General features: G+C 74.0%; 52 protein-coding genes. 18 read left to right on the top strand and 34 right to left on the bottom strand.

From position 1 onward, the window contains the following. From AAC134_RS15410 to dapA, 4 genes are all read right to left on the bottom strand, one after another. Nucleotides 1–598 (bottom strand): peroxidase-related enzyme (locus AAC134_RS15410; protein ID WP_339949998.1); only part of this gene is annotated, 598 nt, incomplete at its 3' end. Between the two features lie 38 nt (nucleotides 599–636). Beyond that, nucleotides 637–1,359, bottom strand: coding sequence for a GNAT family N-acetyltransferase (locus AAC134_RS15405; protein WP_339949997.1), 723 nt, complete (start codon nucleotides 1,357–1,359; stop codon nucleotides 637–639). 131 nt (nucleotides 1,360–1,490) lie between these two features. After that, nucleotides 1,491–1,964 (bottom strand): SsrA-binding protein SmpB, encoded by a 474-nt coding sequence (gene smpB / locus AAC134_RS15400; protein ID WP_339949996.1) that lies wholly within the window; start codon nucleotides 1,962–1,964, stop codon nucleotides 1,491–1,493. Between the two features lie 60 nt (nucleotides 1,965–2,024). Then, nucleotides 2,025–2,897, bottom strand: a complete 873-nt coding sequence (dapA, locus tag AAC134_RS15395) for a 4-hydroxy-tetrahydrodipicolinate synthase (RefSeq protein ID WP_339949995.1) — start codon at nucleotides 2,895–2,897, stop codon at nucleotides 2,025–2,027. A 334-nt stretch (nucleotides 2,898–3,231) separates the two neighbouring features. Here dapA and AAC134_RS15390 point away from each other — a divergent pair, with 334 nt between their 5' ends. From AAC134_RS15390 to AAC134_RS15375, 4 genes are all read left to right on the top strand, one after another. Next, nucleotides 3,232–3,891 carry an MliC family protein gene (locus AAC134_RS15390; protein ID WP_339949994.1) on the top strand — a complete coding sequence of 220 codons (660 nt, stop codon included), beginning with the start codon at nucleotides 3,232–3,234 and terminating at the stop codon, nucleotides 3,889–3,891. Next, nucleotides 3,888–4,421 carry a GNAT family N-acetyltransferase gene (locus tag AAC134_RS15385; RefSeq protein WP_339949993.1) on the top strand — a complete coding sequence of 178 codons (534 nt, stop codon included), beginning with the start codon at nucleotides 3,888–3,890 and terminating at the stop codon, nucleotides 4,419–4,421. The genes AAC134_RS15390 and AAC134_RS15385 overlap by 4 nt, the downstream gene beginning before the upstream one ends. Nucleotides 4,422–4,467: 46 nt before the next feature. After that, nucleotides 4,468–5,190: a ligase-associated DNA damage response endonuclease PdeM gene (gene pdeM / locus AAC134_RS15380; RefSeq protein WP_339949992.1), complete on the top strand. Its 723-nt coding sequence runs from the start codon at nucleotides 4,468–4,470 to the stop codon at nucleotides 5,188–5,190. A gap of 73 nt (nucleotides 5,191–5,263) precedes the next feature. Then, complete coding sequence (locus AAC134_RS15375) at nucleotides 5,264–5,698, top strand: PaaI family thioesterase (protein WP_339949991.1); 435 nt, start codon at nucleotides 5,264–5,266, stop codon at nucleotides 5,696–5,698. A gap of 68 nt (nucleotides 5,699–5,766) precedes the next feature. On the opposite strand, the gene ccoS is transcribed toward AAC134_RS15375, so the two are convergent. The 9 genes from ccoS to AAC134_RS15330 form a co-directional block, all read right to left on the bottom strand. Continuing rightward, a complete protein-coding gene (gene ccoS / locus AAC134_RS15370) occupies nucleotides 5,767–5,979 on the bottom strand; it encodes a cbb3-type cytochrome oxidase assembly protein CcoS (RefSeq protein ID WP_339949990.1) in 213 nt (70 codons plus the stop codon). Further along, on the bottom strand, nucleotides 5,976–8,339 hold the full coding sequence (locus AAC134_RS15365) for a heavy metal translocating P-type ATPase (RefSeq protein WP_339949989.1): 2,364 nt from the start codon (nucleotides 8,337–8,339) through the stop codon (nucleotides 5,976–5,978). The genes ccoS and AAC134_RS15365 overlap by 4 nt, the downstream gene beginning before the upstream one ends. Further along, nucleotides 8,336–8,872: a FixH family protein gene (locus AAC134_RS15360; RefSeq protein ID WP_339949988.1), complete on the bottom strand. Its 537-nt coding sequence runs from the start codon at nucleotides 8,870–8,872 to the stop codon at nucleotides 8,336–8,338. The genes AAC134_RS15365 and AAC134_RS15360 overlap by 4 nt, the downstream gene beginning before the upstream one ends. Nucleotides 8,873–8,909: 37 nt before the next feature. Continuing rightward, nucleotides 8,910–10,352: a cytochrome c oxidase accessory protein CcoG gene (gene ccoG, locus AAC134_RS15355; protein ID WP_339949987.1), complete on the bottom strand. Its 1,443-nt coding sequence runs from the start codon at nucleotides 10,350–10,352 to the stop codon at nucleotides 8,910–8,912. Nucleotides 10,353–10,802: 450 nt separating this feature from the next. Next, on the bottom strand, nucleotides 10,803–11,693 hold the full coding sequence (gene ccoP, locus AAC134_RS15350) for a cytochrome-c oxidase, cbb3-type subunit III (RefSeq protein WP_339949986.1): 891 nt from the start codon (nucleotides 11,691–11,693) through the stop codon (nucleotides 10,803–10,805). Nucleotide 11,694: 1 nt separating this feature from the next. Then, on the bottom strand, nucleotides 11,695–11,907 hold the full coding sequence (locus AAC134_RS15345) for a cbb3-type cytochrome c oxidase subunit 3 (protein ID WP_339949985.1): 213 nt from the start codon (nucleotides 11,905–11,907) through the stop codon (nucleotides 11,695–11,697). Between the two features lie 14 nt (nucleotides 11,908–11,921). Next, entirely contained in the window at nucleotides 11,922–12,728 is an 807-nt protein-coding gene (ccoO, locus tag AAC134_RS15340) for a cytochrome-c oxidase, cbb3-type subunit II (protein WP_339949984.1), read from the bottom strand. Nucleotides 12,729–12,738: 10 nt separating this feature from the next. After that, a complete protein-coding gene (ccoN, locus tag AAC134_RS15335) occupies nucleotides 12,739–14,340 on the bottom strand; it encodes a cytochrome-c oxidase, cbb3-type subunit I (RefSeq protein ID WP_339949983.1) in 1,602 nt (533 codons plus the stop codon). Between the two features lie 462 nt (nucleotides 14,341–14,802). After that, a complete protein-coding gene (locus AAC134_RS15330; protein WP_339949982.1) occupies nucleotides 14,803–15,564 on the bottom strand; it encodes a Crp/Fnr family transcriptional regulator in 762 nt (253 codons plus the stop codon). Nucleotides 15,565–15,817: 253 nt separating this feature from the next. Here AAC134_RS15330 and AAC134_RS15325 point away from each other — a divergent pair, with 253 nt between their 5' ends. Then, on the top strand, nucleotides 15,818–18,076 hold the full coding sequence (locus AAC134_RS15325) for a polysaccharide biosynthesis tyrosine autokinase (protein ID WP_339949981.1): 2,259 nt from the start codon (nucleotides 15,818–15,820) through the stop codon (nucleotides 18,074–18,076). A gap of 113 nt (nucleotides 18,077–18,189) precedes the next feature. Continuing rightward, a complete protein-coding gene (locus AAC134_RS15320) occupies nucleotides 18,190–18,816 on the top strand; it encodes a hypothetical protein (RefSeq protein ID WP_339949980.1) in 627 nt (208 codons plus the stop codon). A gap of 113 nt (nucleotides 18,817–18,929) precedes the next feature. Here the strand turns inward: AAC134_RS15320 and AAC134_RS15315 are convergent, their stop codons facing one another. The 4 genes from AAC134_RS15315 to AAC134_RS15300 form a co-directional block, all read right to left on the bottom strand. Further along, nucleotides 18,930–19,589 (bottom strand): LysE family translocator, encoded by a 660-nt coding sequence (locus AAC134_RS15315; protein WP_339949979.1) that lies wholly within the window; start codon nucleotides 19,587–19,589, stop codon nucleotides 18,930–18,932. A gap of 310 nt (nucleotides 19,590–19,899) precedes the next feature. After that, nucleotides 19,900–21,066, bottom strand: a complete 1,167-nt coding sequence (locus AAC134_RS15310) for a CCA tRNA nucleotidyltransferase (protein WP_339950001.1) — start codon at nucleotides 21,064–21,066, stop codon at nucleotides 19,900–19,902. Between the two features lie 179 nt (nucleotides 21,067–21,245). Further along, nucleotides 21,246–21,926: a CoA pyrophosphatase gene (locus tag AAC134_RS15305; protein WP_339949978.1), complete on the bottom strand. Its 681-nt coding sequence runs from the start codon at nucleotides 21,924–21,926 to the stop codon at nucleotides 21,246–21,248. Between the two features lie 426 nt (nucleotides 21,927–22,352). Next, nucleotides 22,353–24,065, bottom strand: coding sequence for a thiamine pyrophosphate-binding protein (locus AAC134_RS15300; protein ID WP_339949977.1), 1,713 nt, complete (start codon nucleotides 24,063–24,065; stop codon nucleotides 22,353–22,355). A gap of 381 nt (nucleotides 24,066–24,446) precedes the next feature. Between AAC134_RS15300 and AAC134_RS15295 the strand changes: the two genes are divergently transcribed. Beyond that, nucleotides 24,447–25,052, top strand: coding sequence for a 2-hydroxychromene-2-carboxylate isomerase (locus AAC134_RS15295; RefSeq protein WP_339949976.1), 606 nt, complete (start codon nucleotides 24,447–24,449; stop codon nucleotides 25,050–25,052). 210 nt (nucleotides 25,053–25,262) lie between these two features. Here the strand turns inward: AAC134_RS15295 and purH are convergent, their stop codons facing one another. From purH to htpX, 4 genes are all read right to left on the bottom strand, one after another. Next, nucleotides 25,263–26,849 (bottom strand): bifunctional phosphoribosylaminoimidazolecarboxamide formyltransferase/IMP cyclohydrolase, encoded by a 1,587-nt coding sequence (gene purH, locus AAC134_RS15290; protein WP_339949975.1) that lies wholly within the window; start codon nucleotides 26,847–26,849, stop codon nucleotides 25,263–25,265. Nucleotides 26,850–27,025: 176 nt separating this feature from the next. Next, nucleotides 27,026–28,651 (bottom strand): heparinase II/III family protein, encoded by a 1,626-nt coding sequence (locus AAC134_RS15285; RefSeq protein ID WP_339949974.1) that lies wholly within the window; start codon nucleotides 28,649–28,651, stop codon nucleotides 27,026–27,028. Nucleotides 28,652–28,762: 111 nt separating this feature from the next. Then, the gene (locus AAC134_RS15280; protein ID WP_339949973.1) at nucleotides 28,763–30,208 is read right to left on the bottom strand and encodes an RsmB/NOP family class I SAM-dependent RNA methyltransferase; all 1,446 of its coding nucleotides are present in this window, start codon (nucleotides 30,206–30,208) and stop codon (nucleotides 28,763–28,765) included. A 22-nt stretch (nucleotides 30,209–30,230) separates the two neighbouring features. After that, a complete protein-coding gene (gene htpX / locus AAC134_RS15275) occupies nucleotides 30,231–31,250 on the bottom strand; it encodes a zinc metalloprotease HtpX (RefSeq protein WP_339949972.1) in 1,020 nt (339 codons plus the stop codon). A gap of 122 nt (nucleotides 31,251–31,372) precedes the next feature. Here htpX and AAC134_RS15270 point away from each other — a divergent pair, with 122 nt between their 5' ends. Both AAC134_RS15270 and AAC134_RS15265 read left to right on the top strand, forming a co-directional pair. Next, nucleotides 31,373–31,564: a DUF1674 domain-containing protein gene (locus tag AAC134_RS15270; protein WP_339949971.1), complete on the top strand. Its 192-nt coding sequence runs from the start codon at nucleotides 31,373–31,375 to the stop codon at nucleotides 31,562–31,564. A 340-nt stretch (nucleotides 31,565–31,904) separates the two neighbouring features. Continuing rightward, on the top strand, nucleotides 31,905–32,384 hold the full coding sequence (locus AAC134_RS15265) for a MarR family transcriptional regulator (RefSeq protein WP_339949970.1): 480 nt from the start codon (nucleotides 31,905–31,907) through the stop codon (nucleotides 32,382–32,384). Nucleotides 32,385–32,615: 231 nt separating this feature from the next. Here AAC134_RS15265 and AAC134_RS15260 read toward each other — a convergent pair whose 3' ends face one another. The 7 genes from AAC134_RS15260 to AAC134_RS15230 all read right to left on the bottom strand — a co-directional run bounded on the left by AAC134_RS15260 (nucleotide 32,616) and on the right by AAC134_RS15230 (nucleotide 41,462). After that, the gene (locus AAC134_RS15260; RefSeq protein ID WP_339949969.1) at nucleotides 32,616–33,134 is read right to left on the bottom strand and encodes a histidine phosphatase family protein; all 519 of its coding nucleotides are present in this window, start codon (nucleotides 33,132–33,134) and stop codon (nucleotides 32,616–32,618) included. A gap of 294 nt (nucleotides 33,135–33,428) precedes the next feature. After that, on the bottom strand, nucleotides 33,429–34,136 hold the full coding sequence (locus AAC134_RS15255; RefSeq protein WP_339949968.1) for a ferredoxin: 708 nt from the start codon (nucleotides 34,134–34,136) through the stop codon (nucleotides 33,429–33,431). Next, nucleotides 34,133–34,924, bottom strand: coding sequence for a sterol desaturase family protein (locus AAC134_RS15250; RefSeq protein ID WP_339949967.1), 792 nt, complete (start codon nucleotides 34,922–34,924; stop codon nucleotides 34,133–34,135). Before AAC134_RS15250 ends, AAC134_RS15255 begins: the two co-directional genes overlap by 4 nt. A 475-nt stretch (nucleotides 34,925–35,399) precedes the next feature. Further along, a complete protein-coding gene (locus AAC134_RS15245; RefSeq protein WP_339950000.1) occupies nucleotides 35,400–36,080 on the bottom strand; it encodes an alanyl-tRNA editing protein in 681 nt (226 codons plus the stop codon). 115 nt (nucleotides 36,081–36,195) lie between these two features. Then, nucleotides 36,196–39,069 (bottom strand): DUF3772 domain-containing protein, encoded by a 2,874-nt coding sequence (locus AAC134_RS15240; RefSeq protein WP_339949966.1) that lies wholly within the window; start codon nucleotides 39,067–39,069, stop codon nucleotides 36,196–36,198. Nucleotides 39,070–39,072: 3 nt separating this feature from the next. After that, the gene (locus AAC134_RS15235) at nucleotides 39,073–40,116 is read right to left on the bottom strand and encodes a cysteine synthase A (protein WP_339949965.1); all 1,044 of its coding nucleotides are present in this window, start codon (nucleotides 40,114–40,116) and stop codon (nucleotides 39,073–39,075) included. 209 nt (nucleotides 40,117–40,325) lie between these two features. Further along, the gene (locus AAC134_RS15230; RefSeq protein WP_339949964.1) at nucleotides 40,326–41,462 is read right to left on the bottom strand and encodes an NUDIX domain-containing protein; all 1,137 of its coding nucleotides are present in this window, start codon (nucleotides 41,460–41,462) and stop codon (nucleotides 40,326–40,328) included. Nucleotides 41,463–41,809: 347 nt separating this feature from the next. Between AAC134_RS15230 and AAC134_RS15225 the strand changes: the two genes are divergently transcribed. From AAC134_RS15225 to AAC134_RS15215, 3 genes are read left to right on the top strand one after another with little or no spacing between them, the layout of a single operon-like run. Then, the gene (locus AAC134_RS15225; protein ID WP_339949963.1) at nucleotides 41,810–42,496 is read left to right on the top strand and encodes a ChrR family anti-sigma-E factor; all 687 of its coding nucleotides are present in this window, start codon (nucleotides 41,810–41,812) and stop codon (nucleotides 42,494–42,496) included. A 53-nt stretch (nucleotides 42,497–42,549) separates the two neighbouring features. After that, nucleotides 42,550–43,278 carry a DUF6134 family protein gene (locus tag AAC134_RS15220; protein ID WP_339949962.1) on the top strand — a complete coding sequence of 243 codons (729 nt, stop codon included), beginning with the start codon at nucleotides 42,550–42,552 and terminating at the stop codon, nucleotides 43,276–43,278. A 13-nt stretch (nucleotides 43,279–43,291) separates the two neighbouring features. After that, entirely contained in the window at nucleotides 43,292–44,065 is a 774-nt protein-coding gene (locus AAC134_RS15215; protein ID WP_339949961.1) for an SDR family NAD(P)-dependent oxidoreductase, read from the top strand. A gap of 275 nt (nucleotides 44,066–44,340) precedes the next feature. On the opposite strand, the gene AAC134_RS15210 is transcribed toward AAC134_RS15215, so the two are convergent. After that, nucleotides 44,341–44,637: a DUF1244 domain-containing protein gene (locus AAC134_RS15210; RefSeq protein ID WP_339949960.1), complete on the bottom strand. Its 297-nt coding sequence runs from the start codon at nucleotides 44,635–44,637 to the stop codon at nucleotides 44,341–44,343. Between the two features lie 36 nt (nucleotides 44,638–44,673). Further along, a complete protein-coding gene (locus AAC134_RS15205; protein ID WP_339949999.1) occupies nucleotides 44,674–45,426 on the bottom strand; it encodes an N-formylglutamate amidohydrolase in 753 nt (250 codons plus the stop codon). Nucleotides 45,427–45,592: 166 nt separating this feature from the next. Here AAC134_RS15205 and AAC134_RS15200 point away from each other — a divergent pair, with 166 nt between their 5' ends. The 6 genes from AAC134_RS15200 to AAC134_RS15175 all read left to right on the top strand — a co-directional run bounded on the left by AAC134_RS15200 (nucleotide 45,593) and on the right by AAC134_RS15175 (nucleotide 49,774). Continuing rightward, a complete protein-coding gene (locus AAC134_RS15200; protein WP_339949959.1) occupies nucleotides 45,593–46,261 on the top strand; it encodes a DUF938 domain-containing protein in 669 nt (222 codons plus the stop codon). Between the two features lie 214 nt (nucleotides 46,262–46,475). Further along, entirely contained in the window at nucleotides 46,476–46,817 is a 342-nt protein-coding gene (locus AAC134_RS15195; RefSeq protein ID WP_339949958.1) for a ScnB-like protein, read from the top strand. Then, on the top strand, nucleotides 46,810–47,103 hold the full coding sequence (locus tag AAC134_RS15190; RefSeq protein ID WP_339949957.1) for an SH3-like domain-containing protein: 294 nt from the start codon (nucleotides 46,810–46,812) through the stop codon (nucleotides 47,101–47,103). The genes AAC134_RS15195 and AAC134_RS15190 overlap by 8 nt, the downstream gene beginning before the upstream one ends. Beyond that, the gene (gene nthA, locus AAC134_RS15185) at nucleotides 47,093–47,797 is read left to right on the top strand and encodes a nitrile hydratase subunit alpha (RefSeq protein ID WP_339949956.1); all 705 of its coding nucleotides are present in this window, start codon (nucleotides 47,093–47,095) and stop codon (nucleotides 47,795–47,797) included. The genes AAC134_RS15190 and nthA overlap by 11 nt, the downstream gene beginning before the upstream one ends. A gap of 76 nt (nucleotides 47,798–47,873) precedes the next feature. Further along, nucleotides 47,874–48,770, top strand: a complete 897-nt coding sequence (locus AAC134_RS15180; RefSeq protein ID WP_339949955.1) for a DMT family transporter — start codon at nucleotides 47,874–47,876, stop codon at nucleotides 48,768–48,770. Beyond that, on the top strand, nucleotides 48,767–49,774 hold the full coding sequence (locus AAC134_RS15175) for a lysophospholipid acyltransferase family protein (protein WP_339949954.1): 1,008 nt from the start codon (nucleotides 48,767–48,769) through the stop codon (nucleotides 49,772–49,774). Before AAC134_RS15180 ends, AAC134_RS15175 begins: the two co-directional genes overlap by 4 nt. A gap of 101 nt (nucleotides 49,775–49,875) precedes the next feature. Here the strand turns inward: AAC134_RS15175 and AAC134_RS15170 are convergent, their stop codons facing one another. From AAC134_RS15170 to AAC134_RS15155, 4 genes are all read right to left on the bottom strand, one after another. Then, the gene (locus AAC134_RS15170; protein ID WP_339949953.1) at nucleotides 49,876–50,733 is read right to left on the bottom strand and encodes a DUF1223 domain-containing protein; all 858 of its coding nucleotides are present in this window, start codon (nucleotides 50,731–50,733) and stop codon (nucleotides 49,876–49,878) included. A 310-nt stretch (nucleotides 50,734–51,043) separates the two neighbouring features. Continuing rightward, nucleotides 51,044–51,322: a hypothetical protein gene (locus tag AAC134_RS15165; RefSeq protein WP_339949952.1), complete on the bottom strand. Its 279-nt coding sequence runs from the start codon at nucleotides 51,320–51,322 to the stop codon at nucleotides 51,044–51,046. Nucleotides 51,323–51,682: 360 nt separating this feature from the next. After that, nucleotides 51,683–53,440: a methyl-accepting chemotaxis protein gene (locus AAC134_RS15160; protein ID WP_339949951.1), complete on the bottom strand. Its 1,758-nt coding sequence runs from the start codon at nucleotides 53,438–53,440 to the stop codon at nucleotides 51,683–51,685. After that, nucleotides 53,437–53,838, bottom strand: a complete 402-nt coding sequence (locus AAC134_RS15155) for a hypothetical protein (protein WP_339949950.1) — start codon at nucleotides 53,836–53,838, stop codon at nucleotides 53,437–53,439. Before AAC134_RS15155 ends, AAC134_RS15160 begins: the two co-directional genes overlap by 4 nt. Between the last annotated feature and the right edge of the window lie 143 nt (nucleotides 53,839–53,981).

The following is a 53,981-nucleotide window of genomic DNA, read 5'->3' as shown; positions in this document are numbered from 1 at the left end:
CGTTCGGGCGCATGTCGACGGCGCTGGCCATGCGGTTGGACATGTTGAAGAAACCGGCGGTGGCGGCGATGTCCCAGATGTCGGCGTCCGAGAACCCGGCCTCGCGCAGGGCCTCGCGGTCGGCTTCCACGATGCGGTGGGAGTCCACGGTCATCTTCTCGGCGAAGGTCAGCATCGCGACCTGGCGGGGCGGCAGGTCGGCCGCGCGCCAGTTCATCACCAGCGCCTCGCCCAGCTTCGGGTCGCCCGAGAGCTGCCGGACCGCCGCGCCATGGGCCGTGAGGCAGTAGAAGCAGCGGTTGATGGCGCTGACCGCGACCGCGATCATCTCCCGCTCCAGCTTGCTCAGGCCCGAGGGCGCCAGCATCAGGTCGTTGTACATGCCGGAGAAGGCCCGCAGCTTCTCGGGCGCGAAGGCGTAGGCGGCGAGCACGTTGGGAACCAGGCCCAGCTTCTCCTCGCAGACCGCGAAGTACTTCGCCGTGTCCTCGGGGAGCGGATCGAGGGGCGGCAGGTCCAGCGCGGTGGGGAGCGGGGCTTTCGCCGGCGCCGCCTTGGCGGTCTTCTTCTTCGGGGCTTTCTTCGCGGCCTTGGCCATCCTCGGTCCTCCCTTGCGGGGGATCGGGACGGCCCCCGTCATTTCGCCTGACGGTAGTGGTAGCGCGCCACGGTTTCCATGCCCGCGCCCTCGTAGAGCGCCCGGGCGGGCCCGTTCGCCTCGGTCACCGCCAGCGCCACCCAGGCCGCGCCGTGGTCGAGCGCAAAGCGCGCGGCCCCGACCAGCGCGCCGCGGCCCGCGCCCTGCCGGCGATGGCCGGCGCGCACCTCGACCGCGTGCAGCATGGCGATGTCGCCGTCCACGGCCACATGCGCCACGCCCGTCACCCGGTCGTCGGAGCGGACCATGATCTGGGTGTGCGGACCCTGGCAGCGGGCCATCACCGCGCGCCGTTCGGGCCCGATGCCGCCCGCGGCCCAGATCTCGTTGAGCAGGGCGAGGCGCACCGAGACGGAGACGGCGCGCACGTGCTTGCCCAGGTCCAGCGCGGCCAGGGCCCGGGCCTCGCCGAGCATCAGCACGGTGGGGTCGACCACCTCCCAGCCCGCGTCCGCCAACACCGCGTCCAGCGCGGCCGCCGAGCCCGCGACCTGCGCCAGCGGCGTCTCGCCCCGCCCGCGCATCGCCGCGGCCAGCGCCGCCGCGTCGGTCGAGCCGACCGAGACCGCGGCCGAGACCCGCTTGCCCCCGCCCGCGCCCTCGCGCAGCCGCCAGCCGGGCGCGGCGTCGAGGTCGCTCGAGGCCGGCGGCCAGGTCGCCTCCAGCGCCTGCATCAGGCGGGTTTCGTTCGGAGTTTCCATGCTGCTCTCGCCTCCCTTGCCCGCGCCCGCCGCGCCCCGTCGCGGTCGGCGCGAGGGTGGGCGGGTGGGGAGCGCCGGCCGGGGCGGGGCGCGGCGGGCGCGCGCCGCCTGCGGCGCCCCGGCGGGCGGCCTCAGCTGTGCTGCTTGAGCAGCCGCTGCTTGTCGCGGGCCCAGTCCCGCTGTTTCTGGGTGTCGCGCTTGTCGACGGTCTTCTTGCCCTTGGCGATGCCGATCTTCAGCTTGGCGATGCCGCGGTCGTTGAAATACATCCGCAGCGGCACCAGCGTCATGCCGCCCCGCCGCGTCTCGTTCCACAGGCGCGACAGCTCCCGGCGCGAGACCAGCAGCTTGCGCCGCCGCCGCTCCTCGTGACCGAACTTGTCGGCCTGACCGTAGGGGGCGATGTAGCAGTTGATCAGCCACAGCTCCCCGCCCTCGACCGAGGCGTAGCTCTCGGCGATGTTGGCCTGCGCCGCGCGCAGCGCCTTCACCTCGGAGCCCTGCAGCATGATCCCGGCCTCGAGGTCTTCCTCGATGGCGTAGTCGAATCGCGCGCGCCGGTTCTCGGCGATCACTTTCGAGTTGGGATCGGATTTCTTGACCATGGGCTCCTACCTAGGTCGCCCGGCCCCCGTTTGCAGGGGGACGGGCGGTATCTCGGGGTCTCAGATCAGGCCGGCATGCTCCATGGCGGCCTTCACCTCGGCGCGGGTCGCCTCGGTGGGGGCGACCATCGGCAGGCGGACCTCCTCCTCGCAGATCCCCAGCAGCGACATCGCGTACTTGGGGCAGCAGGGGTTCGGCTCGCGGAACAAGGCGATGTGCAGCGGCATCAGCCGGTCCTGGATCTCGAGCGCCTTCGCATAGTCCCCGGCCAGCGTCGCCTCCTGGAACTGGGCGCACAGTTTCGGGGCCACGTTGGCGGTGACCGAGATGCAGCCGACCCCGCCCTGGGCGTTGAAGCCCAGCGCCGTGCCGTCCTCGCCCGAGAGCTGGATGAAGTCCTTGCCGCAGGTCAGCCGCTGCTTGGAGACCCGCGCGAGGTCCCCCGTCGCGTCCTTCACCCCCACGATCCGCGGCAGCTTCGCGAGCTCCCCCATCGTCTCGGGCAGCATGTCGACCACCGAGCGGGGCGGGATGTTGTAGATCACGATCGGCAGCTTGCTGGCGTCGTGGAGCGCCGCGAAATGGGCGATCAGCCCGCGCTGGGAGGGCTTGTTGTAGTAGGGCGTGACGACCAGCAGCGCGTCGGCGCCCACGCTCTCGGCGTGCTCGCAGAAGTCGACGGCCTCGTCGGTGTTGTTCGAGCCCGCGCCGGCGATCACGGGAACCCGGCCGGCGGCGGTCTCGATCACGATCGAGATGACGCGGCGGTGCTCCTCATGGGTCAGCGTGGGGGACTCGCCCGTGGTGCCGCAGGGGACCAGCCCGTGCGAGCCCTCGGCGATCTGCCACTCGACCAGTTTTTTGAGCGCGGCCTCATCCACCTGGCCGTTCTTGAACGGCGTCACGAGGGCGGTGATGGACCCCTTGAACATGTCGCGCTCCTGTATCGAGTCGTTGCCCGCCGCGGTGGGTTGGGCGGCGGAAAGCATGCGAAGCCCGACAGCCGACTCGCGCGCATCGCGAGCCGGTTCGGGCGGGCCGGGACACTATGCGCGCGAACGACGCCCGGCAAGCGCGCGCGAACGGGATTCGGCGGCGAAGCGCGGCGGTTTCCTCGCCCGCGCGCGGGTTTCGCGCCCCGCGGCGCGCGAGCGGCCCCTCGGCCCCCGGCGCGAGGGCCTCCGCGCCGGAGCGCCGCGAGGGGGCTGGCGCCCCCCTGTCCGGCGAGGCATGGTCGCCGCGCCGGCCCTGTCCAGGAGGTTCCCGATGCGCCCGACGTCCCCTCTCGCCCCGCTTTGCGCCGCGATGGCGCTCGCGCTTTCAGGGCCCCCGACGGCGCAGGCCGCCGACCCCTCCTTCGACTGCGCCAGGGCCGAGCACGAGATCGAGACGCTGATCTGCGGCGACGCGCGGCTCGCGGCGCTCGATCGGGAGATCGCGCGCCTCTACGGCCTCGCGCGGAACGGGCCGCACATGGACGAGGCGCAGGCCGGGCGGCTGGCGGCCTACCAGCGCGGCTGGATCAAGGGACGCAACGACTGCTGGAAGGCGGGCGCCGCGGACGCCGAGAAGATCGCCTGCGCGGCCGACGAGTCGATGATCCGCATCATGGAGCTGCGCCAAGGCTACGCCGACGCCCGCGCGGACGACGCGGCCGGCATCTCCGGCGGGCCTCTGCCGGTCGCCTGCGAGGGCTGGGCGGTGGGCGTCGGCTTTGCGTGGGCGGTCACCGACCCCGGCCTCGCCGTGATCGCCTGGATGGACGCGACCGTGCCGCTGGAGCAGGCGATGGCCGCCTCGGGGGTGCGCTATGTCGGGAGCACGTTCGAGGGCGAGTACGAGCTCTGGACCAAGGGCGACACCGCGATGCTGACGATCCCGGGGCGCGAGCGGATGGACTGCCGGCTGGAGGACATCGCCGAATGACGATCGAGCTGCGGCTGGCCACCGAGGCCGACCGTCCCGTCCTGACCGGGCTGATGGGCCGGGCCATCGACTCCCTCCAGACCGATTTCCTGACCGCCGAGCAGGTGGCGGCCAGCCACGCGATCATGGGCATGGACCCCGAGCTGATCGCCGACGGCACGTATTTCGTGGCGGAGGAGAACGGCGTCCCCCTGGGCTGCGGCGGCTGGAGCCGTCGGCGCACCCTGTTTGGCGGCGACCACACCGCGGGGCGCGACTCCGGCCTGCTGGACCCGGCGAGCGAACCGGCCCGGGTGCGCGCCATGTACACCGACCCCGCCGCCGCCCGCCGCGGCGTGGGCCGCCTGATCCTGCGCGCGGCCGAGGCCGCCGCCGCGGCCGAGGGGTTTCGCCGCGGGGAGCTGGTCGCCACGCTCTCGGGCGCGCCGCTCTATCGCTCGGCCGGCTGGGAGATCGTCGAGCGGTTCGAGGCCGACACCCCCGAGGGCGTCACCGTGCCGGTGATGCGCATGACCAAGGCGCTGGGCTGAGCGGCCCGGCTTCCGCCGCCCGGAACATTCCGCTAACATCTGCGTCATGAGCCTCGCCCCCTCCCGATCCGATCCCGCCCTGGCCTTTGCGCTCGCCGGCGAGGCGCTGGAGGCGCGGCCTTCGGGCGCGCTGTGGTGGCCGGCGCAGGGCCTGCTGGCGGTCTCGGACCTGCATCTGGGCAAGTCGGAGCGGATCGCCCGGCGCGGCGGGACCCTGCTGCCCCCCTACGAGACGCAGGCCACGCTGGACCGGCTGGGCGAGGAGATCGCCGCGACCGGGGCGCGGACGGTGCTGTGTCTGGGCGACAGTTTCGACGACCTCGCCGCCGCCGCCCTGCCCGAGGCCGAGGCGGGGCGGCTTGCAGCCCTGATGGCCGGGCGGCGCTGGCTGTGGATCGAGGGCAACCACGATCCTGGCCCCGTCGGCCTGGGCGGCGAGCACCTGGCCGAGCTGCGCGCGGGTCCGCTGGTCTTCCGCCACGAGGCCGCGGTTCCCCGTGCGGAGGGGGATGCGCCGGCGGCTGTGGCGACGGCGGAAGCGGGGGCGGGCGAGGTCTCGGGCCACTACCACCCCAAGGCGCGGCTGCGCGGGGGCTGGCGGCGCTGTTTCGTGCTGGCGCCGCCGCGGCTGATCCTGCCGGCCTTCGGGCGCTATACGGGCGGCCTCGACGTCGGGTCCGGGCCGCTGCGCCGGGTCGCGCCGCGGGGGCTGGCGCTGATCGCCGGCGCGCGCGTGGTCGCGGCGCCGCTGGAGCGGCTGCGGGGCTGAGGCGGCCCGGCCTTGCCCGCGCCCGCCGCTTCCCGTCATCTGTCGCCGAGGACACGACGCAGGAGACCTCCCGATGCCCCAGACCCCGCCGACGCGAAACCCGAACTGGGAGGCCGATCTGCGCGCGGTCTTCGCCTCGAACGCGATGATGCGGCATCTCGAGATCTCGCTCGTCGAGGTCTCGCCGGGGCGGGTCTGCGTGCGCGCGCCGATCACGGCGAAGGTGACCCAGCACCATGGCTATGCCCACGCGGGGCTGGCGTTCGCGATGGGCGACAACGCCCAGGGCATGGCGGCCCAGAGCCTGATCGAGCCGGGCCAGGGGATCGTGACCATCGAGATGAAGATCAACCTGCTCGCCCCCGCGGTCGGCGAGGCGCTGGTCGCCCGCGGCTTCGTCGAGCGGGCGGGGCGCCGGGTGATCGTCACCCGCGGCGAGGTCGTGGCGCTGGCCGAGGGGCGGGAGAAGACGGTGGCGATCCTGCTCGGCTCGATGGCGGTGGTCTGAGGGCGGTCCCCGGCGAAGCCCGCGCGCCCCGGGCCTGACCCGGGGCCTCCTGCGGCCGGGGCTGGGGCTCAGTCCCGGGGCTGAGCAGGGGTCTGGGCAGGGGTCTGGGCGGGGGGCTGGGGCGGGTCGGCGCGGGGGCGGTCGTCGTCCTGGAACAGGATCCGCGCGGCGTCGCCCTCGAGATCGCGATACTGGCCGCGCTTGAGCGACCACAGGAACGCCGCGAGGCCGAGCCCGCCGAGGATCAGCGAGGCGGGAATGGTGGCCAGCAGGATGGTCATGCGGGACCTCCGGTGAGGGGTGTGGGGGCGGCCTCGGCCGCGCGGCCCGCCCGGCGCATCCGCAGGGCGTTGAGCGTGACCACGATCGAGGAGCCCGACATCGCCAGCGCCGCGATCAGCGGCGTGACCAGGCCCAGCGCGGCCAGAGGCACCGCGCAGGCGTTGTAGAGAGCGGCGAAGGCGAAGTTCTCGAACACCCGCCGCTTGGCGGCGCGGGCCACGTCGAGGGCGACCACCACAGGCGTCAGCCGCGTGCCCGCCAGCGCCATGCCCGCCGCCGCCCGGCTGACGTCGGCGGCCGAGGCGGGCGAGATCGAGGCCGCCGCCGCCGCCAGCGCCGGGGCGTCGTTGATGCCGTCGCCGACCATCAGGACGGTGCGGCCCTCGGCGGCCAGCGCCTCCAGCGCCGCGACCTTGTCGGCCGGCGTGGCGTTTGCGCGCCAGTGGGCGATGCCGGCCTCGGCGGCGGCGCGGGCGACCGGGGCCTCGGCGTCGCCCGAGATCAGGCGGACCTCGAGGCCGCGGGCCTGCAGGGCGGCGATCGTGGCGGCGGCGTCGGCGCGCAGGGGATCTTCGAAGCCGAAGCGGACGGGCGGGGCCTCGCCCAGGCGCAGCCAGACGGCGGAACCGGCGTCGGGGTTGGCGTCGGGGGCGGCGGTCCCGGCTCCGCACCAGTCGGCGCGGCCGAGGCGGGCGGGGCGGCCGGCGATCTCGCCCTCGACGCCGCAGCCGGGGACCTCGCGCAGGGAGGTGGCGGGGGCGGCGGGGAGGGCGCGGGCCTCGGCGGCCGCGGCCAGCGCCTTCGAGAACGGGTGGCGGGAGACCTGGGCGAGCGCGCGGGCGGCGGACCAAAGCTCGGGCGCCTCGGGGGCCTCGGTCAGCATGGGCTCGCCAGTCGTGAGGGTGCCGGTCTTGTCGAAGACGGCGACGTCGACGTCGGCCAGACGCTCCAGCGCGGCGCCGTCCTTGAGGAAGATGCCGGCGCGGAACAGGCGGCCGCCCGCGGCGGCGTGGACCGCGGGGGCGGCGAGGCCCAAGGCGCAAGGGCAGGTGATGATCAGCACGGCTGCGGCGATCAGCACCGCGTCGCGCAGCTCGGCGCCCACCAGCAGCCAGGCCGCGAAGGTCACCGCGGCGGCGAGGTGCACGATGGGCACGTAGAGCTTCGCCGCCCGCAGCGCCCAGTCGACATAGCGGGTGCGCGCGCCCTCGGCCGCCTGGATCATCCGGGCGATGCCCGCGAGCGCGGTGTCGTCGCCCGTCGCGGTCGCCTCGACCAGCAGCGGGGCGGAGAGGTTGAGGACGCCGGCGTGGATCTCGGCGCCCATGGCGGCGGGCTCGGGCCGGCTCTCGCCGGTGATCATCGAGCGGTCGAGGTCCGAGGCGCCCTCGATCACCCGGCCGTCGGCGGGGGCGCGCTCTCCGGCGGCGACCTCGATCAGGTCGCCGGGGCGCAGGTCCTCGACGGCGACGACGCGACGGACGCCGCCCTGCGTCACCACGGTGGCGGAGTGGGCCTGGAGGCCGCCGAGCTCGGCGGCGGCGAGGCGGGCGTGGCGCCGCGCGCCGTGGTCCAGCACCCGGCCCAGCAGCAGGAAGAAGCACAGCGACACGGCGGCGTCGAAATAGGCGTGGGCGCCGCTCTCGGCGACCTCGAACAGGCTGACGCCGGCCGCGAGGATCAGGGCGAGGCTGATCGGCACGTCCATGTTGACGTGGCCGTGGCGCAGCACGCCCAGCGCCGAGCGGAAGAAGGGCATGCCGGCGAACGCGGTGGCCGGCAGCGCGATCAGCGCCGAAACCCAGTGCAGCAGGTCGCGGGTGGCGTCGGCCGCCCCGGACCAGACCGCGACCGAGAGCAGCATCACGTTCATCATCGCAAAGCCCGCGACGGCGAGGCGGGCGAGCAGGTCGCGCCCCTCGCCGTCACGCTCGGCGTCGTGCATGGCCCGCGCGTCGAAGGGGCGGGCGGGGTAGCCGATCCGCGAGAGGGCGGCGACCACGTCCTCGGGCTCCGCCGCGGCGGGGTCGTAGGTGGCCGAGACGCGACGCAGGCTGAGGTTGACGCGGGCCGAGCGCAGGCCGGGGGCGCGGGGCAGCGCGTCTTCGATGCGCTGGATGCAGGCGGCGCAGTGGACGCCGGGGACGAGGAGGTCGAGCCGCCGCAGCCCCTCGCCCGCGTCGGAGACGAAGCGCGCCAGCCCGCCGGTGCGCGCGAAGGTGGCCGCGGCGCCGGTGGGGCAGCAGGCGCCGGGGCTCGACCATTCCGGCTGGCCCGGGGGCTGGCCCAGGGGCTGGCCGGCGGGCTGGCCGGGGGCGAGGCCGGAGGGCCCGCCGGGGAGGGGCTCGACGAGGCTCACCCGTCGACGCCTGCCGGGGCCCCCGCGGTTCCGGGGGCGGCGTCTTCGGCCGCGACGTAGATCTCGTCGATGATGTGGTAGCGGTCCTCGCCCTGGCGGGCGTCGATCTCGACCCGCCACATGCCTGCGCCGAGCGGCAGGCGGGTGACGTAGGCGCCGCGCAGGCCGGGCGCGGGGGCGAGGCCCAGCTCCTGGTCCTGCTGCAGCGTGGCGGGGCGGCCGACAACCGCGGTGACGGCGAGGCCGTCGAGCGGCTCGCCCCCCGGCCCCGCGATGCGCACACTCAGCGCGCCGTCGGCGTAGTCGGAGGCGAAGCGCCAGCCCAGCGCCCGCTCGGCCTTGAGCTGGGCGTCGAACTGCTGGGCCTCGGCATAGGCGTTCTTGGAGACGAGACCCGGGAAGCCGCCGACCGCGAGGGTCGCCATGGTCAGGTTGACCGCGATGATCACGCCGAAGAAGGCGACCGCGATCAGCAGCACCTTGCGGCCGGTCAACGGGCGGCCGGGCTTGGCGGAAGGGTCGGGAGAGGTCATGGGCGTCGCTCCGCAGGGGCGGGGGGGACGGGGGGCCTCACGGCCCCTCGTTGGCATCCTTGGGCGAGAGGAAGAAGGTGTCCACCGCCACCCGCTCCCGGGTCTGCTGATCCTCGATCCAGATCTCGACCTCGGCGCGCTCGGTGGGGCGGGCGAAGGGGAGGGTGGTCAGGAACAGGCGCATCTGGCGCAGCTTGTCGGCCTCGACCTGGAACGCGAGCCAGTCGAGCCCCTGGATGTCGGCCTCCAGCGGCAGGTCGGAGCGGAACGAGAGCACGAAGTCATGCGGCTCCTGGTTCTGATTGGCGACCTTGATCGTGTAGCCGTTGCGGATCGTGCCGTTGGACAGCACCACGTAGGTCGGGTTGCGGTCGCGCGCGACGGTGAGGTCGATCGAGTCGCGCATGAACAGCGACACCATCATGCCCACGCCGATCGCCGCCCACATCACGAAATACAGGATCGTGCGCGGGCGCAGGATGCGCTTGATCACCGGGATCGGCTGGGCGCCCCGGGTCTCGATCGCCTCGTCCTGGAGGGTGACGTAGTCGATCAGGCCGCGGGGCTTGCCCACCTTCTCCATCACGTCGTCGCAGGCGTCGATGCACAGCGCGCAGGTGATGCAGGCCAGCTGCTGGCCGTCGCGGATGTCGATGCCCATCGGGCAGACGTTCACGCAGGCGTTGCAGTCGACGCAGTCGCCGAGCCCCGCCTCGGCGTTCTTCTTGCGGTGCTTGCCCCGCGGCTCGCCCCGCCAGTGGCGGTAGCCCACGGTGATGGTCTGGTCGTCCATCATCGCCGCCTGGATGCGGGGCCAGGGGCACATGTAGATGCACACCTGCTCGCGCATGAAGCCGCCGAAGACGAAGGTGGTGGCGGTCAGCGTGGCGATCGAGGCGTAGGCCACGAACGGCGCCTGACCGGTGAAGATGTCGCTCAGCAGGGTGGGGGCGTCGGCGAAGTAGAACACCCAGGCGCCGCCGGTGGCGACCGCGATCAGCAGCCACACGATCCACTTGGTGACGCGCAGGCGGGTCTTGCGGGCGTCCCATGTCTGCTGGTGGAGGCGGACGCGGGCGTTGCGGTCGCCCTCGATCCAGCGCTCGACGGTGATGAACAGGTCGGTCCACACGGTCTGCGGGCAGGTGTAGCCGCACCAGACCCGGCCGAGCGCGGAGGTGAACAGGAACAGGCCGAGGCCGGCCATGATCAGCAGGCCCGCGACATAGATGAACTGCTGGGGCCAGATCTCGATCCAGAAGAAGAAGAACCGGCGGTTGGCGAGGTCGACCAGCACCGCCTGGTCGGGCATCGCCGGGCCGCGGTCCCAGCGGATCCACGGGGTCAGGTAGTAGATCGCCAGAGTCACGCCCATGATCCACCACTTGAGCGTGCGGAAGGTCCCCTTCACGCGGCGCGGAAAGATCGGCACGCGGGCGGCGTAGAGAGACTGGCCCTGGTTGGGTTCCTGGATGCTCATCTTTCGCCTCGAAACGTTTTCGTCGGGGCCCTCATGCGCCCCGGGGGCGGGCGGAACCTTGACGCAGGTCAACGCCGGATGCGGCGTCCTGTCCGCGGACGTCGCGTCGGCCCCTGATGTCACGGAGCCGTGATGCGCGCGCGTCGGCCGGCGCGGAGCGCGGCCGGCGCCGGCCCCCGATTCCCGTGAGGCGCCCGCGCGATGCAGGCAGTTTAGCCGTGCAACCGTCGGGAGCAAGAAGACCCGGCGCCGCGCGCCGGGCGGGTCCGCCCCCTCGACGGCGGCCGGGGCGGCGCCGCGATTTCGGGCCGCGCGCCCGGGGCTGCGGAGCGCAGGGCCGGGCGCGCAGGATCGGGCTTGGCGAGACCGGCTTCGCGGGATCGGGCGGGGCTCCGGTCGGGAGGGCGTCCGGCCGCGGGGCGGCCGGACGGGTGGAGGCGGTGGGGCGGCCTAGTCCTCGGCGGTCTCGCCGCCGCCCAGGCCGTGGACGTAGATCGCGACCTGCTTGACGTCGGCCTCGGTCAGGCGGCCGAGCCAGTTGGGCATCACGCCGAAGCGGGCGTTGTGCACCGTCTCGGAGATCGCCGCCCGGTCGCCGCCATAGAGCCAGATGGCGTCGGTCAGGTTCGGCGCGCCCTGGTCCTGCATGCCGCGGCCGTCGTCGCCGTGGCAGGAGGCGCAGTTGTCGAGGAACACCTGCTCGCCCGGGCCCGCGAGCTCGGCGTCCGCGTCGGAATGCGAGAGGCCGTAGACATGCTCGACCACCTGGTCGATCTCCGCGTCCTCGAGCAGGCCGTCGCGGCCGAAGGCGGGCATCTGCGACCAGCGGGTGTCGGGGTCGGCCTCCCAGCGGATGCCGTGGGAGACGGTGTGCACGATCGCCTCGCGCGTGCCGCCCCACAGCCAGTCGTCGTCGTTGAGGTTGGGATAGCCCACCGCCCCCGCCGCCCCCGAGCCGTGGCACTGCGCGCACCAGGTCTTGAACAGGGCCGAGCCGCCGGCGGTCGCGAACTGCAAGAGCTCGGGGTCGTCGGCGATCGCCTCGACGTCCATGGCCGCGATCTTGTCGACGTAGATCGACTGGGCGTCGCGGGCCTCAGAGATGTCCTGCATCACGTTTTGGCGCGAGGAATAGCCCAGCACGCCCCCGGTCGCCGAGGAGATCAGCGGCCAGGCCGGGAAGGCGATGGTGTAGAGCAGCGCCCAGACCACCGTCGCGTAGAAGGTGTAGAGCCACCAGCGCGGCATCGGGTTGTCGAGCTCCTTGATCCCGTCCCACTCGTGACCGGTGGTGGGGATGCCCGAGAGCTCGTCGACGTCCTTGTTGTCGTGGTCGGCCATGTCAGCGCTCCCCCTCCGTGCGGGGTCCCGTGGTCGGGCCCGTGGCCGGCGCGGCGTCGTAGTCGTCGCGCAGCGGGATTTTCGAGATGTCGCGATGCAGCTTGCGCGAGCCGGGCCGCAGCGCGAACAGCACGCAGCCGATGAAGAAGCTCATCATCAGCAGCAGCCACCAGCTGTCGGCGAAGTGCCGCAGAACGGTGTAGGTGTCTTCCATGGCGTCCTCCCCCGTCAGCGGCTGGTTTCGACTTCGTAGGTCGAGAAATCGACCATCGTGCCCAGCACCTGCAGATAGGCGATCAGGGCGTCGAGCTCGGTGATCTCGGCCCGACCGTCGAAGTTGCGGATCACGGCGCCCGGATAGGCCTCGAGCAGCGCGTCGTAGCGGTCGCTGTCGGGGTTGATCTGGGCCACCACGTCGGCCTTGGCGTAGGTGACGTTGTCCTGCGTGTAGGGCACGCCGACCCGCATCTGGGCGGTGAGGTGGTCGCCCACATGCTCGAAGTCGAGCGGCGTCTCGATCAGGTGCGGATAGCCGGGCATGATCGACTCCGGCACGACCGAGCGGGGGTCGCCCATGTGATCGACGTGCCAGGCGTCGGAATAGCGTCCGCCCACGCGGGCGAGGTCCGGGCCGGTGCGCTTGGAGCCCCACTGGAAGGGATGGTCGTACATCGACTCGGCCGCCAGCGAGAAATGCCCGTAGCGCTCCACCTCGTCTCGCATCGGCCGGATCATCTGGGAGTGGCAGACGTAGCAGCCCTCGCGGATGTAGATGTCCCGGCCCTTGAGCTCGAGGGGGGTGTAGGGGCGCACCCCCTCCACCTTCTCGATGGTGTTCTGCAGGTAGAACAGGGGCGCGATCTCCACCAGGCCTCCGATGGCGACCACGATCAGGGAGCTGACCAGCAGCAGCGTGGCGTTCTTCTCGAGGATCGCGTGCTTGTTGATCAGCTTGCGCTCGGGGAGGATCGCCTCGGGGGCCCCTTGGGTCTTGGGGTTGTCGGGGGCGGTGTCGGTGGTCTTGTCGTCGCTCATGACGCCCTCCTCACTCGGCCGGGACCGCGGCGGGGGCGGGTTCTTTCCGCTCCCCTCGCGTGGCGGTCATATACAGGTTCCAGCACATGATCAGCGCGCCGGCGAGGAACATCAGGCCGCCGAGCGCCCGGATGATGTAGTAGGGGTGCAGCACCGCGACGGTGTCGGCGAAGGAGTTCACCAGGAAGCCGAGGCTGTCGTACTCGCGCCACATCAGGCCCTGGGTGATGCCCGACACCCACATGGACGCGGCGTAGAGCACGATGCCCAGCGTCGCGAGCCAGAAGTGCCAGTTCACCGCGGGCAGCGAATACAGGTCCTTCTTCCCCCACAGGCGCGGCGTCAGGAAGTAGAGCGCCCCGAAGGTGATCATGCCGTTCCAGCCCAGCGCGCCCGAATGCACGTGTCCGATGGTCCAGTCGGTGTAGTGGCTCAGCGAGTTGACCGCCTTGATGGACATCATCGGCCCCTCGAAGGTCGACATGCCGTAAAAGCCCACCGAGATGGTCAGCATCCGCAGCACCGGGTCGGTGCGCAGCTTGTCCCAGGCGCCCGAGAGGGTCATCAGCCCGTTGATCATGCCGCCCCAGGAGGGCATCCACAGCATGATCGAGAACACCATGCCCAGCGTCTGCGCCCAGTCGGGCAGCGCGGTGTAGTGCAGGTGGTGGGGGCCCGCCCAGATGTAGAGGAAGATCAGCGCCCAGAAGTGGATGATCGACAGCTTGTAGCTGTAGACCGGCCGCCCGGCCTGCTTGGGGATGAAATAGTACATCATCCCCAGGAAGCCCGCCGTCAGGAAGAAGCCGACCGCGTTGTGGCCATACCACCACTGGGTCAGCGCGTCCTGCACGCCCGAGAAGGCCGAGTAGCTGACCGAGCCGAACACCGACACCGGCACCGCCAGGTTGTTGACCACGTGCAGCATCGCGATGGTGATGATGAAGGCCAGGAAGAACCAGTTGGCGACGTAGATGTGGGGCTCCTTGCGGCGGATCAGCGTGCCGAGGAACACCGCGAGGTAGGCCAGCCAGACGACCGTGATCAGGATGTCCACGTACCAGGTCGGCTCGGCGTATTCCTTGCCCTGGGTGCCGCCCAGCACATAGCCCGAGGCGGCGAGCACGATCACCATCTGCCAGCCCCAGAACACGAACCAGGCGAGGTTCCCCCCCCACAGCCGCGCCGCGCAGGTGCGCTGCACGATGTAGAACGAGGTGCAGATCAGCGCGTTGCCCCCGAAGGCGAAGATCACGCCCGACGTGTGCAGCGGACGCAGCCGGCCGAAGGTGGTCCAGGGCAGGTCGAGGTTGAGCAGCGGGAAGGCGAGCTGCGCCGCGATGACCACGCCCACCAGGAACCCCACGATGCCCCAGCCGGCGGTGGCGATGACGCCGGCGCGGATCACGTCGTCCATGTAGCCCGTGTCATCGCCGGCGGGCGCGGCCCTGGCCTCGCCCACGCCGCGCAGGATCCACAGGAACAGCCCCGCCGAGACCAGCAGGACGATCAGCGCGTTCACCTGATAGGCCAGGTCGCGCGCGAAGCTCGCGGCGACGATCGCGAGGATGGCGATCACGGCGAGCGCGAGAAGTTTGAATGTCGAGGCCAATGTCCCCTCCTTCGCCGTGCTTGCGACGGCCTTCCGGACGGGCCCCGTGTCGGGGCTCCGCATGGCGGTCTCATCGGCGAAGGGCCCTGCCAACGCCTTGATCCATATCAACGCCGGCGAAAGGGAGGGGCGGCGCAGGACCGAACCCGTTGCGGACGCCGACGGTTTCCGTATCGTGAGGATACAGCATCGGCATGTTAACGCACTGTTAAACTTGCGTCATTCTCAAGAGAGTTTTGCAACGGGACCCGGCGCGCAGCGTCCCCGCCCCGCCGGCGCCGGACTTGCCGTGACGCCCAGACGCAGGCCGACGGCGCGGGGCGCTCGCGACGCCTTCGGGCGGGCCGGTCGGGCGAGCGCAGTCCGGGCGCGGCGGCAATCGCCACGCGCAGGTCGTCGGCGGTCGCAAGGGAGTGGGCTTCAGGGCGCAGTCGTCAGGGAGCGGTCGTCAGGGAGTGGCCGTCAGGCGGCGGCGAGCTCTCCGCCCGCGGCTTCCTCGAGCGCGCTCCAGCTGGGGATCAGCAGGTGGCGGGCGTCGATCATCTCGATCACGCCCGACTTCTTCAGCACGCCCATCTGGCGGCTGACGGTCTCGATGGTCAGACCCAGGAAATCGGCCATGTCCTCGCGGGTGAGGGGCAGCTCGATCAGGACGCCGTCCATCGGGCGGCGACGCTCGAGTCGCAGGGCCCGCTGGGCGGTCATCACGATGAAGCTGCACAGCTTCTCCTGCGCCGACTTGCGGCCCAGCAGCACCATCCACTCGCGCGCCGAATCGAGCTCGTCGAGCGTCATCTCCAGCAGGCGCTGCTCGAGCGTGGGGGTTTCGCGCAGGGCGGCCTCGAACTGGGGGCGGTTGAAGGCGCAGACGCGCAGATCGGTGACCGCGACATAGTCGAAGGGCGAGACCGGGCTGAACGGCCGCCCGACCATGTCGCCGGGAAACAGCAGGCCCACGACCTGGCGGCGACCGTCGGGCAGGATGCGCGACATGCTCCCCACCCCCTCGACGATGGTGCCCATGAACGGGGCCCGCTCGCCCATTTCCAGCAGGCGCTCGCCGGACTTGTAGTTTCGGTAAGTCTTTATTTCGGTGAGGAAGTTGAGCTCGGGCGCCGTGCAGTCCGAGCACACCGCATGCTGGCGGATTGCGCAGTCGAGGCAATGGCCTCGAGCCCGGATGTCAGGCGCCCCCGAAGTCGCCGCGTGAAGCATTGCTTTCATCGTTCAACAGGTTCTGCCGATTCAGGCGCCGCGTCAACGGGATCGCAGTTGGTTCTGAACCAACAACGATTTTTTTTGAATGCGACGGCCGCCCGCAGGCGTCCGGAACGTGAACGATCGCCGTTTCGCCGCAGCGCAGCGTCAAACTTTCGCGTGCAACCGGAGCGGCAGGGTTGCTATCAGTCGGATCGGGATGTGAATGGCGTGATGCGGACGCTGCCGGTGGATCGGGGGATCCACAGGTGCGGCAGCGATGCGAAAGGTGGACGCGGTGGACGACTATCCGGGGACTCGCAAGGACGAGACGCGCCGCGGCGCGGAACTGCCCGAAGGCCTGAGGCGGGCGGCGACGTCGCCCGCGCCCCCGCAGACCGAGACAGAGATAGATCTCGGCGCGCTTCTGCAGTCGGTCTGGCAACGCAAATGGATCGTCGCCGCCTTCGGGTTCGGCTTCGCGCTGCTGGCGGTGGCGATGGCCTACGCCCTGACGCCGCGCTACACCGCCACCTCGGTGGTGATGCTCGATCGCGGCCAGTCCAACATCATCGACGTCGAGGCCGTCTCCTCCAGCCTCGGTCAGGACTACTACACGATCCTGGCCCAGCGGCAGGTGCTGATGTCCCGCTCGCTGGCCGAGCGGGTGGTCGACGCGCTGGACCTCGAGAACGAGGTCTACTTCAACCCGATGCTGATCGAGCAGGAGGAGCCGAGCCTGGTCGCCTCGCTGCTGTTCGGCGGCGTCGACCTGCTCAAGACCACGATCCGCGGCGCCGTGACCGAGGACTCCGACGGGCCCAGCCTGCGGGACTCGGTGGGCGACGACTACTGGACCCGCCAGATGGCGGTGGACATCCTGCGCGGATCGCTGCTGGTGGAGTCGATTTCCGAGACCTACGTCTACTCGCTGTCGGTGACCACCGAGGATCCGTTGCTGTCCACGCAGATCGCCAACAAGATGGCCGAGCTCTACATCACCGACCAGCTCGAGACGAAGTTCGAGGCCACCCAGGCCGCGACCGCGTGGCTGTCGGACCGCGTGGCCCAGCTGCGCATCGAGGTCGAGCAGGCGGAAGCCGCCGCCGAGGCCTACAACTCCTCGTCCACGCTGATCTCCGAGGCGACGCTGGCCAACACCAACCGCCAGCTCAAGGAGCTGCGCGAGCGGCGCGAAGAGATCATGCGCCAGCAGACGCTCGGCGGCGGCCGCGAGGCCGAGCTGCAGGCCATGCTGGACGCGCAGGACTACGCCGGGTTCGCCGCTGCGGTGAACGTCCCGCGGCTGACCTCGCTTGCCCAGGACATCGAGAACGCGCAGGGCGAGACGCGGGACACGCTGACGCAGACCTTCGAGATGCTGGCCGCGCGCATGGTCAGCCAGGCCGAGATCGAGCGCGACCGCGCCGAGAGCCAGCGCGCGGGCATCTCCGCCTCGATCGCCCAGCTCGAGGCCCAGCTGGAGAGCCAGACCCAGGACCTGGTGGAGCTGCGCCAGCTTCAGCGCGAGGCCGAGGCCAGCCGCCGCATCTACGAGCAGTTCCTGCGCCGCCTGAACGAGACCTCGGTGCAGGAGGGCACGCAGCAGGCCGACGCCCGGGTCCTGTCGGAGGCGGTGGTGCCGCTGACGCCGAGCTATCCCAAGAAGACCCTGATCGTGCTGATCGCGGGCTTCCTGGGCGGCATCTTCGGCATCGCCTACGTCGTGTTCGTCGAGCAGATGAACAGCGCCTTCCGCACCTCGGACGAGCTGGAGAAGGCCACCGCCCTGCCGGTGATGGGCCAGATCCCGATCGCCCCGGTGCGGATGCGCCGCGGCCTGCTCGACTATGCGGTCGAGCGGCCGTCCTCGTCCCTGGTCGAGGCGGTGCGCAACCTGCGCACCGGCGTGATGCTGGCCAACATCGACCGGCGGCCCGAGCTGATCATGCTGACCTCGACCCTGCCCAAGGAGGGCAAGACCACCTGCTCGCTGCTGCTGGCGCAGAACGCCGCCGGGCTGGGCAAGAAGGTGCTGCTGATCGAGTGCGACCTGCGTCGGCGGACCTTCCGCACCTACTTCCCGGGCGCGCCGAAGCTGGGCCTGATGTCGATCCTGTCGGGCGACAAGACCTGGGAAGAGGTCGTCTATCGCGACGAGCGCACCGGCCTCGACGTGATCATGGGCGAGGAGACCAAGGTCAACGCGGCCGACGTCTTCCACTCGCAGCGCTTCCAGGAGTTCCTGGCCGAGGCGCGCCGGCGCTACGATTTCGTGGTGATTGACACGCCCCCGGTGATGGCGGTGCCCGACAGCCGGGTGATCGCGCCGATGGTCGACGCGGTGATCTACTGCGTGCGCTGGAACTCGACCCACAAGGACATGGTGCGTTCGGGCATCGCGCAGTTCTCGCAGATTGGGGTGACCATCTCCGGGCTGGCGCTGACCCAGATCAACTTCAAGAAGATGGCGCGCTACGGCTACGGCGGCTACAACTACTACTACTACAAGACGTCCAGCCGGTATTACCTCAACTGAGGCGCCGACAAGACGGGCCGGACGGCCTGCGGACCCGGGCCCCGTCGTCACGCGACGGGGCCCGTTTCGTTTCGGGAGGTCCGTTGCAGGAGGCCCGTTGCAGGAGGATCAACATGCGGGGACGCGTCGCCATCGTCGGCTACGGCTCGCTGATCTGGGACCTGGAGGTCCTGGCCGCGCAGGTCGAGGGGGCCTGGCGGATGGGCGCCGGCCCGGCCCTGCCGCTGGAGTTCTCGCGCGTGTCGCCCAAGCGGCGGAGGGGGCTGGTGGTCTGCGTGGACGCGGTCCACGGCGCCCCCTGCCCCAGCCACGCCATCGCCTCGCGGCGGGAGACGGCCGAGGCCGCGCGCGCGGATCTCGCCGCGCGAGAGCGGGCGCCGCTGGAGCGGGTGGGATTCGTGTGCCTGCGCAGCGGCCGGCGCGAGGGCCGCGTCGCCGATCTGGTCGCCGACTGGGCCGGGGGGGCAGGTCTGGCGGGCGCGGTGTGGACCGAGCTCGACCCAAATTTCGAGGCGCACGCCGGCCGCCCCTTCGACTTCGAGGCCGGCGAGGCCTGGCTGCTGGCGCTGGCCGGCGAGGATCGCGACGAGGCGGTGCGCTACATCGCCAACGCCCCGGCGGCCACCGACACGCCGTTCCGCCGCCGGCTGGCCGCGCGGCCCTGGTGGCAGGCCGAGGCGGCCCGCGTCGCCGCGCTGGACTCCGCCGCCGGGGCGCCCTGGGCCGCGAAGATCGACTGAAGCCCCCGCGGCGGCGGCCCCCCGGCGGTTGATCGCGGGGGCCTTGCGGCGCCTGCTGTCGGGGCGCGGCCGGGGGGGGGGGCGCCAGGCGCCCTGCCCGGCCTGTCGGAGGGTCAGAGGCCCGACAGATCCTCGGCCAGCAGGGCCGCGACGCCCATCAGGATCAGCGCGGCCATCGCCAGGTTGAACAGCCGCAGGCGCAGGCCCTGCCCCAGGAAGCGCCCCATCACCGCGCCGAACGCCGCCCAGGCGTGCGTCGAGAGCACGCCCGCCAGCGCGAACACCGCCGCGGCGGCGAGCGCGTGGCGGGCCGGCGAGGCGCCCTCGACGAAGGGCGCGGCGATGCCCAGCGACATCACCCAGGCCTTGGGATTCACCCACTGGAAGGCCGCGGCCTGCAGAAAGCTCCACGGCCGCGCGCCGTCGTCTGGCGCGGCGGCGTTGGCGGCGGCGTTGGGGGGTGTGGCGGGCCGCGCCGAGGCGATCTTCCAGGCGAGCCAGGCCATCAGCGCCGCGCCGCCCCAGCGCAGGGCCTCGCGCAGGGTCTCGCTCTGCTGGAAGGCCTGGCCGAGGCCCAGCGCCACGCAGAACACCATCACCGGGAAGCCCAGCGCCACGCCGCGCGCATGGGGCAGCGTCGCCCGCAGCCCGAAGCGCGCGCCCGAGGCCGAGAGCAGCGCGTTGTTGGGCCCCGGCGTGAAGGTCGCCGCCAGCGCCAGCGCCATCAGCGCCGCAAGGTTCTCGAGCCCGATCGCCGGTCCACTCGCATCCATGTCCCCGGCCCCCTCGGCCTGTTGCGTCAGCCATGCTGACCCTGTCTGGGGACAATCGATCCTCCCCCGTCGCCAATCAAGCGACGGTTCGTGATCGGCGCCATCACCGTCGCGCATCCGGGGGACCGGCGCGAGCCGCGTCGGGAGGCGCCCGCGGGGCTACGCCGGCGCCTGCCGCGCCGGTTGGGCGCGCCCTCCGGGCGACGGCGACAGCGGCGCGGCGCGGGACGGTCGGGGACCTGGCCCGAAGGGCGGCGGCGGCGGGGGCCTCGATGGCCCCCGTCGACGCCACCCGGCCCCCGAGAGGGGTTCAGGCGTCGAGCATCTCGCCCTTGGTGGCGCGGAAGTCGGAGCGGACCCACTGGTCCTCGAGCGCGGCGAGCCTTCGGCCCAGCGCCGGGCCCGGCTTCATGCCGCGGGCGACCAGATCCTGGGCCTGCACCGGGAAGGTGGCCGTGGCGCCGCGGGCGACGTCGCGCGACAGGGACCGCGGCGGCGGCGCGCCGGTGGCCGCGGCCCGCAGCAGGGCGGCGTCGCGGGCAGCCTCGGCCCCGTGGCGGTAGGCGACCTGAGCGAGCGGCGCGTCGCTCTCCATCGCGCGGCGGGTGGCCTCGAGCGCGCGCAGGTCGGCGCGCGACAGGCGCATCAGCTCGACGGCCGATTTCGGGGCCACCCCCATCGCCAGCAGGCGGCGCTTCCAGTCGGGGAGGGGGGCGGCGCGCGCCTCCATCGCCGCCAGCGGCGCGATCGACTGGGCGTCGGCGCCGGGCAGCACCCGGGCCAGCACCCCGCAGGCCGCCATGGCGCAGATCGCGGGGCCGGGGTCCTCGGCGCCCAGCAGCTTGCGAAGCTCGGCGCCGATCCGCTCCCTGGGCAGGGTCTCGACGCCCTCGGCCTCGGCGGCGCAGGCGGCCAGGCCCTCTTCGTCGATGCCCCGCCAGGCGTCGCCGTAAAGGGCGTGGAAACGGAAGAAGCGCAGGATCCGCAGGTAGTCCTCGCGGATCCGCGCGGTCGGCTCGCCGATGAAGCGCACCCGGCGCAAAGCGATGTCGCCCAGCCCCGTGCCCAGCGGGTCGGTCACCGTGCCCTGCGCGTCGGCGTAGAGCGCGTTGATGGTGAAGTCGCGCCGGCCGGCGTCCTGCGCGAGGTCCGCGCCGAAGGCGACGGTGGCGCGGCGGCCGTCGGTCGCGACGTCGCGGCGGAAGGAGGTGATCTCGAAGCTGCGGTTGGTCAGCACCGCGGTGACGGTGCCGTGCGCGATGCCGGTGGGGACGGTGCGGATGCCGGCTTCGGTCAGCAGGCGGCTCACCTCGCGGGGATCGGCGTCGGTGGCCATGTCGAGGTCGCCCACCGGCCGCCCCAGCAGCGCGTCGCGCACGCAGCCCCCCACGAACAGCGCCAGCGCCCCCCCGGCGGCGAGCGCGGCCAGCACCTGGCGCGCGGCGCGGTCGTCGAGCCAGGAGCCCTCGACGCGCAGCGGCGGCGAGGTTTCGGCGTCGGGGCGGGCCGGGCGCACCGCGCTGTTGTCCGGGCGGACGGCGGTCTCGTCCGGGCGGGCCGGGCGCGCGGGGTCGCCCTCCGGGCGGGCCGGAGGCGCGGCGTCGTCGTCAGGGGTCACCGGCCCCGGGACCAGCGAACAGCCGCAACCCTCACCGCTCATCCCCCCACCTCGTCGCCGGTCGAGAGCGAGGCGATCCGCTCCGACAGGCCCACCAGCATCCGCGCGGTGGCGCCCCAGATGTAGCGCCCCTCCCACGGCATTGCATAGAAGAACCGTCGCTGGCCCTGGTACATGCGGCTTTCGCGGATGTGGTTGGCGGGGTCCATGAGGAAGTCGAGCGGCGGCTCGAACACCTCGGCGACCTCGCCGGGGTCGGGGCGGGCGACGAAGCCGGGGTCGATGAAGCCCACGAAGGGGGTGACGGCGAAGCCGGTGACGGTCTCGTGGCCGTCGATCTCGCCGACCACCTCGACGCCGGAGGGGGCGAGGCCGATCTCCTCCTCCGCCTCGCGCAGGGCGGCGTGGAGGAGGCTCTCGTCCCCGGCCTCGAGCCCGCCGCCGGGGAAGGCGACCTGGCCGGCGTGCTTGCGCAGGTGGTCGGCGCGCCGGGTCAGCACCACGCGCAGGCCGGCGCCGTCGCCGCGGTCGACCAGCGCGCACAGCACGCCGGCCTGGCGCAGGGGCGCGGCGGGCGCGTCGGGGCGCAGGACGTGGGGGTTGAGGTCGAAGTCCGAGCTCGCCCCGCGGCGTCCGCGCAGCACCGCCTCGAACACCAGGTCGGGCGAGATCGAGGCGGTCGGGCGAGGGGCGGGAGCAGGGCGCGCGTCGAAAGTCATCCCCCGGCAATTGGGGCGAAAACCGGGCCAAGGCAAGGGCGCATCGCGCCGCTCCCGCCTGGCGGGGGCCCGGACGTGACCAGAGGGCGGCGCCCCCCGCAGCCCCGGCCGCAGCCGGACCCGCCCGTCGCGGCCCGCATTCGCGGCGCGCGCGGGTGGGCGGGTGGGGCGTGCGCCGGGGATGCGGGCCTGCGCGCGAGGCCGACCCCGGGCGGCTTCGCACGGCCCGGCCCGGCCCCCCGCGTCCCGCCATCCGGGGCGGAGCGTCGGGCCGCGGCGGTTCGGGCCGCGCGCCCCGGATCGGCCGGACGCGGGCGGGCGGGCCGCGAGAGGCCCCGGGTCAAGCCCGGGGCGCGCCCTCGGCGCGCGGGCGGGCGCGCCGAGGGGAGGCGGGGTCTCACGCGGCGGCCCGGCGACGGCTCAGGCTCAGGCGACGGCGGCGGCGGCGGCCTCGCCCTGGGCGCGGGCCTGGGAGAGGGTCTGGACCGGGGTCAGCGCCTCGGGGTCGACCACCAGTTCGATCAGGTAGGGGACCGGGCTCGCCATGGCGCGGGCGAGCGCGGCGGGGAACTGGTCGGTCTCGCTCACCTGCTCGCCCTCGCCGCCGTAGGCGCGGGCGAGCATCACGAAGTCGGGGTTCACCAGGTCGGTGGCGATGGTGCGCGCGGGGTGGTGACGCTCCTGGTGCATGCGGATGGTGCCGAACATGCCGTTGTTGACCACGAGCGAGATCAGCTTGGCGCCATACTGTTTCGCGGTGGCCAGCTCCTGCGCCGTCATCAGGAAGCAGCCGTCGCCGCCCATCGCGATCACCGTGCGGCCGGGCTGGGTGATCGCGGCCGAGACCGCCGCCGGCACCCCGTAGCCCATCGAGCCCGAGGTCGGCGCCAGCTGCGTGCGATACTTGCGCAGCATCCGGAACTTGTGCAGCCAGATCGTGTAGTTGCCCGCGCCGTTGGAGATCACCGCGTCCTCGGGCAACGCCCGGTTCATCTCGGTCATCACCGCGCCCATGTCGAGCGCGAAGGGGCTCTGCGGCGGGGTCGAGAACGCCTCGAACGCCGCGCGCAGCGTGGCGACGCCGGGGCTCTGGCCGTCGCGCGGCGGCAGGCCGGAGGCGGCGGCGAGGAACGCCTCGGACGCGCAGGCGAAGGCGAGGTCGGGGCTGTAGACCGCGCCCAGCTCCTCGGCGCCGGGGTGCACCTGGATCAGCGCCTGCTTCATCACCGGGATCGAGAACAGCTCGTAGCCCTGCGAGGCGATCTCGCCGAGGCGCGAGCCGAGGTTGAGGACCAGGTCGCACTCCTCGCGGATCCAGTTCAGCAGGGCCGGGTTGGCGCCGATCCCCAGCGTGCCGCAGAAATTGGGGTGGGCGTTGTCCATGTAGTCCTGGCGGCGGAAGGCGGTGACCACCGGCAGGCCCTGGGCGGCGGCGAAGTCGGCGGCGGCCTCGGCGGTCGCCTGGCTCCAGCCCGGACCGCCGATGACCATCAGCGGCGCCCTGGCGGCGGCCAGCATCTCGCCGACCTTCGCGACCTCGGCGGCGGCGGGGGCGGCGACGGGCGGGGTCCAGGGCTTCAGGTCGGCCACGCGGGCCTGCTCGGAGAGGGTCTCTTCGGGCAGGGCCAGCACCACCGGGCCGGGGCGGCCGGACATGGCCACGGCCCAGGCGCGGCCGATGAATTCGGGGATCCGCTCGGCGCTCTCGATCTGGGCGACCCACTTGGCCATGGGGCCGAACATCTGGCGGTAGTCGATCTCCTGGAACGCCTCGCGGGCGAAGTGATCGCGGGAGACCTGGCCCACGAACAGGATCATCGGCGTCGAGTCCTGGAAGCCGGTGTGCAGCCCGTTGCAGCCGTTGGTGGCGCCGGGGCCGCGGGTGACCGCGGCGATGCCGGGCTTGCCGGTCATCTTGGCGTGGGCCTCGGCCATGTTGGTCGCCCCGCCCTCGTGCCGGCAGGAGATCGTGCGGATGGCGTTGGCATGGTCGTGCAGCCCGTCGAGCAGGCCCAGGAAGCTCTCGCCCGGCACGCAGAACACCGTGTCCGCCCCCAGGATCGCCAGCTGGTCGGCGAGGATCTTCCCCCCGTGGCGCAGCGGCAGGTCGGTGCGGGCGGAGGCGGCGGCATCGGTCATGGGGGGTCTCCTGAGGATAGGCGCCCCTGCTTAGCGCGCCCGCGCGGCGCCGGCAAAGGCCGCGTGCGGCCGCCTCAAGGGCCGCGTGCGACGGGCGGGGGCCTCGTCACGGCCGTGTCACGGCGAATCGCTTCAGATGGGGGCGTGTGGCGTAGGAAGTCGGAAACCCGGGTGGCGTCTTCCGACGAAGCGTTGAGTTTCCGGGCTCGGGTCAGCCCATGCATGCCGTGCTCCGACTGCGTGCCGCCGACGGGCGGGGTCTTCCTCGGCCCCGACCGTCGGCTTGTGGCGGGGAGGGGGGCGCGGCGAGGGGGGCGCGGCGAGGGGGGCGCGGCGCGGGCGCCCCTCGCGCCCGCGTCGCCGAGGCGCCATCATCGCCCGATGACCCGACCCCGACTGACTTTCTGGTTCGAGTTCGCCTCGACCTATTCGCATCTCGCCGTGCAGCGGGCCGAGGCGCTGGCGCAGGCCCGCGGCGTGGACCTCGTCTGGCGTCCGATCCTGCTGGGCCCGATCTTCGCGGCGCAGGGGTGGACGACCTCGCCGTTCAACCAGCTGCCGGTGAAGGGCGCCAACATGTGGCGCGACATGGAGCGGCAGGCGCAGAAACTGGGCCTGCCCCCGATCGTGCGGCCCGATCCGTTTCCCCAGAACAGCCTGCTGGCCGCCCGCGTGGCCACGGCGCTGGCCCCCGAGGGCCGGCCCGGCTTCGCGCGCGAGATCTTCCTGGCCGAGTTCGCCCACGGCCAGGCCATCGCCGACCCCGCCGTGGTGGGCCGGGCGCTGGCCGCCGCCGGGCAGCCGGTCGAGAGCGTGCTCGACCTCGCGGCCCGGCCCGAGGCCAAGGCCGCGCTCCGCGCCGCCACCGACGAGGCGCAGGCCCTGGGCGTCTTCGGCGCCCCGACCTTCGCCACCGCGGACGGCGAGATCTTCTGGGGGAACGACCGGCTGGAGGACGCGCTGGACTGGGCCCTGGCGCACGGCTGAGCGGCCTGCGGCGGGCGCGCGTCGGCAGCGCTCAACGCGCGTCGAAGGCGACGGCGATCGGCGATCGGCGATCGGCGTCTGGGCGTCCTCTGCCCGCCGCGCCAGACCCCGGGGCGCGCGAGGCCCCGGGTCAGGCCCGGGGCGCTCTTGGGGCGGGCGGCGCGCGCAAGCCTCGATGAGCGGATCTGGGGGGGAAGCGCCGCGCCCGGCTCAGTGGCGGAAGTGGCGCATGCCGGTGAAGACCATGGCGAGGCCGGCCTCGTCGGCCGCGGCGATCACCTCGGCGTCGCGCATCGAGCCGCCGGGCTGGATCACCGCCGTGGCCCCGGCCTCGGCCGCGGTCAGCAGGCCGTCGGCGAAGGGGAAGAAGGCGTCCGAGGCCACCACCGAGCCCTTGGCGGGGCTCTGCGGCAGGCCGAGGGCCTTGGCCATGTCCTCGGCCTTGCGGGCGGCGATGCGGGTGGAGTCGACGCGGCTCATCTGGCCGGCGCCGACGCCCACCGTGGCGCCGTCGCGGGCGTAGACGATGGCGTTCGACTTCACGTGCTTGGCGACCTTCCAGGCGAACAGCAGGTCGGCCATTTCGGACGAGGTCGGCTTGCGCCGGGTGGCGACGGTCAGCGAGGCGGGGTCGAGCCGGCCGTTGTCGCGGTCCTGCACCAGGAAGCCGCCGGCCACCTGGCGGAAGCTGGCGGTGGGCGCGCCGACGTCGGGCAGTCCGCCGGTGGTCAGCAGGCGCAGGTTCTTCTTGGCCGCGAAGATCGCCTCGGCCTGCGGCGTGACCGAGGGGGCGATCACCACCTCGGCGAAGATCCTGGCGATCTCGGCCGCGGTCTCGGCGTCGAGCTCCATGTTCAGGGCCACGATGCCGCCGAAGGCCGAGGTCGAGTCGCAGGCCAGCGCCCGGGCCCAGGCCTCGGCCGGCGAGGCGCCCTGCGCGACGCCGCAGGGGTTGGCGTGCTTGACGATCACGCAGGCGGGGCCGTCGGCGGGGTCGAACTCGGCCACGCACTCGAAGGCGGCGTCGGTGTCGTTGATGTTGTTCCAGCTCAGCTCCTTGCCCTGGAGCTGGGTGGCGGTCGCCACGCCCGGGCGGTTGGAGCCGGTGGTGTAGAAGGCGGCGGACTGGTGGGGGTTCTCGCCGTAGCGGAGGGTCTGGGCGAGGCTGCCTGCGAAGGCGCGGCGGCGGGGCGCGGCCTCGCCGGCGTGCTCGGCCATCCAGGCAGAGACGGCCGCGTCGTAGGCGGCGGTGCGGGCGTAGGCGGTGGCCGCAAGCCGGGTGCGCAGGGCGGGGGTGGTGCCGCCCGCGGCGACGGCCTCGCGCACGGGGGCGTAGTCCTCGGGGTCGGTGACCACGGCGACGAAGGCGTGGTTCTTGGAGGCCGCGCGGATCATCGCGGGGCCGCCGATGTCGATGTTCTCGATGCACTCGGCGGGCCCGGCGCCCGACGCGACGGTGGCCTCGAACGGGTAGAGGTTCACCACCAGCAGGTCGATGGGCAGGATGTCGTGGTCCGACATCGCGGCGATGTGGCCGGCGTCGTCGCGCAGGGCCAGCAGGCCGCCGTGAACCTTGGGGTGCAGGGTCTTGACGCGGCCGTCCATCATCTCGGGGAAGCCGGTCAGCTCGGAGACGTCGCGCACCGGCAGCCCGGCCTCGCGGATCGCCTTCGCGGTGCCGCCGGTCGAGACCAGCTCCGTGCCGGCCTCGTGCAGCGCGCGGGCGAGATCGGTCAGCCCGGTCTTGTCCGAGACGGACAGCAGGGCGCGGCGGACGGGAAGGCGGGCGTCGGTCATGGCGGGGCTCCGGGAGGGGCGGGCGGCGAGAACAGGCGGCGGGGTCGGGCGTTCGATTGCGGCGGCGGGCCGGTGGTCAGGCCGTCGCCGGGGCAGGCGGCGCGGTCTTACCCAAGACGGCCCGGCAAGGCCAGCGAACGCGAGGTCGCGCGGATCCCGTCCGGCCCCCGGGGGGGTCAGAGACGCTGGAACCCCCAGGCGACCAGCGCGGAGTCGCCGGTCAGGCGCGACGGGACGACGATCTGGCGGGCGGCGCGGGGCTCGGCCTCGCCCGGCTCGAAATAGACGCTGTCGCGCAGTCTGGGGGCCGCGCCGGTGACCACGAAGCGCCAGCGCGACTCGGGCAGGCTCAGGATCACGATGTCGCCGTCCAGCTCCGGCTCGACGTCGGGGTGCAGGTGAAAATGCAGCGCGAAGGGCAGGCCGACGGGGCCGTGGTCGCGCAGCGCCTTCTTGAAGCGGGCGCGGGTCCTGGCGTCGGTCGGCTCGAGCATGTCCTCGCCGCGGAAGTCGCGGCCGTCGGGCGAGAGGAACAGGCGGCGGCGGTGGGCGAGGCCGTGGCTGGCGGCGTAGCCGTCGTGCACGCCCAGGAACCAGGCACCGTCGAGGTCCTGGGTGGTCTGGGCGTCGACGGTCTTCGGGCCCTCGACGAAGGGATGCGGGCCGGGGCCGCGGGAGGTCGACGAGATGCGCGAGGACGACACCCCCTCGATCGACAGCGCGGACTGGGCGGCGGTGGCGCGGCAGGCGGCGGCCCAGTCGCCCTCGGCGGCGCCGGCGGGGCCGCAGTTGACCACCAGCCGGGCGCCGCCGACCGCCATCTCGAAGGCGAGCGTCGAGGCGTGGGCGTGGCGGCCCTTCGGCGGGGGGGCCGCGTCGATGGCCGCCGTCACCCGGCCGGCGGCGAGCCGCACGAAGCCCATCGCCCGGTCGCGCGGCGGCGGGGCCTTGCGCGGATGGGCGAGCGACAGCGCGTGGTCCAGCCGGCCCGGCGCCCCCGGCCCGCCGCCGTGAAACCGCGGCAGGCCGCCGTCGCGCATGCGCAGGGCGCGCAGGGCGGACTGGGCGCGGAACACGGCGTCGGAATGGGCGCGCTCGGGCTCGACCCCCGCCTCGCGCAGGCGGCGGGCGCAGACGGCGAGCAGGATCAGCGCCTCGCACAGCCGCTCGGGGTTGCGGGAGGCGAGACCGCCGTCCTCGTCCACCGCGAGGCCGGCGGCGGCCCCCAGCCGGCGGGCGGCGGCGGCGCGGCCCGCGTCCGAGGCGTCGGTGGCGAGCACCGCATGCAGCAGGCCGGTGGCGGCGCGCAGACGCGAGAGGCCCTCGGGCGCCTGGTCGAGGCCCTTGCGCAGGCGCCTGGCGTGCACCGCGAGCGCCTTGAGGAACCGGCGCAGCAGGTCGTCGGAGGCGCCGTCGAGCACGAACTCGGCCCGCTCGAGCCAGTGCATGGCGCGCTGGCCGGCGACCTCGGGGCTCCAGCCGGCGCCCTGCCCGTCGCCATGCTGGGCGATCCAGCCGAACACCCAGGACTGCGCGACGCGGCGCGCCTCACGCGTGCCCAGCGCCGCGAGATCGTCGAGCCACGAAAAGCCGTGCAGCGCGTCGGCGAAGGCCTGCGAGGGGGGCGAGAGGCGCCAGGGCCCGAGCTCGCGGGCGCGCACCTCCTGCCCGGCGAAGCGGAAGGTTCCCGCCATCAGGCGACGGGCGGCGGCGGCGTCGCCGATCCACAGGGCCTCGGCCCGGAAGGCGAGGTCCCGCGGGGCGCGCGGCCCGAACCCGAGGCTGTCCAGCAGTCCGCTCACGTCGTTCGTCTTCGCCTTCCGTCTCCTGAGCAGCACGAAACCCGCGGCGAGCCGTGCCCGCGCGGTCCCTGCCCCTGACGCGGCGCAACATGGCCTGCGTCGCCGGGCGTGTCACGGCCTGTTGAGGAAACCTGCGGCGAAAAACCCGTCCAAACCCCCGGACTGTGGCCAGAAATCCGGTCTAGTGCGAAGAAATCCGGCCGCGGAGACCCATTCGGGCGGGATCCCCAGCGCCTGCGGGTCGGCCGGAAGCGCCGTGGCGGCGGGGGTGCGGGCGAGGAAGCTCTCGGCCCGCCGCTCGCCCTCCTCGGGCAGCAGGGAGCAGGTGGCGAAGACCATCCGCCCCCCCGGCGCCAGCCAGCCGAAGGCGCGGTCGAGCAGCCGGTCTTGCAACGCGGTCAGCGCCGCGAGGTCGAGGTCGTCCGCGCGCAGGTGGGGCATGTCGGGATGCCGCCGCCCGGTGCCGGTGGCCGAGCAGGGGGCGTCGAGCAGGATCGCGTCGAACGGCGCCTCGGGCGTCCAGTGCAGGGCGTCGTCGGCCAGGATCTGCGCCGAGAGGCCGGTGCGGGCGAGGTTCTCGCGCAGCCGCGCCAGTCGCGGGCCGGAGATGTCGAGCGCGGTGACATGGGCCCCGGCGGCGGCAAGCTGCAGGGTCTTGCCCCCCGGCGCCGCGCAGAGGTCGAGGACGCGCAGGCCCGCGACCGCGCCCAGCATCCGCGCCGGCAGGGCGGCGGCGGCGTCCTGGACCCACCACTCGCCGGTCTCGAACCCCGGCAGAGCGGTGAGCTGAGCGCGGCCGCGCAGGCGCAGCGAGCCGGTGGGCAGCAGCTCGGCGTCCAGCCGGGCGGCGAGGTCGGCGGCGCCGGCGGGATCGCGCGGGGTCAGGTCGGCGGGCGGGGCCAGCAGGTGGGCGGCGGCGATGCCGCGCACCGCCTTGGCGCCCCAGGCCGAGGACAGCCGGCCGCGCATCCAGTTGGGCATGCCGTCGCGCTCGGGGTCGCGCGCGGCCCAGGCGGCGGCGCCCTCTGCGGCCACGCGGCGGGCGACGGCGTTGACAAGGCCCGTCAGACGCTCGCCGCCCGGCTGGGCGCGCACGGCGGCCACGGCGCCGTCGGCCGCCGCGTGGGGGGCCTCGTCGAGGTGCAGGAGTTCAACGGTGGCGAGGCGCAGCGCGTCGCGGGCCGGCGGCGGCGGCGGGCGGCGCACATAGCGCGAGAGGACCGCGTCGGCCTGGCCCAGCCGGCGCAGCGTCTCGGAGGCGCGGTGCAGGGCGCGGGCACGGATCGAGGGCGGCAGGTCGGGAGCCGAGGCCGCGAGGTCGGGCAGGGGCCGACGCTCCTCCAGCACGCCGGTCAGCAGGCGCAGGGCCTCGATCCGCTCGGCATGGGGGCGCACGGGCTTGTCGCGGGCGGGGGCGGCGTCCGGGTCGCCCGGCGCGCCGGGAGTCGCGTCGGAGGTCGCGTCCGACATCGTGGCGGCGCGGGCGGCGGCCTCGCGCGGGGGGGCGGCGTCGCGGGGACGGTCGCCCTTGCGGCGCGGTCGGGGAGGGTTCGTCACGGTCGGGAAGGATCCTCGGGGTTCAGCGCCAGGGTCCGGCGCGGCCGCCGGAGCGGGGGATGCGCGTGGGCGCCTGGCGGACGGCGTCGGCGGGGCCGGGGCGGGAGGCGTCGGGGGCGCCGGCCTCGACCGTCTCCTCCTCGGGCGACAGCGGGTTCCAGCCGGCGGGGGCGGCGCGGTGGGCGGGGGCGCGCCCCCCCTCGCGGGCCATCGCCTCGAGGGCGGCGACGCGGTTGGCGGTGGCGGGGTGGGTCGAGAACAGGCTGTCGGCGCCGCGGCCGGCGAGCGGGTTGACGATGAACATGTGGGCGGTGGCGGGATCGCGCTCGGCGCTCTCCATTACCCGGGCCTTGCCGCCCCCGGCGATGCGGCGAAGGGCCGAGGCCAGCGCCAGCGGATCGCCGCAGATCTGCGCGCCGGCGCGGTCGGCGGCGTATTCGCGGGTGCGCGAGATCATCATCTGGATCAGCATCGCCGCAAAGGGCGCGAACAGCGCCGCGGCGATCACGCCGACAAGGCCCAGGGGGTTGCGCTCGTCCCGCGCGCCGCCCCCGAAGAACAGGCCGAACTGCGCGAGCATCGAGATCGCGCCGGCCACCGTCGCGGCCAGGGTCATGATCAGCGTGTCGCGGTTGCGGATATGGGCGAGCTCATGGGCGATCACGCCGGCGAGCTCCTCGCGCGACAGGCTGCGCATCAGGCCGGTGGTGACGGCGACGGCGGCGTTGTCGGGATTGCGGCCGGTGGCGAAGGCGTTGGGCTGGTCGGTCTCGATCACGCAGACCTTGGGCATCGGCAGGCCGGCGTTGCGGGCCAGCCGCGCCACCATGGCGTGCAGCTCGGGCGCCGTGGCGGCGTCGACCTGCTTCGCGCGGTGGGCCTTGAGGGCCAGGGTGTCGGAGTTCCAGTAGGCGAAGGCGTTCATGCCGATCGCGACGACCAGCGCGATCATCATTCCCGAGGCGCCGCCCAGCAGGAAGCCCACGCCCATGAACAGGGCGGTGAGGAAGGCCAGCAGCATCGCCGTCTTGACGTAGTTCATGGCGTTCTCGTCCGCGCAGCGTTGAGGGTCCGCGTCGCCCCGGGTTTGCGGCCCGCGCCTCCCCGGACTATGTGGCGGGGGAGGCGCGAGGCGCGCGCCAAAGGCGGCTTGGGAGAAGATATATGGCGGACGGGACCGGCGAGAAAGAGGCGCGGCTGCGCGCCGCCGCCGAGCGGGCGCTGGCCGAGGCCGCCGCCCGACGGGAGGAAGAGGCCCGGCGCGCGCCCCTGCCCCCCGAGCTGGGCGGCCGCGACGGCCCCGAACCCACGCGCTTTGGCGACTGGGAGAAGAAGGGAATCGTCTCGGATTTCTGAGTCGGCGCCCGGAGTCGCCGTCCGGAGGCCGGACGCAGGGGCGGGACGCCTCCGGACCGAGCGCCGCCCCGGAGGCCGGCGCGGGGCTGATCTGTCGACAGTCAGGCGGCGTTCACCCGCAGGGCGACGCCCTTGCGCGCACGGCGCCGCATTCTGTTTCCTTCATGGATTTAATCCGGGCGCAAGAGGGCCTTCGGGCCACAGAAAAACGTTTGATGTAGGTCAAGGCGAAACCGTCGGGCCGCCCCTATGGTCATTCTTGAGACGACAAGAATGAGGGACGTGACCGATGCTCCTCCAGGCCTTTCTGCCATTTCGCATAGCGCGGCTTGCCGCGCGGATGTCCGCGGCCATCAGCCAGGTCTACGCCGACGCGCATGGGCTCAGTCGCGACGAATGGCGGGTGCTGGCCGCGACCGGCGAGGCCGAGGCGCAGCCGACCCGCGCCATCGCCGAGCAGACGGGGCTCGACAAGGTCGCCATCTCGCGCGCCGCCTCGTCGCTCGAGGATCGCGGCCTGATCCGTCGCACCGAGGACCGCGCCGACCGCCGCATCAAGATCCTGCGCCTGACCCCGGCGGGCGCCGACGCGCTCGAGGAGATCGAGCGCCAGGTGCGCGACCGCGAGACCTACCTGCTGCAGGCGCTGAGCGCGGAGGAGCGGGCCACGCTCGAGGGCGCGATCGAGAAGCTGTGCCGGCAGGCGGAGGCCCTGATCCTTGAGCGCGAGGAGGCCGCAGAGGAGTCTGCCCCCTTTCCCGCGCACCGCTTCGAACTGCTGACCCGCCGCCGCGGGCCTCTCGCCCACGCGGCCGAGTAGACCGCCGCAAGGTTCTGGCTTCAGCCGTCTGGCGCCTCAGCCGTCTGGGGCCTCAACCGACTGGGGCCGCAGCCGTCTGGCGGACCGCCGGGGGGCTCCGGCCCTTTCGGGCGGGCGGACCGCCGCACCAGGAGCAGGAACGCCGCCGAAGGCCGCCGGGGGGCGGGCCGACGGCCGGCCGGGGCGCGCGACGGGATCTCCCGTCGCGCGCCTTTCGGTTTGCGGCGCCGCTCAGACCAGATCCTTGGGAGCGGCGAACAGGGCGAAGGCGGCCTCGCCCCAGGCGGTCTGCGACCAGGGGCCCGGCAGGTCCAGCGCGGCGACGGCGGCGGTGGGGAATTTCTCGAAGGCGCGGGTCAGGGGCGGCTCGGCCCGTCCGTCGTGCAGGCGACGCAGGAGGGCGCCGGTCCCCGGCTCGTGACCCAGGACCAGGACGGTTGCGGCCTCGCCCCCCTCCTCGGCGAGGATCGCGCGGGCGGTCTGCGGATCGGCCATGTAGAGATCGGAGACGATCTTCACCCGCGCGGGCGGCTCGAACCCGGCCGCGGCGGCGGCGCGGGCCCAGGTCTCGCGCGTGCGCAGGGCCGGCGAGAGCAGGACGAGGTCGGGGGCCAGGCCCTCCTCGGCCAGGTAGCCGCCCATCAGCGTGGCGGCGAGCCGCCCGCGGCGGGCGAGCGGGCGGTCGATGTCCGGCAGGTCCGGATCGTCCCAGGCGGACTTGGCGTGGCGGAACAGCACGAGGCGAGGCATCGGTGATCCTTCGTGGCCATGGAGGCGGAGCCGGCGCCGGCGATGGCGCGGCCGCGTTTCTGGCCCAGGCGCCCGCGCCTGTCCACCGCCCCGCGTCGCGCCCCCCTGCCCCGACGCCCTGACGTTCCCGAGACGGCTCGGCGGGCTCCCCCGCCCGCGCTCCCCCGCAACGGGGCGCCGCAACGGGGCGCCGCAACGGGGCGCAGCGGCGGCGGCGCGGACCCCGAGATCGGGGAGGGCCTCGCCCGCCCCCGCGGCCGGCGAGCGCCCCCCGGTCGCCGCCGGCGCCGCGGATCAGGCTCCCTGCGCCCTGTCCGCCGCTTCCGCCCGTCGGGCGTCGAGGAAGGCGGCCATGTGGAAGGCCGCCTGCTCGGGTCCATGGGCCGCCGCGCGCCCCACCGGGCAGGCGTGCCGGGCGAGGCAGCCCCGCGCCCGGCAGGGCGCGCCCCGGGGCGTCTCGAGGTGGGCGGCGCAGGCGGCGACGTCATAGCGCGGACCGGCCGACGTCTCGGCGAAGGCGCCCACGGGGCAGGCCTGCAGGCAGGGCGCGGCGCAGGCGTCGCAGGGGCGAGGGCCGGGCTCGGGGGGCGGCGGGGCCCCCTCCAGCGCCTCGAACAGCAGCGCCGCGCGCCAGGAGGCCCAGAGCCCCCGCTCGGCCTGCAGCAGCGGGCCGAGGCGCGAGGGCCAGGCCGGCTCCGCCCGCAGCGCCCAGGCCAGGAACGGCGCCCAGGGCGGGCCGTCGCCGGGCAGCACCGCCCGCCCCCCGAAACGCGCGGCCAGCGCCCCCGCCACCCGCGCCGACCAGCGGTCGAGCGGATCGGGCCGGCCGTCCGAGGCCTCGGGCGAGGCCCCGAACCGCGCCCAGGTTCCGCCGTCGGCGGCCAGCAGCACGCCGGCCCCGGCGGGGGCGCCGGGGGTCTCGGCCGGCTCGGGCGCGAAGGCGGCGGCGCGCAGGCCGTGGGCCGCGGCGGCGCGGGCGAGGGCCTCGAACCGCGGGGTCATGGCTGGCGGCGGAAGGGCAGCGCCAGGGTCCAGCCCAGGCGGCCAGGGGCGGCGTCCTGGTGCTCGGCCAGCCCCAGGCGCAGCCCCGCCTCGCCGCCCCGCGCCCGGGCGGAGTAGAGGCCCGACAGCCGATCCCACCAGCTGACCGAGAAACCGAAGTTGGTGTCGTGCTCGTCGCGGATCACCGAGTGGTGGATGCGGTGCATCTCGGGCGTGACCAGGATGCGGCGGACCCGGCCCTCCCACGCCCCCGGCAGCGCGATGTTGGAGTGGTTGAACATCGCGCAGCCGTTCAGCAGCGCCTCGAAGGCCAGCGCCGCCCAGGCCGGCGCGCCCAGCGCATAGACCAGCGCCACCTTCAGCAGCATCGAGAGCGTCGCCTCCAGCGGATGGAAGCGCAGGGCGGTCGAGACGTCGACGTCGCGGTCGGCGTGGTGGACCTTGTGCAGGCGCCACAGCAGCGGGATGCGGTGGAAGGCGACGTGCTGGCCCCAGATGGCGAGGTCGAGGACGATCAGGCAGACGATCCCCGCCAGCCACCCCGGCGCGCCGAGCAGGTTGAACAGCCCCCAGCCCTGCGCCGAGGCGTCCACCGCCGCCCCCACCGCCGCGGCGGGGAACAGCAGTCGGATCACGACCATGTCGAGCGCCGCCACCGCTCCGTTGGTGGCCCAGCGCCGCGCCTTGGGCAGGGCGGCGGGCCGCGCGGCGGCGCGCGCCTCCCAGCCGGCCATGACGGCGAGGATGCCCAGGAACAGGCCGAGACGGAGGAGGACTTCAAGACTCATCCCCCTGCATCGCCGCGCGACCGCGTCGCGTCAATCGCGAGGCGCGCTTGCGGGCCTCACGCTCGCGGCGCCGCGCCGCTTCGCTCGGGAGCGGCGACAGGCGCGGCCTGGCGGACCCTGCCCGCCGGTGCGGCGCCCCGGAGCGGCGGATCGCAGGTCCATCTGCAGAACCGAAGCGTCGGGACCCTGACAGAGGCCCGTCGCGATCCTCAGGCCCGTGAGCCCCTGAGCGGCAGGCGTCGCCCATGAGCCGGCATCCGCGCCCCCCTTGCGGCGCGAGACATCCCCCCGATAGCCCCCGGCCCATTGTTCATGAGCGACGTCGCTCTGCCGCGCCGCCCCCACGTCCGAGAGCCAAGCGACCGGTCGATCCCGGGCCCCCGAGGGGGCGCCCGGGCGGGCCGCCTCGGGCGCGCAGCGCCCGACAGGTCCGACCGGGCGCAGCATCGGATACGCAAGACCCGGCGCCGGCCCGTCAGGCGAAGGTCAGGGAGACGCGGCGGTTCTGGCGGCCCTTCTTCTCGATCTTGCCGATGCGCAGGGGACCGATCTCGCCGGTGGAGCGGACGTGGGTGCCCCCGCAGGGCTGCAGGTCGATCGTCGCCTCGGGCGAGCCGATCCGCACCAGCCGCACCCGGCCCGACCCCATCGGGGGCTTCACCGCCATGGTCTTGACCAGGCCCGGGTTGGCCTCGAGCTCGGCGTCGGTGATCCATTCGTCGGTGACCGGGTGGTCGGCCTCGACCAGGGCGTTGAGCCGCGCCTCCAGCGCCGCCTTGTCCTCGGGCGCCTCGGGCATGTCGAAGTCGAGCCGGCCCTTCTCGGCGGTGATCTGGCCGCCGGTCACCGGCAGCGGAATGACCACCGAGAGCAGGTGCAGCGCGGTGTGCATGCGCATGTGGGCGCGCCGGCGGGCCTCGTCGAGGCGCTGGACCACGGCGGCGCCGGCCTCGGGCGGGGTCTCGCCCCCGGCCAGGATCAGCGCCACCCCCTTGTCCGCCTTGCGCGCGTCGAGCACCGGGATCGCGCGCCCCTCGAACAGCAGCTCGCCGGTGTCGCCGGGCTGACCGCCGCCGGCGGGGTAGAACAGCGGGCGGTCGAGAATCACCGCCCCCTCCCCGGTCACCGAGACGACCCGCGCGGGGCCCTCGAACATGTAGGGATAGCCCTGCCACAGGGGCAGCTGGGCGGGCTCGGGCGTCTCTGCAGGCGTGGGGGCGGGCGTGGGGGCGGGCATCGGGACCTCTCCGGGATCTGCGCTGGCGCGCAGACTAGCGCCCCCCGTCGCCGCCGCCACCCCCGCCACCGCCGCCGTCCCCGTCCCCGGCGACGCCCGGGCCGGCCGGCCCCTTCGTCGCGGAGGGCGTCGCGGCCCGGCGGCGGGAGGGCGCGGGCGCAGGCGCAGGCGCGGGGGCAGGCGTGGGGGCAGGCTCGGGCGCCGCGCCGCCGGTCCGGGTCGGATCGGGAATCGCCAGCCCCTCGTCGGTCGGCGGGGGCGCGCCGCGGAAGGCGGCGGCGATGCGCTCGGGCTCGCGCAGGGTGATGATGTTCTGGGAGTAGGGGATCTCGATCCCCGCCTCGCGATAGCGGCGGTCGATCTCGAAGAACAGGTCGGTCTGCACGTCGAAGATCTGGTTCACGTCGCGCAGGATCACGCGCAGCTCCAGCTCGATCGCGCTCGGCCCGAAGCCGGTCATCAGCACCATCGGCGCGGGATACCGCAGCACCCGGCGATCCTTGCGCGCGATGTCGAGCAGCAGCTTCTGCACCCCCTTCAGGTCGGTCCCGTAGGCCACCGGCGCCTTCAGGATCAGCCGGCCGACCGCGTTGTTGTGGGTGTAGTTGACCACCCGCCCCGAGATCAGCTCCGAGTTCGGGACGATCAGCGCGGTCTTGTCGAAGGTCTCGATCTCGGTGGCGCGCACGGCCACCCGCTTGACCACGCCATGGGTGCCGCCGACCAGGATCCAGTCGCCGACCTTCACCGGCCGCTCGATCATCAGGATGATGCCCGAGATGAAGTTCGAGGCGATCGCCTGCAGGCCGAAGCCGATGCCGACAGACAGCGCGCCGAAGACGATGGCGATGTTGGACAGGTCCAGCCCCGCCGCCGCGATCCCCACCAGCGCCGCGGCGGTGATCCCGGTCCATCCCAGCCCGGTTGTGATCGCCGAGCGCGCGCCCGCGTCCAGCCGCGTGTTGGGCAGCACCGAGCTCGCCATCACCCCCTGCAGCAGGCGGGTCAGCGCGTAGCCCAGCGCGAACACCACGCCGAAGGTCACGAAGACCATCGGGGTCAGGGTCGCGCCGCCCACGTCCACGCCCGAGGAGGCCATCCGCCAGGCCTCGCCGATGTCGGCGGTGCGCGCGCCCCAGACCAGCGCCAGAACCGGCAGGCTGGCGAGCGTGATCACAAACCCGAACAGCACCGTCAGCAGCCGCAGGCCGCCGGAGTCGGCGGTGCGGTTCTCGAGCGCGGCCTCCACCCACTCGCGGATCAGCGAGAACAGGATCAGCCCGGCGCCGACGATCCCGAGGGTGGCGGCGGCGGGGTAGAACAGGCGCTGCGCGGCGGCGTAGTAGCCGGCCGCCGAGAGGGCGAGCGCCACCACCGCGGCGGCGCGCAGGGAGAAGGCGCCCAGACCCTCGAGCCGCCGGCCGACGGTGGCGGCGGACTGCAGGCTCTCGGCCAGCGGGTCCTCGTCCTGGTGGGTGAAGCCGGGGTCCTCGTCGCCCTCGGCCGCGGCCTCGCCGCTTGCGCCCGAGGTCTCGGGCCCGGGGGTGGGCGAGAGCACGTCGGCCAGCCGCCACATCGCCGCCGCGCCCAGCAGCATCACCCCGAAGGCGCCGACGGCCAGCGAGGCCGGCGAGAGGTCCAGCGCCTCGCCCGCCCGCACCACGGCCACGTTCAGCCCCATGGTCAGGGCCAGCAGCGTGGAGCGCCGGAAGCCGCGCATCGCCGCCGCGTCGTCGAGCGAGGACAGCCGCAGCGCCGGCGTGCCCGGCGAGAACCAGGCGCCGGCGATGGCGTAGCCGATGGCGAAGGAGACCAGCCCCGAGGCGATGTGGTCGGCCACCACCTCGGCGGTCGGGCCCAGCAGCTCAGCCTGGGAGAGCGCGCCGCGCAGCAGCACGATGGCGATGGCCGGCGCCGCGAGCCGCGCGACCAGCGCCAGCGCGGCGGCCAGCGCCCGACGCCCCCGCGTGGCGCCAAAGCCCAGCCGGCGGCGCACGATCGCCAGCCCCTGCAGGGCGCCGCCCAGCAGCGCGACGGCCGCGGCCAGCAGGATCAGCGCGGTCGGCACCAGCCGCGGCGCGCCGCGGTCGATCCGGTCCTGTGCCACCTGCAGCGTCTCGCGCCCCAGGCTGCGCAGCAGGTCCAGCGCCTCCGAGAGCGCCGGCGCCCAGGTCGAGGGCAGCAGCGGGCTGGGGCCGAGGGTCAGGAACTCCTCGACCTGGCGGCGGCGGATCAGCTCGTCGATCTCGCGCACCAGCGAGTCGGCGCGCGAATAGGCCAGATCGGCCCGCTTGGCGCGGGATTCCAGGGCGTCGACGCGGCTCTGCAGCTCCGAGCGCAGTTCGTCGAGGCCGGCGCCGGCGCGGGGCGAGGCGACCCCTTCGCCGTTTCCCTCCCCGCCCCCTTCCGCGCCCAGCGTCTCGAGTTGGGCGGCCAGCGGCTGCACGGCGGCGCGCAGGCGCTCGGCGGTGCTCGAGGCCTCGCCGCGCTGGTGGACCAGCTCGGCGCGCATGGATTCGTACTGGGCGGTGGTGGCGCTGCCGTCGGCGAGCGCGGACTCGGCGTTGTGCGCGAACTCCGACCAGGCGTCGAGGCGGGAGTCGACCGCGCCCTGGTCGGCCTCGACCGCCTGCGGCGTGGCCGCCGGGGCGGCGCGGGGAGGGGTGAAATGAGGGCCCGAGGGGTTGTCGGAGGCGAAGGCCTCGACCGCCTCGCCTGCGGCCTGCGCGGCGTCGCCGGCGGCCTCGACCGCCGGGGAGCCCTGCGCGCGCGCCGGGGAGGGCCCGAGCCCGAGCCCTAGGACGCCGCCGAGCGCGATCAGCAGCGCGACCGCCAGCGCCCGCAGGACCGCGGCCCGCGCCTGCGGGCGGGCGGCGGGATCCGCGGACGGCTGGCCGGCCCGCCGCATGGCTCAGGCGTCTTCGGCGAAGACTTCGGGCAGGGCGCTGGGCGCGCGCTCGAGGAAGGCGGGGGTGGGCAGCCCCTTCTCCCGCAGGAAGGCGGGGTTGAAGAGCTTGGTCTGGTAGCGGGTCCCGTAGTCGCACAGGATGGTCACGATGGTGTGGCCGGGGCCCATCTCCCTGGCCATGCGGATCGCGCCGGCGATGTTGACGCCCGACGAGCCGCCCAGGCACAGGCCCTCATGCTCGAGCAGGTCGAAGATCACCGGCAGCGCCTCGGCGTCGGGGATGTTGAAGGGCATGTCGACCGACAGGCCCTCGAGGTTCGCCGTGATCCGGCCCTGGCCGATGCCCTCGGTGATCGAGGAGCCCTCGGACTTCAGCTCGCCGTGCTTGTAGTAGTGGTAGAGCGCCGCGCCGTCGGGATCGGCGAGGCCGATCTTCACGCCGCGCTTGCGCTCGCGCAGGGCCTGGGCCGTGCCGGCGAGCGTGCCGCCGGAGCCCACTGCGCAGATGAAGCCGTCGACCTTGCCGCCGGTCTGCTCGAAGATCTCGGGGCCGGTGGTCTCGATATGGGCCTGGCGGTTGGCGGTGTTGTCGAACTGGTTGGCCCAGATCGCGCCATGCGGCTCGGTCTTCGCCAGCGCCTCGGCCAGGCGGCCGGAGTAGCGCACGTAGTTGTTGGGGTTGCGGTAGGGAGCCGCGGGGACCTCGACCAGCTCGGCGCCGGCGAGGCGGATCATGTCCTTCTTTTCCTGGGACTGGGTCTCGGGAATGACGATCACGCTGCGGAAGCCCATCGAGGCGCCGACCAGCGCCAGACCGATGCCGGTGTTGCCCGCGGTGCCCTCGACGATGGTGCCGCCGGGCTCGAGCAGGCCCTTCTTCACCGCGTCCTTGATGATGAAAAGCGCGGCGCGGTCCTTTACCGACTGGCCGGGGTTGAGAAACTCGGCCTTGCCCAGGATCTCGCAGCCGGTGGCCTCCGAGGCGCGGTTGAGCCGGATCAGCGGGGTGTTCCCGACGGCGGCCGCCAGGTCCTTGCGAATGGTCATCTCGCGCTCCTTCATCCGCGGGCGCCGCCGGGGCAGGGCGGGCCTACGTCTGGGACTTAGACGCGGGACGCCACGCGCGCAAGGACGGGGTCGGGGATTTGACGACGGGGGCCGGGGAACAAATTATTTCACATGGACAGGCGTGAATTCCCGGCGCGGCGATTCCCCCCCCGCGGGCGCCTCCGGGGTTCCCCCCCGGGCCGCGGGGCTCATCGCCATTCCGCCCGCAGGCGGTCGCGGTGACGGGCGAGCCACATCAGCGAGATCAGCGCGGGGGAGGAGTTCACCTCGCCCCGATCGACCGCGGCCATCGCCGCGTCGAAGTCGAGCACGGCCGAGATCACGTCCTCGGCCTCCTCCTCCAGGCCGCCGGCGCCGCCGGCCGAGGCGAGGTCGGCCTCGCCCACGAAGGAGGTCACGAACTCGGCCAGCGTGCCGGGCGAGGTGTAGTAGGCGCCCGCGGGCTCGACCCGGCCGATGAGCAGGCCGGCCTCCTCCTGCGCCTCGCGGCGGGCGGCCTCCTCGGGGGCCTCGGTGGCGTCGAGGCGGCCGGCGATGACCTCCCACGGCCAGGGGCGGGCGTCGGCCCGCGCGTGGGGGCCGGCGCGCCACTGGGTGACCAGCAGCACCCGGTCGGCATGGGCGTCGTAGGGCAGCACCGTCGCCGCGTCGCCCGAGGCCCAGACCGCCCGGCGCACCACCGGCGAGCGGCCGCCGTCGGAGGTGGGGAAGGAGACGTGATGCTCCTCGACCCCGAAGAACGAGGCGTAGGGGCGGTCGAGCCGCTCGGTCCGCACCGCGTCGCGGGAGAAGTCGACGCCGGGAAAGGCGGTCGAGGGCGCGCGGCCGGCCCGCGCGCGGGCGGCGGCGCGAGCCTTCAGGCCGGGCCACAGGGTCAGGTCGGACCAGTCGACCCCGTCCTCGTAGAGGGCCATGATCTCGTGCGCGCACTCGATCATCAGGGCGCGCTCGGGCGCGGGCCAGTCCTCGAACCGCCAGGGACCGTCGGGGGTGGTGGGGCCGCGGGGGAAGCAGACCAGCGCCTCGACCGGCGCGCCGGTGTCGTCGCGCACGGTGAGGGGGCGAAGCTCGTATTCCTCGTCGTCCTCGAAGAAGCCGACGCGGGCGACCTCGGCCTCGGTCAGGTCGTGGGCGAGCTCGCCCTGCGCCTCGGCGCCGGGGGTGGGGGCCACGCAGGGAAAGTTCTCGCCGGCGACCTGGCGCACGGCGTGATCGGGCAGGTGGGCGGGGCTCAGCGCGATCTGGCCGCAGGGGCGGCCGAGGACCACCGACAACAGCTCGGGGTCGCGCAGAGACCCGTAGAAGAACACCGCCCTGCCGGCCATCGCCGTCCTCCGTCCATGACCGGGGATCGCGCCCGGGCGCCGCCCTGCGCCCGGCCCTCGGGCGAGGGGGGCGAAAAGCTTTGCGTCGCGGTGAACCGAACCGCGCCGGGGCACGTAACACAGGGCGAACAGGAATGCAGGACGCGCCGGACACGGAGCGGGGTCCTGTCGCAGGCCGGGCGTCTGGCGGAGGTCTTTGCCGCGGGCGCCGGAGGTGGCAGGATCAGGGTCTGCGCGGCAGGCTCCCTGCAACGCCGCGCGCGCCCCGAGGTCGGGGCGACGCGGCCTGGATGGAACTTGACGACGGGGCGCGGCCGATGCGGCCGGCCTCGCGGACGGACGACTGGATGATGCCTAGCCTTCCCGACGATGCGCTTCTGGCGGAATACGCCGCCGGCTCCCTGCCGGCGGGCCTGTCCCTGCTGGTCGCCTCGCAGCTGACCTTCAACCCCGCCGGGCGCCGGCAGGTGGCCGAGCTGGAGCGGCTGGGCGGCGCCCTGCTGGCCGGCGACGTGCCCGGACTGAAAGCCGAGGCGCCGCCTTCGCTCGATGCGATGCTGGCGCGTCTGGACCGCGAGGGGCGTAAGGCGCAGGCGGCCGAGGCCCCTGCCCCCGCCCCCGCCCCTGCGCCCGACCCCGGCAACCCGTTCCCCGCGCCGCTGCGCGCGGCGCTGGGCGCGGGTCCGGGCTCGACCCCCGAGGGCGTCGCCTGGAAGCGCCTGCTGCCGGGCCTGTCCGAGCACATCCTCGAGGGGTTCGGCGACGCGCACGAGGAGGTCTCGTTGCTGCGCGCCCGTCCCGGAGCGCCGATCTTCGCCCACACCCACACCGGCGTCGAGACGACGCTGGTGCTGTGCGGGCTGATGGAGGACCGCGGCCGCACCCTGGGCCGCGGCGACGTGGCGGTGGCCACGGATGACGACGACCATCGCCCCCGCATCGTCGGGGACGAGACCTGCATCTGCCTGGTGGTGATGACCGGCGAAATGCGTTTCACCGGTCGCCTGTCGCGGGTGCTGAACTACCTGTCCTGAGGCCGCGGCGCCCCGGCGCGCTCCGACCCGCCCCCCATCGAACGGAGGTCGCCATGACCCGCCGAGCGAACCCGCGCGCGCCCCGCGCGCCGATCTTCCGCGCCCCGACCCGGCGCGCCCTGCTGGCCGGAGGCCTCGTGGCCGGCGCCGGCCTCGCCCTGCCCCGCGTCGGCCTTGCGGCCGAGGGAACCGCCGCGCGAAGCTTCGAGGTGCTGCGCGACGGCGGCCCGATCGGCCGGCAGACCACCACCGTCACCCGCAACGGCGATGCGCTCGAGGTCACGGTGCGCGTGCGCCTGCTGGTCAAGGTGCTGGGCATCGGCGCCTACCGCTACGAGCTCGACAGCGCCGAGCGCTGGGAGGGCGGGCGGCTGGTGTCGCTCGACGGCGAGACCAACGACGATGGCGCGAAGGAGGTCGCCCGCGTGCGGCGCGAGGGGGGGCGGCTGGTGTCCTCGGGGACCTGGTCGGGGGAGCTGCCCGACGAGGCGGCCACCACCACCTACTGGACGCCCGCGTTCCTCGACCGCGGCGTCTGGATCAGCACCCAGACCGGGCGGCCGCTGTCGGTCTCGGTCGCGAAGGCCGGGCCCGCGGAGATCCCCGGCCCCTCGGGTCCGCTGGCGGTCGAGCGCTGGCAGGTCTCGGGGGACATCGACCTCGCGCTGTTCTACGACGCGCGCGGCGAGTGGATGGGCAGCGCCTTCGACGCGGGCGGCGCGACGGCGCAGTTCCGCGCGCTCGAGTCCGCGCCGGCGCTGGCGCCCCTGTGGGCCGGGTGAGGAGCGGGACGCGATGAACGTCTTCGACCAGGTGAAGCGGCCCGAGGACGGCTCGGTCTGGATCACCGGCGCCTCGGGCGGGATCGGCCGGGCGCTGACGCTGGAGCTGGCCTCGCGCGGGTGGACGGTGCACGCCACCGCCCGCTCGGCCGAGAAGCTGGAGGCGATCGCGCTGATCGCGGGGCCCGGTCGGGTGATCCCGCGCCCGGCCGACGTCACCGATCCCGAGGCGATGGCCCGCGTGGTCGGGGAGATCGAGGCGCAGGGCCCGCTGGCGCTGGCGATCCTGAACGCGGGCGTCTACCTGCCGATGCGCGCGCAGGCCTTCGACGCGGCCAGGGCCCGCAAGACCTTCGACGTGAACCTCGGGGGCGTGGTCAATGCGCTGGATCCGGCGATGAAGGCGATGATCGCGCGCGGTTCGGGGCATCTGGCGATCACGGCGTCGGTGGCGGGCTATGGGGGGCTGCCGCAGGCGGCGGCCTATTCGGCTTCCAAGGCCGGGCTGATCGCGATGGCCGAAAGCCTGGCGCTGGACCTGATCGACCTCGGCGTGCGGATCTCGGTGATCAACCCCGGCTTCGTCGAGACCGAGGCGACGGCGGTGAACGACTTCGAGATGCCGTTCCTGATGCAGCCCGAGGAGGCGGCGAAGCGCATCGCCGACGGCCTCGCCCGCCCGGGGTTCGAGATCGCCTTTCCCGGGCGCTTCGTGTGGTTCCTGCGGATCCTGAACCGGCTGCCCAACCAGCTCTACTTCAAGGCCTGGCGGCGCCTGACCGCCTGACCCCTCGCGCCCCGGCGCGCGGGCCTCGCCCGGGTCCCGCCCTCGCCCTTCTCAACGCCGCGCCCCCGAACGAGAGCGCCGCGACGCCGCGCACGCCCGTTTCCAGGCGCCGCCCGCGGCGCAGGGCGGGCGTTGCGCGCCTGGCGCGGGTCGCAACCCGGCGCCGTCCTCGCCGTCGCGCCGCGGGCGGAGCGTGGCCACCGGCGCGCCCTCGACGCGGCGCTTCCGCGGCCGCCTGCGGCCGCGGAGCGGACCTCAGGCGGCGGGCGGAGGCCCTAGTGCTCGGGGCGGGACTTCTCGAACGCCGCCTGCGTGTCGGGCGCGGCCTCGGTCTGGTGCTGCGCACGCCAGTCGTCGTAGGGCATGCCGTAGACGATCTCGCGGCCCTCGTCCTTGGTCATCTCGAGGCCCCGCTCGGCGGCGGCCTCCTGGTACCAGCGGCTCAGGCAGTTGCGGCAGAAGCCGGCGAGGTTCATCAGGTCGATGTTCTGCACGTCCGTCCGCTCGCGCAGGTGATCGCGCAGGCGGCGGAAGGCGGCGGCTTCCAGCTCGGTTCGGGTGGCGTCGTCCATGGCGTCCTCCAGGGATCCGCGGCGGATCCTGCGCATCTAGGCGCCTGCGCGCATCCGGTCCAGCGCCCGCGTCAGGATCGGGGCGAGACGCTCGGCCCAGATCGCCTCGCCCTGGGGGTCCGCGATCAGGTCGTTGCGCACCTCGATCAGCGCGTTGGGCAGGCCGCGCAGGGTCCCGTGGGTCCACATGCAGTCGCCCGCCAGCGCACCGGTGTAGGGCTCGTTGTCGCCGATCACCAGGTCGGGCTCCTCGCGCAGGATCTCCATCAGCGGCAGGGGCAGGCGACCGTCCTCGTCCCACAGCACGCCGACATGCCAGGGCCGCGGAGGCCGCCCGCGGAACTGCTTGGTGAACGAGTGCATCGAGATCAGCGCCGGGCGCACGCCCCGCGCCTCGGCCCGGTCGATCTGCGCGCGGATCGCGGCGTGATAGGGCCGGTGCCAGGCGTCGAGCCGCGCCTGCGTCTCGGCCGCGTCCACCCCCCGGTTCGCCGGGATCACCGAGCCGTCGTTGAGCTTCATGATCAGCGTGGGATCGTCCTCGCCCCGGTTGGGGTCGATCACCAGCCGCGAGAACGTCGAGAGCACCGCGGGAAACCCCAGCCGCTCGGCCAGCTTCAGGGTCAGGCCGCGCGCGCCCACATCATAGGCGATGTGGCGGGCCATGTCCTCTGCCGGCAGGCCCAGGTCGCCGCCGTTCACCTCCGCGGGCACCGTGTTGGCGGCATGGTCGCACAGCAGCAGCGCCGAGGGATCGCCGTCGGGATTGACCAGCTCGAAGGCGGGCATGGAGGGCATGGGAACTCCGGTCCGGGAAACGCCCGCGAGCATAGGCGCCAAGGCGAGGGTGGCAAGGGAAGCGGGGTCGCCCCCCTTGCGCCCCCGCCCCCTTGACCCCGCCCCCTTGACCCCGCCGCGCGCGAGGCGTTCGATCGCGCCTGATGGAGGCCCCCCGATGACCGACCCCGCTGCCCAGGATCCCGCCCGCTCCCGCCCCGGCTACGAGGACGAGACCGCCGAGCGTCTCGTCGCCCCCGCCGCCCTGCGCAACGCCGGTCCCATCGCCGGGATGCTGGCCGAGGTCCTGGCCGACGAGGCCGGCCCCCTGCTCGAGATCGGCGCCGGCTCCGGCCAGCACGCCGTGGCGGGCGCGCGCGCGCTGCCGCGGATGACCTGGATCCCCTCGGACCCCGACCCCGTGCACCTGCGCTCGATCCGGGCCTGGCGGACCCATGAGGGGCTGGCGAACCTCGCCGAGCCGATGCGGATCGACGCCACCGACGACTGGTCGGCGGCGACCGCGCTGACCCACGGACCGCTGCGGGCGGTGTTCTGCGCCAACGTGATCCACATCGCCCCCTGGCGCGTGGCCGAGGGGATCGTCGCCGGCGCCGCGCGGGCGCTGGGCGAGGGCGGCCGGTTGATCCTCTACGGCCCGTTCCTCGAGACGGCGGGCGCCGCCCCCTCCAACCTCGCCTTCGACCGCGCGTTGCAGGAGCGGGATCCGGAGTGGGGGGTGCGGCCGCTGGCCGACGTGGTGGCGCTGGCCGCCCTGCACCGGCTGACGCTGGAGCGGCGCATCGAGATGCCCGCGAACAACCTGGCGCTGGTCTTCGCCCGCTGAGCGCGCCGCCCCCGGCGCGCCGGGGTGGGCGGGCGGGAGGCGTGCCGGGGGCGGCGCGCGGCCGCAAGCGGCGCCGCCTCGTCCCCTGACGCGCGGTCGCCGCCTCCGGCCCGGGCCCGCAGCACGCCTCCGGACCCGGGGCCCCCTGCCGGTCTGCGGCCGCGGGCGCCCGCACGGGCTTGGCGCCGCCGCGCGGCCGGCGTAGCCTCGGCCCATGACCGAACGATCCTGGCACGACATGGGCGGCCTGCCCGCGGGGGAGATGGACTTCTCCCAGCACGACTTCGCCCTGTGGGAGAAGCGCGTCGACGCGCTGATGACGCTCGCCACCGGCAAGGGCATGTTCACCGTCGACGGCCTGCGCCGGGTGCTCGAGGACATGGGCCCCGAGGCCTTCGAGACGAAGACCTATTACGAGCGCTGGATCGAATCGGTGACCCGCAACCTGGTGGAGGCCGGCGCCTTCACCCCCGCCGAGCTCGCCGAGAAGCTCGCCGCCGTGAAGGCCCGCGGAACCACCTATGGCGAGGCCTCGCTGGGGGCCGACCATGGCTGAGCGGGTGCGGGTCAAGGACTGGCGGCCCAGAGGCTTCCACCTGCGCGCGCCGTGGTATCTGCGCGGCAAGACCGGCGTGATCGAGCGGCGCCTGGGCGAATTCGCCAACCCCGAGCAGCTCGCCTACGGCCTGCCCGCCGAGACGAAACCCCTGCTGCGCGTGCGCTTCACCATGCGCGAGCTGTGGGGCGAGGAGGCCGAGCGCCCCGACGACACGCTCGACGCCGAGATCTACGCCCACTGGCTGGAGCCGGTCGCGGACGCGGAGACGACCGATGCCCCATGACCATCACGACCATGACCACGGGCACGGGCACGGGCGCGGGCACAGCCACGAGGGGATGAGCCCCTCCGGCCACCCCTACCGCGCCGATCAGGACGCCCCCCTCACCGAGGCGCAGGCGCTCGAGATCGCGGTGCGCGAACTGCTGGTCGAGAAGGGCGTCTTCACCGAAGCGCAGATCGCCGAGGCGATCGCGCGGATGGACGCCCGCTCGCCCGCCATGGGCGCGAAGGTGGTGGCCCGCGCCTGGACGGACCCCGATTACAAGGCGCGGCTGCTGGCCGACGGCTCGGCCGCCTCGCGCGAGCTCGGCGCCGACATCGACGCGCTGAAGCTGGTGGTCGTCGAGAACGACGCCGACACCCACAACGTCATCGTCTGCACGCTGTGCAGCTGCTACCCGCGCACCCTGCTGGGGCTGCCGCCGGACTGGTACAAGCAGCGCGCCTACCGCTCGCGCGTGGTGATCGAGCCGCGCCGGGTGCTCTCGGAATTCGGCCTCGACCTGCCCGAGGCAGTCACCGTGCGCGTCCACGATTCCACCGCCGACATGCGCTATCTGGTGCTGCCCGCCCGGCCCGAAGGGACCGAGGGCTGGTCGGAGGAGCGGCTCGCCGCCCTCGTCGACCGCGACTGCATGATCGGGGTCGCCGTGCCGCGCGTGTCCGGAGCGAACGAGGCGGCCGCCGCCGGATGACCCGCGCCCTGCCCCTGTCGGCGCCCTGCCCCCGGCCGGGGCCGCGCCGCTCGCTTCTTCGGGCGCTCGCCCGCGGATGACCGCCCCTTCCGCTCCGGGGGCCGACGCGCGGGCCCTGGAGCTGCGCGGGATCCTCCTCTACGTCGGCGCGCTGGTGTTCTTCACCACCATGGACGTCATCGCCAAGTGGCTGGTCGAGCGTCACGACCCGGTGATGGTGGTCTGGGCGCGCTACGCCAGCCAGGCGTTCTGGGCGTTCCTGCTGCTGGCTCCGCGGCTGGGCACGATCGCGCGGACCTCGCGCCCCGGGCTGCACGCGATCCGGGCGCTGCTGCCGTTCGGGGCGACGATGTGCTTCTTCACGGCGCTGCAGACCATGCAGGTGGCCGAGGCGGTGGCGATCTTCGAGGTGGCGCCGCTGTTCATCACCATCCTCGCCTTCTTCCTGCTCAAGGAGAAGGTCGGCCCCCGCCGCTGGACCGGCGTGGCGATCGGCTTCGTGGGGGCGATGATCATCATCCGGCCCGGGACCGACGTCTTCACGCCGGCGATGGTCCTGCCGCTGGCGGCGGCGTTCTTCTACGCCTCCTACGCCATCGCCACCCGCTGGCTGGGCGACGAGGAAAGCCCCTGGACCCCGTTCTTCTACACCGCGCTGGGCGGGGCGGTTTGCTCCAGCCTCGTCGTGCCCTTTTACTGGTCCACGCCCTCGTGGCAGGACGGACTGGTGATGGCCGGGTTCGGCGTGATCGGAGGGGCGGGACAGATGCTGATGATCCTGGCGCTGCGCAGCGCCTCGGCCTCGACGGTGGCGCCGATCAGCTACCTCGGGCTGGTGTTCTCGGCGATCTGGGGGCTGATCGTGTTCGGCGACTTCCCCGACGGATGGACCGTGGCCGGGGCCGCGGTGGTGGTGGGCGCGGGCCTCTATGTCTGGTGGCGCGAGCGGGTGCGCGCGGAGACGAGCCGATGAGCGGCGCGTCGCAGCGTCCCCGCCCCCTGCACCGGCGGGCGCAGGACCGGATCGAGATGGGGGCCGCGCGCCTGGTGCAGGCGATCTCGCTGGCCGCGCCGGGCGAGGCCTGGGCGCAATCGGCGGGCCGGGTGATCGGGCCGCTGTGGCCTGGGCTGGTGAAGCGGGTCGCCGACAACCTGGCGCTGGTGCGCCCCGAGGCGAGCCGCGCCGAGGCGCGGGCGCTGGCCGCCGACGTCTGCGGCCACTTCGCCCGCGTGGCGGTGGAATACCTCAACCTCGACCGCATCGCCGCCGACCCCGGGCGGGTCGTGATCGAGGACGCCGGTCCCCTGCTGGCGGCGCTGGACTCGGGCCGCGGCGCGGTGCTGGTCACCGGCCATTTCGGCAACTGGGAGGCGATCCGGCTGGCCGTGCGGCAGGCCTCGGGGCCAGTCGCGGGGCCAGTCTCGGGGCCAGTCTCGGAGCAGGACTCTGGAGAGAGCTCCGGGCAGGGCTCTGGGCAGGCCGGGTCGGGGCGCGACTGCGCGCTGATCTACCGGGCGTTCAACAACCCGCTGTTCGACGACTGGTCGCGGTCGATGATCTCTCACGCCGGCACGCCGGTGCTGCACAAGGGGCGCGACGGCACCCGCGCGCTGCTGCGCCACGTGGCGCGCAAGGGGGTGGCGCTGATCCTGGTGGACCAGCGGCAGACCGGCTCTCCGCTGATCCCGTTCCTGGGGCGCGAGGCGGAGACCGCGCTGGCCGCGGCCGAGCTGGCGCTGCGCTTCGACGCGGCGCTGATCCCCGCCCGGGGGCTGCGGCTGGCGGACGGGCGGTTCTCGGTCCGGTTCGAGGACGAGATCGCGCGGACCGACGCCGAGACGATGATGACCGAGGTCAACGCCCGCATCGGCGCCTGGATCGAGGCCTGGCCCGAGCAGTGGTTCTGGCTGCACCGGCGCTGGAAGACCCGCCCGCGCGGCGCCCGCATCCGCGCGGCCCGCGGCGAGGGCGGCTGAGCGGGTTCGGGGAGCGGGTTTCGGGGAGCGGACTACAGGCGCCCTGCGGGCGGGCTTGGCTGCGTCGCGCCGCGTGGCGGGCCGGGCGCGGGGGCCGCGGGCTATCGCGCGAGGCGGGCCGCGGCCAGCACCGGACCGACATAGCCCTGCTGGAGGATCACCGCGACGCCGGCGCCGGGCGCCTCGCCCGAGGGGGCGGGGGCGGCGTAGACGGCCTCGGCCGCGCCGTCCCAGCGCCCGAGCTTCATCCACGAACGGGCGACATTGCGATAGGCGACCTCGCGGCCGGCGTTCTCGCCCTTCGGGATCAGGATCGGCTCGGGGTTGTGGAAGGTCACGAACCAGAGCACCCCGCCGGGGGCGCCCGCGACGAGGGGGCGGACGCGGACCTCGAGCCCCTCGTCGGCGTCGCGGATGCTGATCGCGGCCAGTCGCGGGCTTTCGGCGGCCGCGGCGACGGCGGCGAGCACCTTGTCGCGGTGCGAGCCGACCATCCGCTCGCCGCCCTGCACGATGATCTGGGGCGTGTAGACCGAGCGCGCGCCCGCCGCCTCGCCATAGGCCACCTGCCGCTTGGTGAAGGCGGGCATGGCGAAGGCGTCCTTCCAGCCGAGATAGTCCCAGTAGTCCACGTGCAGCGACAGGGCGAGCACGTCGGGGCGGGCGGCGAGCTCCGCCAGCAGTTCGTCGGCCGGCGGACAGGAGGAGCAGCCCTGCGAGGTGAACAGCTCGACCACCGTCAGGGGGGCGGAGCGATCCTCGGCCCGCGCCGGGGCGAGGAGGACCAGCGCCGCAATGAGGGGCAGCGCGGCGAGGCGCGCCCCCTCGCGCAGGCCGACCGGGCGGCGCAGCGCGGAGAGCGCCGTCGCGACCGCGCGTCGGATCGACCGCAGGACCCGGCCCGGACCCGCGCGCAGGGCGGGCTGGGAACGGACGGGACGGCGGGATCGGACGCGCATTCGGAACCTCCGGCAGGATACGGACGTGACCGTAGCCGTGCCGGCGATGGCCGGCGAGTCAACCCTGCGAGAGGGCGCGCGACCGGGCAAGGGACGCGGTGCGACGGGGGCAAGGGTCGCGGTGCGACGGGGGCAAGGGTCGCGGTGCGACGGGGGCGAGACGCGCGGCGCGGCGGGGGAAAGGGACGCGGCGCGGCCGGGGCAGGAGCCGCGGAGCGGAAGGGGCAGGAGCCGCGGAGCGATCGGGACGCGGCGCGCCGGCTCGGCAGGGTCGGAGGGCCCTCGCGCCGACCGGCGCGAGGGCGCAGGGTCAGTGCAACAGGATCTCGTGGTTGCGGTAGCGGACCTCGCGCGGGCCGAGCAGGCGGGCGTGAGACAGGCGCACGGAATGCAGGGGGCCGTCGAGCTCCCGCGTCCAGAAATCGAGGAAGTCCCGCAGGCGCGGGAAATCTGGGGCGAGATCGTAGTCCTGCCAGAGATAGGTCTGCAGCAGGGACCGCGCGTCGGGCATGCGGTATACGATCTCGGCTGTGGCGAGCGACCAGCCTTCGAGCTGGCGGCGGAAATCGGGGTCGACCGTCTGGGTCATCGGGGCTCCTGCGTCGGCGTCTCCTTCACTGACTTGCGCCGGGGCTCCGGCGTGCGTCGCGGCACGGACCCGGAGGGGGCGGTGTCGTCATCCTGTCATCGACCCTGGCGCGCGATCCAGCGAATTTTGCAGCGCAGCGCGGTCGTGGGCAGCGCGGTCGTGGGCAGCGCGGTCGTGGGCAGCGCGGTCGTGCGCGGCCCGGATCCCGGCCGGCGGGGCGCCCGCGCCCGAGGCGCGGCGCCCTGGGGCGAAGCCCGCCCCGCATCGGGGCGGCGGATGTTTCTGGCGCCGCCGCGTCCGGCGCGGGCGCCGGGCGGGCCGAGTGCGGCGGGCGGCGGGCGGCGCCCCGAAGCGGCGCCGTCAGGCGACGCGGCGGCCGGTTTCGGCCTCGAACACGAAACGGCCGACAAGGTCCGAAAGCTCGCTGATCTCCCCGCGCAACTGGCGCACGGCGGAGGCTGCGCGTTCGGCGGCGGCGGCGTTCTCCTGCGTGGCGCTGTCGAGCTGGCTGACCGCGGAGTTGACCTCGGAGACGCCCTGCGACTGCTCGCGCCCGGCGGTGGCGATGTCGCCGATGACCCGCGCGAGGTCGTCGATGCCCCCGGTGATCTTGCCCAGCGATTCGCCGGTGCGCTGCACCAGGCGCACGCCCTCGCCGACGTGGCCCGCGCTTTCCTCGATCAGCCCGGCGATGTCCTTGGCCGCGTCCGAGCTGCGCTGGGCCAGGGTCCGCACCTCGGCCGCGACGACCGCGAAGCCCTTGCCGGCCTCGCCGGCGCGGGCGGCCTCGACGGCGGCGTTCAGGGCCAGCAGGTTGGTCTGGAAGGCGATCGAGTCGATCACCGAGATGATGTCCGAGATCCTGGAGGAGCTCTCCTCGATCCGGCCGACGGCCGAGACGGCCTCCCGCGCGGCGCCCTCGCCGGTGGCGGTGCGGCGGGTGATCTCGGCGGCGAGCTTCTCCGCCTCGCCCAGCCGTTCGGCCGAGGAGGCGACGGTCGAGGAGATCTCCTCCATCGTCGCGGCCGTCTCCTCGAGCGAGGCCGCCTGGCTTTCGGCCCGTCCGGCGACCGCGTCGGCGCTGCGCTCGATGTCGTCGGAGGCGTCCCGCGCCCGGTCCACGGCCGAGGCGATGCCCCCGGCCAGTTCCGCGAGCTGCCCCGCGGTCTGGCGCAGCCGGGTCTGGATCAGGCCGAAGCGTCCCTCCCGCGCCTTTTCGCGCGTGGCGGTCAGGTTGCCGTCGGCCAGCGCCCCGAGCCGGCTCTCGAGCTCGTCGAAGACCTGGTCGAGCTCGCCGTAGAGGTGGTTGAGCCCGTCGGCGAGGCGCTTGAGGACCGGCTCCTCGATCCGCTCCGAGATGCGGCCCGAGAAGTCGCCCTTCACGCCCTGGTCCACCATCTCGCGGAACAGGCGGTCCATCATCGCGGCGCTGCGCTCGCGCCGGGCCTCGTTGTCCTGGTCGGACTGGACGCGGGCCTCCTGTGCGGCGCGGGCGGCCTCGGCCTCCTTGCCGGCGCGGACCTGGTCGCGACGGGCGGCTGCGTCGAGGCGCACCTGCTCCTGGCCCATCACCGCCAGCAACGCCGTCTCGAGCGCCACGATCCAGGCGTGGAACAGGGTGCGGCCCAGGTCGCCGCCGCCGGGAAACAGCAGCGCGGGCATGGCGAAATTCAGCGCCAGGTGGTGCACGGCGATGACCGCGGTGGCGGTCAGCAGGGCGGTCAGGTCGGTCATCGCGCCGATGAAGGCCAGCATCGCGAAGATGTACATGTGGGTGTCGACCTGCCACGGGTGGCCGGCGAACCCGCCCACGAACAGCGCGCACTGGCCGATCAGCGAGATCGCCAGCGCCAGCCGCCCCATCCGCGCGTCGGCCCGCATCACCCCCTCGGTCAGCAGGCACATCGCCAGCGACAGGCCGCCGAGCCACAGGGCCGGCCCGCCGATCGCCAGCATGACCGCGGTCAGCACCGGCACATGCATCCAGTTCAGCCAGCCCAGCGCCCGGGTCATGCGCGCTCGGCTCTCGTCCAGGCCCCCGTGGCCGCTGAGGAAGGGAAGGGCGAAGGCCGGGCCCGGGTGGCCGGCCGCGTGCCCGTTGGCGTCGATATGGGTCATCCAGCAGCTCCGCAGAGTTCGGCGAGCAGGCGGCCGTCGAGGACGAGCCACGCCCCCGCGGCCTTCAGTCTTTCAGGGAAATCAGGGCCCTCGCCCACGGCCAGCGCGGCCAGCGGGGCGGAAATCGGAGAGATCCCCCGCCCCGAGGCCTGCGCGACCACAGCCTCGACGTCGGTCCAGGGCGCGACGATCGCCAGCACCGGGTCGCCGCCGGCCGGGGCGCCCGCCTGCGGGTCCCCCGCGCGGGCCGCGAGCAGGGCGGCGGTCGGTCCGCCCAGCCCTGCGAGCAGTCCCAGCGCCCCGAGCCCCAGCCAACCGGCGGCGCGGCGGCGACGCCCGGCGCCCGGCGCGGGGGGCCTGCCGGCGGAAAGATCGGAGAGGACATCGACTCGGGGCATCGGCGTTTCCGGCGCAATTCACGCCCCTCTTCGCCTGCCTCTGGTGAAAAAGCCGCTAACGCCCCTCCAACGCCAGGCGCCGCCTCGGCGGGGACGCAGGGCGGGGCGGTCGCGGCCGCGCAGCGGACGCGCCGGGGCGCCCG

This window comes from uncultured Albimonas sp. (assembly GCF_963977235.1).
Classification (GTDB): domain Bacteria; phylum Pseudomonadota; class Alphaproteobacteria; order Rhodobacterales; family Rhodobacteraceae; genus Albimonas.
The sequence above is the reverse complement of the archived record's forward strand: the minus strand, read 5'-3'. Positions and strand labels throughout refer to the sequence as shown.

What these genes read in the sequence shown, in the direction of transcription:
- AAC134_RS15405 (WP_339949997.1), bottom strand. Translation starts at nt 1,359, where the DNA reads ATGGAAACTCCGAACGAAACCCGCCTGATGCAGGCGCTGGAGGCGACC.
- smpB (WP_339949996.1), bottom strand. Translation starts at nt 1,964, where the DNA reads ATGGTCAAGAAATCCGATCCCAACTCGAAAGTGATCGCCGAGAACCGG.
- dapA (WP_339949995.1), bottom strand. Translation starts at nt 2,897, where the DNA reads ATGTTCAAGGGGTCCATCACCGCCCTCGTGACGCCGTTCAAGAACGGC.
- AAC134_RS15390 (WP_339949994.1), top strand. Translation starts at nt 3,232, where the DNA reads ATGCGCCCGACGTCCCCTCTCGCCCCGCTTTGCGCCGCGATGGCGCTC.
- AAC134_RS15385 (WP_339949993.1), top strand. Translation starts at nt 3,888, where the DNA reads ATGACGATCGAGCTGCGGCTGGCCACCGAGGCCGACCGTCCCGTCCTG.
- pdeM (WP_339949992.1), top strand. Translation starts at nt 4,468, where the DNA reads ATGAGCCTCGCCCCCTCCCGATCCGATCCCGCCCTGGCCTTTGCGCTC.
- AAC134_RS15375 (WP_339949991.1), top strand. Translation starts at nt 5,264, where the DNA reads ATGCCCCAGACCCCGCCGACGCGAAACCCGAACTGGGAGGCCGATCTG.
- ccoS (WP_339949990.1), bottom strand. Translation starts at nt 5,979, where the DNA reads ATGACCATCCTGCTGGCCACCATTCCCGCCTCGCTGATCCTCGGCGGG.
- AAC134_RS15360 (WP_339949988.1), bottom strand. Translation starts at nt 8,872, where the DNA reads ATGACCTCTCCCGACCCTTCCGCCAAGCCCGGCCGCCCGTTGACCGGC.
- ccoG (WP_339949987.1), bottom strand. Translation starts at nt 10,352, where the DNA reads ATGAGCATCCAGGAACCCAACCAGGGCCAGTCTCTCTACGCCGCCCGC.
- ccoP (WP_339949986.1), bottom strand. Translation starts at nt 11,693, where the DNA reads ATGGCCGACCACGACAACAAGGACGTCGACGAGCTCTCGGGCATCCCC.
- AAC134_RS15345 (WP_339949985.1), bottom strand. Translation starts at nt 11,907, where the DNA reads ATGGAAGACACCTACACCGTTCTGCGGCACTTCGCCGACAGCTGGTGG.
- ccoO (WP_339949984.1), bottom strand. Translation starts at nt 12,728, where the DNA reads ATGAGCGACGACAAGACCACCGACACCGCCCCCGACAACCCCAAGACC.
- AAC134_RS15330 (WP_339949982.1), bottom strand. Translation starts at nt 15,564, where the DNA reads ATGAAAGCAATGCTTCACGCGGCGACTTCGGGGGCGCCTGACATCCGG.
- AAC134_RS15325 (WP_339949981.1), top strand. Translation starts at nt 15,818, where the DNA reads ATGCGAAAGGTGGACGCGGTGGACGACTATCCGGGGACTCGCAAGGAC.
- AAC134_RS15320 (WP_339949980.1), top strand. Translation starts at nt 18,190, where the DNA reads ATGCGGGGACGCGTCGCCATCGTCGGCTACGGCTCGCTGATCTGGGAC.
- AAC134_RS15315 (WP_339949979.1), bottom strand. Translation starts at nt 19,589, where the DNA reads ATGGATGCGAGTGGACCGGCGATCGGGCTCGAGAACCTTGCGGCGCTG.
- AAC134_RS15305 (WP_339949978.1), bottom strand. Translation starts at nt 21,926, where the DNA reads ATGACTTTCGACGCGCGCCCTGCTCCCGCCCCTCGCCCGACCGCCTCG.
- AAC134_RS15300 (WP_339949977.1), bottom strand. Translation starts at nt 24,065, where the DNA reads ATGACCGATGCCGCCGCCTCCGCCCGCACCGACCTGCCGCTGCGCCAC.
- AAC134_RS15295 (WP_339949976.1), top strand. Translation starts at nt 24,447, where the DNA reads ATGACCCGACCCCGACTGACTTTCTGGTTCGAGTTCGCCTCGACCTAT.
- purH (WP_339949975.1), bottom strand. Translation starts at nt 26,849, where the DNA reads ATGACCGACGCCCGCCTTCCCGTCCGCCGCGCCCTGCTGTCCGTCTCG.
- htpX (WP_339949972.1), bottom strand. Translation starts at nt 31,250, where the DNA reads ATGAACTACGTCAAGACGGCGATGCTGCTGGCCTTCCTCACCGCCCTG.
- AAC134_RS15270 (WP_339949971.1), top strand. Translation starts at nt 31,373, where the DNA reads ATGGCGGACGGGACCGGCGAGAAAGAGGCGCGGCTGCGCGCCGCCGCC.
- AAC134_RS15265 (WP_339949970.1), top strand. Translation starts at nt 31,905, where the DNA reads ATGTCCGCGGCCATCAGCCAGGTCTACGCCGACGCGCATGGGCTCAGT.
- AAC134_RS15260 (WP_339949969.1), bottom strand. Translation starts at nt 33,134, where the DNA reads ATGCCTCGCCTCGTGCTGTTCCGCCACGCCAAGTCCGCCTGGGACGAT.
- AAC134_RS15255 (WP_339949968.1), bottom strand. Translation starts at nt 34,136, where the DNA reads ATGACCCCGCGGTTCGAGGCCCTCGCCCGCGCCGCCGCGGCCCACGGC.
- AAC134_RS15250 (WP_339949967.1), bottom strand. Translation starts at nt 34,924, where the DNA reads ATGAGTCTTGAAGTCCTCCTCCGTCTCGGCCTGTTCCTGGGCATCCTC.
- AAC134_RS15245 (WP_339950000.1), bottom strand. Translation starts at nt 36,080, where the DNA reads ATGTTCGAGGGCCCCGCGCGGGTCGTCTCGGTGACCGGGGAGGGGGCG.
- AAC134_RS15240 (WP_339949966.1), bottom strand. Translation starts at nt 39,069, where the DNA reads ATGCGGCGGGCCGGCCAGCCGTCCGCGGATCCCGCCGCCCGCCCGCAG.
- AAC134_RS15235 (WP_339949965.1), bottom strand. Translation starts at nt 40,116, where the DNA reads ATGACCATTCGCAAGGACCTGGCGGCCGCCGTCGGGAACACCCCGCTG.
- AAC134_RS15230 (WP_339949964.1), bottom strand. Translation starts at nt 41,462, where the DNA reads ATGGCCGGCAGGGCGGTGTTCTTCTACGGGTCTCTGCGCGACCCCGAG.
- AAC134_RS15225 (WP_339949963.1), top strand. Translation starts at nt 41,810, where the DNA reads ATGATGCCTAGCCTTCCCGACGATGCGCTTCTGGCGGAATACGCCGCC.
- AAC134_RS15220 (WP_339949962.1), top strand. Translation starts at nt 42,550, where the DNA reads ATGACCCGCCGAGCGAACCCGCGCGCGCCCCGCGCGCCGATCTTCCGC.
- AAC134_RS15215 (WP_339949961.1), top strand. Translation starts at nt 43,292, where the DNA reads ATGAACGTCTTCGACCAGGTGAAGCGGCCCGAGGACGGCTCGGTCTGG.
- AAC134_RS15210 (WP_339949960.1), bottom strand. Translation starts at nt 44,637, where the DNA reads ATGGACGACGCCACCCGAACCGAGCTGGAAGCCGCCGCCTTCCGCCGC.
- AAC134_RS15205 (WP_339949999.1), bottom strand. Translation starts at nt 45,426, where the DNA reads ATGCCCGCCTTCGAGCTGGTCAATCCCGACGGCGATCCCTCGGCGCTG.
- AAC134_RS15200 (WP_339949959.1), top strand. Translation starts at nt 45,593, where the DNA reads ATGACCGACCCCGCTGCCCAGGATCCCGCCCGCTCCCGCCCCGGCTAC.
- AAC134_RS15195 (WP_339949958.1), top strand. Translation starts at nt 46,476, where the DNA reads ATGACCGAACGATCCTGGCACGACATGGGCGGCCTGCCCGCGGGGGAG.
- AAC134_RS15190 (WP_339949957.1), top strand. Translation starts at nt 46,810, where the DNA reads ATGGCTGAGCGGGTGCGGGTCAAGGACTGGCGGCCCAGAGGCTTCCAC.
- nthA (WP_339949956.1), top strand. Translation starts at nt 47,093, where the DNA reads ATGCCCCATGACCATCACGACCATGACCACGGGCACGGGCACGGGCGC.
- AAC134_RS15180 (WP_339949955.1), top strand. Translation starts at nt 47,874, where the DNA reads ATGACCGCCCCTTCCGCTCCGGGGGCCGACGCGCGGGCCCTGGAGCTG.
- AAC134_RS15175 (WP_339949954.1), top strand. Translation starts at nt 48,767, where the DNA reads ATGAGCGGCGCGTCGCAGCGTCCCCGCCCCCTGCACCGGCGGGCGCAG.
- AAC134_RS15170 (WP_339949953.1), bottom strand. Translation starts at nt 50,733, where the DNA reads ATGCGCGTCCGATCCCGCCGTCCCGTCCGTTCCCAGCCCGCCCTGCGC.
- AAC134_RS15165 (WP_339949952.1), bottom strand. Translation starts at nt 51,322, where the DNA reads ATGACCCAGACGGTCGACCCCGATTTCCGCCGCCAGCTCGAAGGCTGG.
- AAC134_RS15160 (WP_339949951.1), bottom strand. Translation starts at nt 53,440, where the DNA reads ATGACCCATATCGACGCCAACGGGCACGCGGCCGGCCACCCGGGCCCG.
- AAC134_RS15155 (WP_339949950.1), bottom strand. Translation starts at nt 53,838, where the DNA reads ATGCCCCGAGTCGATGTCCTCTCCGATCTTTCCGCCGGCAGGCCCCCC.